The organism is Aquabacterium sp. (assembly GCF_041915145.1).
Taxonomy (GTDB): domain Bacteria; phylum Pseudomonadota; class Gammaproteobacteria; order Burkholderiales; family Burkholderiaceae_C; genus Aquabacterium.
Genome location: NZ_JAYSBZ010000009.1, coordinates 1 through 56,252, shown reverse-complemented (window position 1 = coordinate 56,252; position 56,252 = coordinate 1). Strand labels below are relative to the sequence as shown.

At 67.4% G+C, this 56,252-nt stretch carries 49 protein-coding genes, 2 tRNA genes and 1 pseudogene (1 of these 52 running past the window's edge); 22 read left to right on the top strand and 30 right to left on the bottom strand.

Features of this window, described 5'->3' with window-relative positions:
* The 4 genes from ACE3SS_RS03190 to dinB all read left to right on the top strand — a co-directional run.
* On the top strand, window positions 1–413 hold the 3' portion of the coding sequence (locus tag ACE3SS_RS03190) for a ThiF family adenylyltransferase (protein ID WP_374591272.1). It extends 394 nt beyond the left edge of the window; 413 of the gene's 807 nt are visible here — the last part of the coding sequence; its start codon lies beyond the left edge, outside the window; the stop codon is at window positions 411–413.
* A 69-nt stretch (window positions 414–482) separates the two neighbouring features.
* Window positions 483–558 (top strand) — tRNA-Lys (locus ACE3SS_RS03185).
* 148 nt (window positions 559–706) lie between these two features.
* Window positions 707–782 (top strand) — tRNA-Lys (locus ACE3SS_RS03180).
* 131 nt (window positions 783–913) lie between these two features.
* Window positions 914–2,122 (top strand): DNA polymerase IV, encoded by a 1,209-nt coding sequence (dinB, locus tag ACE3SS_RS03175; RefSeq protein ID WP_374591269.1) that lies wholly within the window; start codon window positions 914–916, stop codon window positions 2,120–2,122.
* Between the two features lie 4 nt (window positions 2,123–2,126).
* Here the strand turns inward: dinB and ACE3SS_RS03170 are convergent, their stop codons facing one another.
* The 7 genes from ACE3SS_RS03170 to ACE3SS_RS03140 all read right to left on the bottom strand — a co-directional run bounded on the left by ACE3SS_RS03170 (window position 2,127) and on the right by ACE3SS_RS03140 (window position 10,699).
* Window positions 2,127–2,777, bottom strand: coding sequence for a general secretion pathway protein GspB (locus ACE3SS_RS03170; protein WP_374591266.1), 651 nt, complete (start codon window positions 2,775–2,777; stop codon window positions 2,127–2,129).
* A gap of 17 nt (window positions 2,778–2,794) precedes the next feature.
* A complete protein-coding gene (locus ACE3SS_RS03165) occupies window positions 2,795–4,513 on the bottom strand; it encodes an AAA family ATPase (RefSeq protein WP_374591263.1) in 1,719 nt (572 codons plus the stop codon).
* A gap of 133 nt (window positions 4,514–4,646) precedes the next feature.
* A complete protein-coding gene (locus ACE3SS_RS03160; RefSeq protein WP_374591295.1) occupies window positions 4,647–5,372 on the bottom strand; it encodes a PEP-CTERM sorting domain-containing protein in 726 nt (241 codons plus the stop codon).
* A 23-nt stretch (window positions 5,373–5,395) separates the two neighbouring features.
* The gene (locus tag ACE3SS_RS03155; protein ID WP_374591260.1) at window positions 5,396–6,667 is read right to left on the bottom strand and encodes an NAD(P)/FAD-dependent oxidoreductase; all 1,272 of its coding nucleotides are present in this window, start codon (window positions 6,665–6,667) and stop codon (window positions 5,396–5,398) included.
* A 68-nt stretch (window positions 6,668–6,735) separates the two neighbouring features.
* The gene (locus ACE3SS_RS03150; RefSeq protein ID WP_374591257.1) at window positions 6,736–7,875 is read right to left on the bottom strand and encodes a hypothetical protein; all 1,140 of its coding nucleotides are present in this window, start codon (window positions 7,873–7,875) and stop codon (window positions 6,736–6,738) included.
* An 8-nt stretch (window positions 7,876–7,883) separates the two neighbouring features.
* Window positions 7,884–8,354 carry a DUF1854 domain-containing protein gene (locus ACE3SS_RS03145; protein WP_374591254.1) on the bottom strand — a complete coding sequence of 157 codons (471 nt, stop codon included), beginning with the start codon at window positions 8,352–8,354 and terminating at the stop codon, window positions 7,884–7,886.
* Between the two features lie 11 nt (window positions 8,355–8,365).
* Entirely contained in the window at window positions 8,366–10,699 is a 2,334-nt protein-coding gene (locus ACE3SS_RS03140; protein ID WP_374591251.1) for an ABC transporter ATP-binding protein, read from the bottom strand.
* Window positions 10,700–10,888: 189 nt separating this feature from the next.
* Between ACE3SS_RS03140 and cphA (ACE3SS_RS03135) the strand changes: the two genes are divergently transcribed.
* The 5 genes from cphA (ACE3SS_RS03135) to ACE3SS_RS03115 all read left to right on the top strand — a co-directional run bounded on the left by cphA (ACE3SS_RS03135) (window position 10,889) and on the right by ACE3SS_RS03115 (window position 19,661).
* Window positions 10,889–13,102 (top strand): cyanophycin synthetase, encoded by a 2,214-nt coding sequence (gene cphA, locus ACE3SS_RS03135; RefSeq protein ID WP_374591248.1) that lies wholly within the window; start codon window positions 10,889–10,891, stop codon window positions 13,100–13,102.
* A 65-nt stretch (window positions 13,103–13,167) separates the two neighbouring features.
* The gene (cphA, locus tag ACE3SS_RS03130; RefSeq protein ID WP_374591245.1) at window positions 13,168–15,741 is read left to right on the top strand and encodes a cyanophycin synthetase; all 2,574 of its coding nucleotides are present in this window, start codon (window positions 13,168–13,170) and stop codon (window positions 15,739–15,741) included.
* A gap of 245 nt (window positions 15,742–15,986) precedes the next feature.
* Window positions 15,987–16,493 carry a thioesterase family protein gene (locus ACE3SS_RS03125; protein WP_374591242.1) on the top strand — a complete coding sequence of 169 codons (507 nt, stop codon included), beginning with the start codon at window positions 15,987–15,989 and terminating at the stop codon, window positions 16,491–16,493.
* 137 nt (window positions 16,494–16,630) lie between these two features.
* Entirely contained in the window at window positions 16,631–18,361 is a 1,731-nt protein-coding gene (locus ACE3SS_RS03120; protein ID WP_374591239.1) for an ABC transporter permease, read from the top strand.
* A gap of 10 nt (window positions 18,362–18,371) precedes the next feature.
* Entirely contained in the window at window positions 18,372–19,661 is a 1,290-nt protein-coding gene (locus ACE3SS_RS03115; RefSeq protein ID WP_374591236.1) for a nitrate/sulfonate/bicarbonate ABC transporter ATP-binding protein, read from the top strand.
* A gap of 25 nt (window positions 19,662–19,686) precedes the next feature.
* Here ACE3SS_RS03115 and ACE3SS_RS03110 read toward each other — a convergent pair whose 3' ends face one another.
* From ACE3SS_RS03110 to ACE3SS_RS03100, 3 genes are read right to left on the bottom strand one after another with little or no spacing between them, the layout of a single operon-like run.
* Window positions 19,687–20,781 carry a hypothetical protein gene (locus tag ACE3SS_RS03110; RefSeq protein WP_374591233.1) on the bottom strand — a complete coding sequence of 365 codons (1,095 nt, stop codon included), beginning with the start codon at window positions 20,779–20,781 and terminating at the stop codon, window positions 19,687–19,689.
* 27 nt (window positions 20,782–20,808) lie between these two features.
* Window positions 20,809–21,012, bottom strand: coding sequence for a hypothetical protein (locus ACE3SS_RS03105; RefSeq protein WP_374591230.1), 204 nt, complete (start codon window positions 21,010–21,012; stop codon window positions 20,809–20,811).
* On the bottom strand, window positions 21,009–21,629 hold the full coding sequence (locus ACE3SS_RS03100; RefSeq protein WP_374591227.1) for a TetR/AcrR family transcriptional regulator: 621 nt from the start codon (window positions 21,627–21,629) through the stop codon (window positions 21,009–21,011). The genes ACE3SS_RS03105 and ACE3SS_RS03100 overlap by 4 nt, the downstream gene beginning before the upstream one ends.
* 113 nt (window positions 21,630–21,742) lie before the next feature.
* On the opposite strand from ACE3SS_RS03100, the gene ACE3SS_RS03095 reads away from it, so the two are divergent.
* Genes ACE3SS_RS03095 through ACE3SS_RS03080 form a run of 4 tightly spaced genes read left to right on the top strand, consistent with a single transcriptional unit; the run spans window position 21,743 to window position 25,396 of the window.
* A complete protein-coding gene (locus tag ACE3SS_RS03095) occupies window positions 21,743–22,819 on the top strand; it encodes a hypothetical protein (protein WP_374591225.1) in 1,077 nt (358 codons plus the stop codon).
* 23 nt (window positions 22,820–22,842) lie between these two features.
* On the top strand, window positions 22,843–23,277 hold the full coding sequence (locus ACE3SS_RS03090; protein WP_374591222.1) for a hypothetical protein: 435 nt from the start codon (window positions 22,843–22,845) through the stop codon (window positions 23,275–23,277).
* Window positions 23,274–24,857 (top strand): GMC family oxidoreductase, encoded by a 1,584-nt coding sequence (locus ACE3SS_RS03085; RefSeq protein ID WP_374591219.1) that lies wholly within the window; start codon window positions 23,274–23,276, stop codon window positions 24,855–24,857. Before ACE3SS_RS03090 ends, ACE3SS_RS03085 begins: the two co-directional genes overlap by 4 nt.
* Before the next feature lie 44 nt (window positions 24,858–24,901).
* Complete coding sequence (locus ACE3SS_RS03080) at window positions 24,902–25,396, top strand: hypothetical protein (RefSeq protein WP_374591216.1); 495 nt, start codon at window positions 24,902–24,904, stop codon at window positions 25,394–25,396.
* Between the two features lie 10 nt (window positions 25,397–25,406).
* On the opposite strand, the gene prmC is transcribed toward ACE3SS_RS03080, so the two are convergent.
* The 5 genes from prmC to asnB are packed head-to-tail and all read right to left on the bottom strand — an operon-like array spanning window position 25,407 to window position 31,188.
* Window positions 25,407–26,369: a peptide chain release factor N(5)-glutamine methyltransferase gene (gene prmC / locus ACE3SS_RS03075; RefSeq protein WP_374591213.1), complete on the bottom strand. Its 963-nt coding sequence runs from the start codon at window positions 26,367–26,369 to the stop codon at window positions 25,407–25,409.
* 10 nt (window positions 26,370–26,379) lie between these two features.
* Window positions 26,380–27,366 (bottom strand): NAD(+) synthase, encoded by a 987-nt coding sequence (gene nadE / locus ACE3SS_RS03070; RefSeq protein WP_374591210.1) that lies wholly within the window; start codon window positions 27,364–27,366, stop codon window positions 26,380–26,382.
* A gap of 2 nt (window positions 27,367–27,368) precedes the next feature.
* Complete coding sequence (locus tag ACE3SS_RS03065; RefSeq protein WP_374591207.1) at window positions 27,369–27,620, bottom strand: acyl carrier protein; 252 nt, start codon at window positions 27,618–27,620, stop codon at window positions 27,369–27,371.
* Window positions 27,621–27,654: 34 nt separating this feature from the next.
* Entirely contained in the window at window positions 27,655–29,196 is a 1,542-nt protein-coding gene (locus ACE3SS_RS03060) for a class I adenylate-forming enzyme family protein (RefSeq protein ID WP_374591204.1), read from the bottom strand.
* Window positions 29,197–29,205: 9 nt separating this feature from the next.
* Entirely contained in the window at window positions 29,206–31,188 is a 1,983-nt protein-coding gene (gene asnB, locus ACE3SS_RS03055; protein WP_374591202.1) for an asparagine synthase (glutamine-hydrolyzing), read from the bottom strand.
* Window positions 31,189–31,513: 325 nt separating this feature from the next.
* Here asnB and ACE3SS_RS03050 point away from each other — a divergent pair, with 325 nt between their 5' ends.
* Window positions 31,514–32,581: an AraC family transcriptional regulator ligand-binding domain-containing protein gene (locus ACE3SS_RS03050; RefSeq protein WP_374591200.1), complete on the top strand. Its 1,068-nt coding sequence runs from the start codon at window positions 31,514–31,516 to the stop codon at window positions 32,579–32,581.
* A gap of 38 nt (window positions 32,582–32,619) precedes the next feature.
* Here the strand turns inward: ACE3SS_RS03050 and ACE3SS_RS03045 are convergent, their stop codons facing one another.
* The 6 genes from ACE3SS_RS03045 to ACE3SS_RS03020 all read right to left on the bottom strand — a co-directional run bounded on the left by ACE3SS_RS03045 (window position 32,620) and on the right by ACE3SS_RS03020 (window position 38,995).
* Window positions 32,620–33,555, bottom strand: a complete 936-nt coding sequence (locus ACE3SS_RS03045) for a lipase secretion chaperone (RefSeq protein ID WP_374591198.1) — start codon at window positions 33,553–33,555, stop codon at window positions 32,620–32,622.
* A gap of 29 nt (window positions 33,556–33,584) precedes the next feature.
* A complete protein-coding gene (locus ACE3SS_RS03040) occupies window positions 33,585–34,526 on the bottom strand; it encodes a lipase family alpha/beta hydrolase (RefSeq protein WP_374591196.1) in 942 nt (313 codons plus the stop codon).
* A gap of 194 nt (window positions 34,527–34,720) precedes the next feature.
* The gene (locus tag ACE3SS_RS03035; RefSeq protein ID WP_374591194.1) at window positions 34,721–35,554 is read right to left on the bottom strand and encodes a PaaX family transcriptional regulator C-terminal domain-containing protein; all 834 of its coding nucleotides are present in this window, start codon (window positions 35,552–35,554) and stop codon (window positions 34,721–34,723) included.
* Window positions 35,555–35,650: 96 nt separating this feature from the next.
* Complete coding sequence (locus ACE3SS_RS03030; protein WP_374591192.1) at window positions 35,651–36,517, bottom strand: GntR family transcriptional regulator; 867 nt, start codon at window positions 36,515–36,517, stop codon at window positions 35,651–35,653.
* A 14-nt stretch (window positions 36,518–36,531) separates the two neighbouring features.
* Window positions 36,532–37,839, bottom strand: a complete 1,308-nt coding sequence (locus tag ACE3SS_RS03025) for a pectin acetylesterase-family hydrolase (protein ID WP_374591190.1) — start codon at window positions 37,837–37,839, stop codon at window positions 36,532–36,534.
* A 142-nt stretch (window positions 37,840–37,981) separates the two neighbouring features.
* Entirely contained in the window at window positions 37,982–38,995 is a 1,014-nt protein-coding gene (locus ACE3SS_RS03020; protein WP_374591188.1) for an AraC family transcriptional regulator ligand-binding domain-containing protein, read from the bottom strand.
* Window positions 38,996–39,274: 279 nt separating this feature from the next.
* Between ACE3SS_RS03020 and ACE3SS_RS03015 the strand changes: the two genes are divergently transcribed.
* The 4 genes and pseudogenes from ACE3SS_RS03015 to ACE3SS_RS03000 form a co-directional block, all read left to right on the top strand.
* Entirely contained in the window at window positions 39,275–41,419 is a 2,145-nt protein-coding gene (locus ACE3SS_RS03015) for a S8 family serine peptidase (protein WP_374591186.1), read from the top strand.
* Window positions 41,420–41,502: 83 nt separating this feature from the next.
* Window positions 41,503–42,057 carry an exosortase/archaeosortase family protein gene (locus ACE3SS_RS03010; RefSeq protein WP_374591183.1) on the top strand — a complete coding sequence of 185 codons (555 nt, stop codon included), beginning with the start codon at window positions 41,503–41,505 and terminating at the stop codon, window positions 42,055–42,057.
* Window position 42,058: 1 nt separating this feature from the next.
* Window positions 42,059–42,670 carry a hypothetical protein gene (locus ACE3SS_RS03005; RefSeq protein WP_374591180.1) on the top strand — a complete coding sequence of 204 codons (612 nt, stop codon included), beginning with the start codon at window positions 42,059–42,061 and terminating at the stop codon, window positions 42,668–42,670.
* 91 nt (window positions 42,671–42,761) lie between these two features.
* Window positions 42,762–43,307: pseudogene (locus tag ACE3SS_RS03000) on the top strand (PolC-type DNA polymerase III); the annotation flags it as partial.
* A 58-nt stretch (window positions 43,308–43,365) separates the two neighbouring features.
* On the opposite strand, the gene ACE3SS_RS02995 reads toward ACE3SS_RS03000, so the two are convergent.
* Together ACE3SS_RS02995 and ACE3SS_RS02990 are read right to left on the bottom strand one after the other, a co-directional pair.
* The gene (locus ACE3SS_RS02995; protein ID WP_374591177.1) at window positions 43,366–44,151 is read right to left on the bottom strand and encodes a hypothetical protein; all 786 of its coding nucleotides are present in this window, start codon (window positions 44,149–44,151) and stop codon (window positions 43,366–43,368) included.
* Between the two features lie 169 nt (window positions 44,152–44,320).
* Entirely contained in the window at window positions 44,321–44,896 is a 576-nt protein-coding gene (locus ACE3SS_RS02990) for a DUF2799 domain-containing protein (RefSeq protein WP_374591174.1), read from the bottom strand.
* A 291-nt stretch (window positions 44,897–45,187) separates the two neighbouring features.
* On the opposite strand from ACE3SS_RS02990, the gene ACE3SS_RS02985 reads away from it, so the two are divergent.
* The gene (locus ACE3SS_RS02985) at window positions 45,188–45,673 is read left to right on the top strand and encodes a hemerythrin domain-containing protein (RefSeq protein WP_374591171.1); all 486 of its coding nucleotides are present in this window, start codon (window positions 45,188–45,190) and stop codon (window positions 45,671–45,673) included.
* Window positions 45,674–45,745: 72 nt separating this feature from the next.
* On the opposite strand, the gene ACE3SS_RS02980 is transcribed toward ACE3SS_RS02985, so the two are convergent.
* From ACE3SS_RS02980 to ACE3SS_RS02955, 6 genes are read right to left on the bottom strand one after another with little or no spacing between them, the layout of a single operon-like run.
* Window positions 45,746–46,348, bottom strand: a complete 603-nt coding sequence (locus tag ACE3SS_RS02980; protein ID WP_374591168.1) for a shikimate kinase — start codon at window positions 46,346–46,348, stop codon at window positions 45,746–45,748.
* A 35-nt stretch (window positions 46,349–46,383) separates the two neighbouring features.
* Window positions 46,384–48,531: a type IV pilus secretin PilQ gene (gene pilQ / locus ACE3SS_RS02975; RefSeq protein WP_374591165.1), complete on the bottom strand. Its 2,148-nt coding sequence runs from the start codon at window positions 48,529–48,531 to the stop codon at window positions 46,384–46,386.
* Between the two features lie 23 nt (window positions 48,532–48,554).
* On the bottom strand, window positions 48,555–49,091 hold the full coding sequence (locus ACE3SS_RS02970) for a pilus assembly protein PilP (RefSeq protein WP_374591162.1): 537 nt from the start codon (window positions 49,089–49,091) through the stop codon (window positions 48,555–48,557).
* Window positions 49,088–49,786, bottom strand: coding sequence for a type 4a pilus biogenesis protein PilO (locus tag ACE3SS_RS02965; RefSeq protein WP_374591159.1), 699 nt, complete (start codon window positions 49,784–49,786; stop codon window positions 49,088–49,090). The genes ACE3SS_RS02970 and ACE3SS_RS02965 overlap by 4 nt, the downstream gene beginning before the upstream one ends.
* Before the next feature lie 29 nt (window positions 49,787–49,815).
* On the bottom strand, window positions 49,816–50,445 hold the full coding sequence (locus ACE3SS_RS02960; protein ID WP_374591156.1) for a PilN domain-containing protein: 630 nt from the start codon (window positions 50,443–50,445) through the stop codon (window positions 49,816–49,818).
* Entirely contained in the window at window positions 50,442–51,479 is a 1,038-nt protein-coding gene (locus ACE3SS_RS02955; RefSeq protein WP_374591153.1) for a pilus assembly protein PilM, read from the bottom strand. Before ACE3SS_RS02955 ends, ACE3SS_RS02960 begins: the two co-directional genes overlap by 4 nt.
* A 297-nt stretch (window positions 51,480–51,776) precedes the next feature.
* Here ACE3SS_RS02955 and ACE3SS_RS02950 point away from each other — a divergent pair, with 297 nt between their 5' ends.
* On the top strand, window positions 51,777–54,137 hold the full coding sequence (locus ACE3SS_RS02950) for a penicillin-binding protein 1A (protein WP_374591150.1): 2,361 nt from the start codon (window positions 51,777–51,779) through the stop codon (window positions 54,135–54,137).
* Window positions 54,138–54,161: 24 nt separating this feature from the next.
* Here the strand turns inward: ACE3SS_RS02950 and cyaY are convergent, their stop codons facing one another.
* A complete protein-coding gene (gene cyaY / locus ACE3SS_RS02945) occupies window positions 54,162–54,527 on the bottom strand; it encodes an iron donor protein CyaY (RefSeq protein WP_374591147.1) in 366 nt (121 codons plus the stop codon).
* A 111-nt stretch (window positions 54,528–54,638) separates the two neighbouring features.
* On the opposite strand from cyaY, the gene ACE3SS_RS02940 reads away from it, so the two are divergent.
* Both ACE3SS_RS02940 and lysA read left to right on the top strand, forming a co-directional pair.
* On the top strand, window positions 54,639–54,797 hold the full coding sequence (locus tag ACE3SS_RS02940) for a lipoprotein (RefSeq protein ID WP_374591144.1): 159 nt from the start codon (window positions 54,639–54,641) through the stop codon (window positions 54,795–54,797).
* A gap of 26 nt (window positions 54,798–54,823) precedes the next feature.
* Window positions 54,824–56,098, top strand: a complete 1,275-nt coding sequence (gene lysA, locus ACE3SS_RS02935; RefSeq protein ID WP_374591141.1) for a diaminopimelate decarboxylase — start codon at window positions 54,824–54,826, stop codon at window positions 56,096–56,098.
* Window positions 56,099–56,252: the final 154 nt, after the last annotated feature.

Here is a 56,252-nt window from a genome sequence, read left to right as displayed (position 1 = left end):
GCGACGACCCGCGCGCCAAGCAGGCGATGGCGGCCTGGTCGCTGCGCGAGCGGCGCCCGCTGGTGATGGTGGGCGCGGCAGGCGGCAAGCGGCAGGCCCACCTGGTCGACGTGGCCGATCTGATCCACGTCACCCACGACCCGCTGCTCGCGCAACTGCGCCAGCGCTTGCGGCGCGACCAGCTCATCCCGCGAGCCGAGGGCAAGCCGCGCGACTGCGGGCTGCGCTGCGTGTTCTCGCGCGAAGCCATCAGCCGCCCCGAGCTCGGCGCGGCCTGCGCCACCGATACGAGCGGCGCCACGCCGGCCTTCGACGCCAACCTCAACTGCCACGGCTACGGCTCGGTCGTCACCGTCACCGCGAGCTTTGGCCTGGTGGCGGCCAACGAAGCCATCCGCCTGCTGCTGGCTTGACGCCCCGCGCGACCAACCCGGCCAAAGTTGCGGCCTGATGAAATTTCGGGTTAAAATCTCCGGCTTCGCGGGTCGTTAGCTCAGTCGGTAGAGCAGCGGACTTTTAATCCGTTGGTCGCAGGTTCGAATCCTGCACGACCCACCAGAACAAGTGCCGCCGCAGATCTGCGCACGAACCTGTTTGGGTCTGTGCAAAATGGTTCACAAAGGCTGATGCAAATCAGCGTTTTTGCACCTTGAGGCGCAAACAAGCCATCAAGTCAGGCTAAACTGGCGGGCTTGAAAAGTTCAAAGGGCTCTTAGCTCAGTTGGTAGAGCAGCGGACTCTTAATCCGTTGGTCGTAGGTTCGAATCCTACAGGGCCCACCAATCAAAACAACGGCCTGGCAGCGATGCCAGGCCGTTTGTTTTTGGTCGGCGTAATTTGCCCGCAGGATGCGGTTGTCAAATTCATGCTTCCTCCGATCAGAATCATGAATCGGTCAAGCCCCGAAACTTGAATGGACACCCCACTATCGGCGCCCTTCCCTCAACGATGGGTCGCGCACCTCGACATGGACGCGTTCTTTGCCTCCGTCGAGTTGCTGCGCTACCCCGAGTTGCGCGGGCAGCCGGTGGTGATCGGCGGGCGCTCGCAGCACGCTCCGCGCTCGATGCCCGATGGCACCCGGCAGTTCTCGACCCTGCGCAGCTACGCCGGTCGCGGCGTGATCACCACCGCCACCTACGAGGCGCGCGCCCTGGGCGTGCACTCGGGCATGGGGCTGATGAAGGCCGCCGCGCTGGCACCCGACGCCGTGCTGCTGCCGATGGACTTCGAGGCTTACCGCCTGCAGTCGCGCCGCTTCAAGGCTGCCGTCGCCGCTATCGCCCCTGTCGTCGAAGACCGCGGCATCGACGAGATCTTCATCGAGCTGACCCCCTTGCTGCTCGGCGTGGCCGATGATGCGGTCGGCCGCTCGGCAGCCCACGCGTTGGCCACCCGCCTGCAAGATGCGGTGCAGGCCGCCACCGGCCTGAGCTGCTCGATCGGCGTCACGCCCAACAAGCTGCTGGCCAAGCTGGCCTCCGATCTCGACAAGCCGCACGGCATCACGGTGCTCACCCATGCCGACCTCGCCGAGCGCGTGTGGCCGCTGCCGGCGCGGCTCATCAACGGGATCGGGCCCAAGGCCAACGCACGCCTCGCGGCACGGGGCATCGTGACCATCGGGGACCTCGCCCGCACGCCGCCGGCCGAGCTGATCGACACGTTCGGCTCCCACTACGGCGCCTGGCTGCACGCCGCGGCGCACGGGCGCGACGACCGCCCCGTGGTAACCTACCGCGAGCCCAAGTCGATCAGTCGCGAAACCACCTTCGAGCGCGACCTGCACGCCCGCGATGACCGCGCGCAACTCGGCGAACACTTCACCAGGCTGTGCGAGCAACTGGCCGCCGACCTGCAGCGCAAGGGTTACGTGGCGCGCACCATCGGCATCAAGCTGCGCTTCGACGACTTCAAGACCGTGACGCGCGACCTCACGCTGACCGCCGCCACCGATCAGGCCGACGTCATACGGTTGGCCGCCGGGCGGTGCTTGAAGAAGGTGGCGCTGGAGCGCCGCCTGCGCCTGCTCGGCGTGCGGGCCAGCACGCTGGTCAAGGCCACGGACGCCACCGAGCCCGCCGCGTCGGCGTCGGGCGAATCGCTGCCCTTGTTCGATTAGGGCTTCAGAACCTCAGGGCGTAGCGGTAGCCCCGAAAGCGCAGCACCGCCTCCTTGAGTTGGATCTGCTCCAGCGTGAGCTCGGAGGTGAGGCGGTCGCCCTCGTGAAACACCTGTCCGTTGACGATCAGGATGCGGCTCGACGGCGCCTCGGAATATTTCGAGCCGTTCACCATCAGATTGGGCAACTGCCGGCGCACGTCGTCGGGCAGCTCCTCGACCGACAGCACCCGCGACGGCGGACGCGCCCCAGCCGGGGCAACCGCAGGCACGGCCGACAACGCACGGGCCCGCTCGGGCGGCGGATCGATGCGAACGGGGGGCGGCGGCGCGACGATGGACGCCGGAGCTGCGGAAGGCCGAGGCGCGACAGGCTGCATCTGCAGCGACAGCGCCGGCGCCGGGGGAACCGGCGGCGCGGCCGGGGCTGGCGGCGGGGTGTCGCGCCCCATCAGCATCCAGCCCAGCAGACCGGTCACCAGCACCGACAGGCCGATCACCGCCCACATCAGCGTCGGCGGGCCGCCACGCTCGTCGTCGTCGGGCGCCGGGTTGCCGCGCGATGACGCGGGCTGGGCGTGCAGATCGGGCACCGCGCCACGTTCGCGCTCCCGCTCGGAGTCGGCCTTGCGCAAGGCATCGAGGATGTAGGACATGACAGGAGCTCCTCGTGTCAATGATGGGCCGGCAAGACCTGCAGACGCGGCTCGTCCACGCCCAGCGCGCGGTTGAGCTGCATGAACGTCGTCGGCCCGGCCTGGCCGTCGGGCTTGAGCCCCTGGGCCAGTTGGAAAGCGGACACCCGCGAACGCAGCGCCGCATCGTAGGTCTGGCGCGTGGTGGGCCCGGCCTCGCCTTGCAGCGTGGCCAATTGCGTGGCAAGCCAGTCCACCACGGGCCCGCTGTTGCCCTCGACCGCCTTGGCCGCATAACCCGGCGGCGCGCGCCAGTAGGTGGCGTAGTCGCCGCGCCAGACCTGAGCCAGATCGGCGAGCGACACGGCGCGCAGCACGCCGCCCAGACTGAGCAGCGCGTGCTGGGTGTTCAGACCGGTCAGCAAAACGTATACCGGCCGATCGTGCTCGATGTAGAGCGTCAGGATGCCCGGCCGATCGAGCTGCCGGATCGTGGCCAGCGTGTTGCCACCGCGATAGCAGCGCAGCTGTTGCTGCTGCACCGACGCGCACGGGTCGCCATCGCCCAGTTGCAGGCCCCAGGCTTGCGCGAGTTCACGCCACGCGGCCTTCTCGCTGAACAGCGCGGCGCCCGGATCGGTGGCCAGCCGATGCAGCTCGGTCGTCAGATCGGTCAGCGGCACCGCGACAGGCGCCGATGCGGCAGAGACCGGTTCGACCACTGACGGCGCATTGGGCACGCTCATGCGGGCCGCGGCCGGGTCTGGCGCGCGGGCCGCACCACTGGCATGGGCGGCCGCCTCGGCCGACACGGCCCGCCGCTGCCAGGCCAGCGCGCCCCAACCCAGCCCCGCCACCACCACGGCGCCAGCCGCCATCCCGGCCATCCAGCGCACGGCATGTTGAGGCCGATCGCCGCGTGACGAGGCGGGCGCCGGCGTGCCGAACACCTCGCTCGCGGCCTTTTCGACGATGGCGCGATCCACCTTGCTCTTGCCCTCCACGTAGGCCCCCAGCAAGGCGCGGTCGCACAACAGATTGATGCGGCGCGGCACCCCGCGCGCCAATTGATGGATGCGCCGCACCGCCAGGCTGCTGAACAACCGGCCGCGACGCCACCCCGCGACCTGCAGGCGATGCGCAATGTAGTGCGCCGTCTCGGCCTCGCTCAAGGCGTCGAGGTGGAAGCGCGCGATCACGCGCTGCGCCAGTTGCTCAAGCTCGGGCTGGGCCAGCATCGTGCGCAACTCGGGTTGGCCGATCAGGATGATCTGCAGCAGCTTGCGCTCGCTGGTCTCCAGGTTCGTCAGCAGCCGCAATTGCTCCAGCACGTCGGGCGAGAGGTTTTGCGCCTCGTCGATGATCAGCACGTTGTTCTGCCCCACGGCATGCGTCTTGAGCAAGAACTCGTTGAGCGGGTCGAGATAGTCCTTGATGGTCGCAACCCCCGGCCCCTGGTGCTCGTAGGGAATGCGGAACTCCTCGCACACCGACTTCAACAGCTCCGTGACCGTGAGCTTGGGGTTGAAGATGTAGGCGACATTGCAGCGACGCGGGATCTGCTCGAGGAAGCAGCGGCAGACCGTGGTCTTGCCCGCGCCGATTTCGCCAGTGAGCAGCACGAAACCGCCGCCACCCCCCACGCCGTACAGCAGATGCGCCAGCGCCTCGCGATGCCGCTCGCTCATGTACAGATAGCGCGGATCAGGCGCGATCGAGAACGGCTCGTGCTTCAGGCCAAAGAATTGCGCATACATGGGCGCGAAGAATACCGGAGCACCACGGCCACGAAGGCAAAGAAAAAGGCGCTGCAACCTTGCGGCTGCAGCGCCTTCACCGCGCGTGCCCAGAACGGGCGCGGCGTGCGATCAGCGAATGTTCAACGCGCGATCAGGCTTGAGCGCGACGCTTGCGAGCCACGAAGCCCAGCGCGCCCAGGCCGGCCAAGGCCAGCACGCCGACGCCCGGCTCGGGCACGGCGCCCATGGTCTCGTAATAGAAGATCAGCCCGTTGTTGTTGTTCGTGTCGAAGAACGGCGCCGACACCATCACCTTGGCGAAATTGCCGGCGTTGGTCTTGACCGCGAAGACGTCACCGAAGGTCAGCTGATTGCCGACATTGCTGCCGTTGATCTGGCCCAGGCCGTAGGACAGGCTTTGCAGATTGGCCAACGACAGGCTGGCGAAATTCACGGCGCCGAGGTTGACGATCTGGGCACCGTTCTCGGGCACCACCGCACGAGTCGTGGCTGTGAACTGCTCCCAGAAGATGTCCATCCCGGGGTCGGTGATGAAGTTTCCTTGGGTGCCGGTATCGAAATCGAAGCTCCAGGTGCCGGTGACATCGGCGACGCCCGACGACACAATGGCCGCCGACGCCGCAACCGGCATTGCAGCAGCCACGACGACTGCGCCCAGAACCTTGGTCAGGGTCTTGTTCATATGCTCATCCCGCTTTGATTGATTTGTTGGGGCCGACGCACGGGTGAATACCGTGCATGCAGACCAAGCCGAGACTAAACCCGACGATGGCGCTCCACACCCCTCAAACAAGGGGTCAACCCCCATCAGGCCCATCGAAATCGTATGCAGATGCAACCAGCCCGGTTTGCGCACCTTCAAGGTGCCTCCGAGAGGCTTCAGGAGACCGGGCGGCAGTCGCGCAGCCAGGCCAGCGCCCCCTGCCCGGCGGCCCGTCCGGTGGCGAAGCTGGCCGTGAGCAGATAGCCGCCGGTCGGAGCCTCCCAGTCGAGCATTTCGCCGGCGCAGAACACACCGGGCACGTCGCGCAGCATCAAGTTGGCATCGACGGCGTCAAAGCGCACCCCGCCAGCGGTGCTGATGGCTTCGTCGATTGGACGTGGTGCCGCCAGGCTCAAGGGCAGCGCCTTGAGCGAGCGGGCCAGCGTCGCCGTGTCGGCCAGCTGCTCGGGCGTTAACAACTCGTGCAGCAGCGCCATCTTCAAGCCTTGCACACCCAACCGGCTCTTGAGGTGGGTGGACAAGCTGCGCGAGCCGCGCGGGCGGCGCACTTCGGCCAGCACCTGCTCGGCGCTGTGCGCGGGCAGCAGGTCGAGCGTGATGGCCGCCGTGCCGCGCGCCTCGATGGCGTCGCGCAGGCGGGCCGAGAAGGCGTAGACCAGGCTGCCTTCGATGCCGGTTTCGGTGAGCACGAACTCGCCTTGCTGGCTGTGGCAGTGCCCGGCTTCGTCGACCCAGCTCAGCACCACGGGCTTGATCGGCTGCCCGGCGAAGCGGGTGCGCAGGTGCTCGCTCCAGCCCGCACGCCCTGGCGCGGTGGGCGCCACATCGAACCCGCAGTTGGCCGGCCGCAGCGGCGCCAGCGTCACGCCACGCCCGCGCAGCAGCGGCACCCAGGCGCCGTCCGACCCCAAACGTGCCCAGCTGGCGCCCCCCAAGGCCAGCACGGTGGCGGCAAAGCGCTCGCGCCGTTCGCCGCCTGGCGCGTCAAAGCGCAAGCTGCCATCGTCCGCCCAGCCCAGCCAGCGGTGACGCATGTGAAACCGCACGCCGGGGCCGCCGCCGGCCGCAGCCGGCTCGCGCAGGCGGTGCAGCCAGGCCCGTAGCAGCGGCGCGGCCTTCATGTCGACCGGGAAGACGCGCCCCGAGCTGCCGACGAAGGTGGCCACGCCCAAGCCGGCCGCCCAGTCTCGCAAGTGCTCGGGCGAGAAGGCGCGGATCAGCGGCTCCAGCGACGCCCGCCCGGCGCCGAAGCGGTCGAGGAACGGCTCGATGGATTCGGAATGCGTGAGGTTGAGCCCCCCCCGCCCGGCCAGCAGGAACTTGCGGCCCGCCGAGGGCATGGCGTCGAAGACCTCGACCTGCGCGCCCCCGGCCTGCAAGGCTTCAGCCGCCATCAGACCGGCCGGGCCGGCGCCGATGACAGCCACGCGGGGGGCGCCCTGCGGCGCCGGCGAAGTGGAGGTGGCAGACGAGACGATGGCGTGAACTCCCGCGATCAGGGCTGACGGGTGTAGGCCGGATCCGGCACGAAGCTGCTGTCGCTCACGGCCTTGATGCCGAGGCTCTTGACTTCGTAGCTGTAGGTCAGCAGGGCGCCGGTGGCGCTGCTGCGCGCCATGTCCTGCGCCTTGTCGGCCATCAGGCCGCCCAGCAGGCCGCTGACCGAGGTGGGCGTGCCGCGCTTGGCGGAGGAGCCGCCCGCGTCGTCGGCGCACGCATTGCCCTCGGCATTCCAGGACAGCGTGAGGACGATGGGGTAGCCATGCACCTTCTTCATCTCGGTGGCCCAGGCCGCCAGCCCCTTGGTGCCGCCGGGCGCGCGCATCAACCCGCCCAGCGAGGCCATCACGTCGCGCGGCACGTAGTGGGCAAAGGGGTGATCGGTGGCGCCCAGCGCCGCCAGCCAGCGGCGTTGAAAGGCGTCCTGCACACCGCGCACGTCGCGCACCGGGCCCGCTTCGGGCGTGGTCCACATGTCGAGCACGACGCTGTTGACGGTGCCGCGCTTTTGCTTGTCAACCATCTCGACCGTCCAGGTGACCAGAAAGCGTTCGGTGCCGAATGCGTTGATGGTCTTGCGCTCGCCGGTGGCCTGCACCTTGAACTCGTTTCGCTTGAGCGTGAGCGGGCAGCTGGACTCGGCCGGCTCCTCGGCACGCTCGCGGCGCGCGGGCTTGTCGGTGCTGGTGGAACGCGGCGGCGTGCAGCCGGCGAGCGGGCATTCGCGGTAGGTCTGCTTGGCCGGATGCAGCGTCCAGACCAACTTCTTGTCGAGCCGCACGATCTCGCCGCTGCGCGTGTCGCCGACCATGGCGTTCAGCAGGCGGTTGTCCAGCCCCATGACCGAATCGGTGCGACGCATGTCGGCGCGGGTTTCGATCAGTTGCTGACCGCGCATCACCGGCATCACCCGGCCGTCGATCGAGTAGCTGGTGAGCTGCACGGCCGTGGCCGCATTCGGCGGCGCGAGGCTGGGCTCGGGGAGCGTGGCGCCGCTGGTGGGCGCGGCAGCCGGTGCCGCGGTTGGCGCGCCCGACTGGGCCGGCGCATCGGACGAGCCCGGCAGCTTGGGCACGGCGCAGCCCGCCAGCAAGGCGGCCGACAGGACGATGAGCGAATGAGAACGGTGGTTCATGGGCACCTCTACAGAAAGCGTTCGAGCAAACGTTGCGAAGCGCGATCGAGCGCGAAGCGATCACGCACGAAGAACTGCACGCCGTGGCTGCTGGCAATCAGCAACCGACCCTGGCCGAGGCGGCGGATGTCGTCTTCGCTCTTGAGCACGAAGTGTGTGTCGCCCCGGTCGGTTTCGACATCCCAAGTGCTGGGGGTGGAGAAGGTGGACACATGTTTCAGGCGCAGCACCTCGGGCGCGAATTCGCGGCTGGCCAGCTCGTCTTCGAGCAGGCGGCGCGGGGCGTCCGGCAGCGCGGACAGGCGCTCGATCCAGAGCAACTCGTGCCCCTCGGTGCTGACCAGGGACACGCCCTCGTCGGGCGCGCCGATCGGGAAGGCCCGCACCGGCGTCACCCCCGCATGCCGCTCGCCGGCGGCGCTGGTGTAGAGCAGCTTGCCGAAGGCGTCGCGCTCGATCTGGAATGTCGCAAGGCTCATGGCGCCCCCTCTCAAGACTGACCCGCCGGGTGGGCAGCGTGCAAGCCTCCCCCCAGCAGCACGCGACCTTCGTCGTCGCCCTCGCCCTCGACGCGGCGCGCCTGGGCTTCATACAGGCGCCAGTAGGCGCCCTGCCTGGCCATCAGCTCGTCGTGCGGCCCCACTTCGACGACCTCGCCACGGTCCATCACCACCAGGCGGTCGGCCTTGCGCAGCGTGGACAGGCGGTGCGCGATGGCGATGGTGGTGCGCCCCTGCACAAGGTTGTCGAGCGCCTTCTGGATCTCCTGTTCGGTCTCGGTATCGACCGCCGAGGTGGCTTCGTCGAGGATCAGGATGCGCGGGTCGATCAGCAGCGCGCGGGCGATGCTGATGCGCTGGCGCTCGCCGCCCGACAGGCCCTGGCCGCGCTCGCCCACCAGCGAGTCGTAGCCGTGCGGCAGCCGCAGGATGAACTCGTGGGCATGCGCGGCGCGGGCGGCAGCCACGATCTCGTCGCGCGTGGCATCGGGCTTGCCGTAGGCGATGTTCTCGGCGATGGTGCCGAAGAACAGGAAGGGCTCTTGCAGCACCAGGCCGATGTGGCGGCGATAGTCGGCCACCTTGAAGCGGCGCACGTCGGTGCCATCGACCAGGATGGCGCCGTCCGTCACGTCGTAGAAGCGGCAGATCAGGTTGACCAGCGTGCTCTTGCCCGAGCCGCTGTGGCCCACCAGGCCGATCATTTCGCCGGGGCGAATGCTCAGATCGAGCCCGTTGATCACGCCGCGGTTGCCGTAGCGGAAGCCGATGCCGCGCATCTCGATCTGGCCCTTCAGCGGGCCGGTGGGCGCGGGCTGGGTGGGGTCGGGCACGTTCGAGACGTGGTCGAGGATGTCGAAGATGCGCTTGGCCCCGGCCGCCGCCTTTTGCGTCACCGAGACGATGCGGCTCATCGAATCGAGCCGCCCGTAGAAGCGCCCAATGTAGGCGATGAAGGCCGTCAGCACACCGACGGTGATGTGCTTTTGCGAGACCTGCCAGATGCCGAAGGCCCACACCACGAGCAGGCCGATCTCGGTCATCAGCGACACGGTCGGCGAGAACAGCGACCAGGTCTTGTTGAGCCGGTCGTTCACGTCGAGGTTGTGGCGGTTGGCCTCGCGGAAACGCGTGGCTTCACGCCCCTCTTGCGCAAACGCCTTGACCACCCGGATGCCCGGGATGGTGTCGGCCAGCACGTTGGTGACGTCGCCCCACACGCGGTCGATCTTCTCGAAGCCGGTGCGCAGCCGGTCGCGCACCACGTGGATGAGCCAGCCGATGAAGGGCAGCGGCAGCAGCGTGACGATGGCCAGCCAGGGGTTGATCGAGAACAGGATCACCGCCGTCATGACGATCATCAGCACGTCGGTGATGAAGTCGAGCGCGTGCAGCGACAGGAAGACGCTGATGCGGTCGGTCTCGGAGCCGATGCGCGACATCAGATCGCCGGTGCGCTTGCCGCCGAAGTAGTCGAGTGACAACTGCAGCAGGTGCTCGAAGGTGGCGGTGCGCAGGTCAGCCGCGATGCGCTCGGACGCCAGCGCCAGGATGTAGGTCTTGGCCCAGCCCAGCCCCCACGACAGCAGCGCGGCCAGCAACAAGCCGCCGAGGTAGAGCCCAACTACCCAGGGGTCGATGTGCTGCCCGTTCTGGAACGGGATCAGCACGTTGTCCATCAGCGGCATGGTCAGGTAGGGCGACACCAGCGTGGCGGCGGTCGAGCCCAGCATCAGGGCGAAACCGGCGAACAGCTCCTTGCGGTAGGGCTTGGCAAAACGCCACAGGCGCAGCAACACCCAGGTGGACGGCGGCGTGTGCAGCTCGCGCGTGCAAACCGGGCACTCGTCGCTGTCGGGCGGCAGCTGGGCCTTGCAGGTCGGGCACAGCGAGGTGTCCGGCCAGGCCTCGGCCGCCCCGGTCTGCGCGCTGGCCTGCTGGCGCTCGAACTGCTCGACGAAGCGCATGGCCTGCACATTCACTTCGAGGGTGAAACGCCAGGCGGCCAGGCGCTGGCGGGCATCGACCAGCTCGATGGTGCCCACCCCGGCGTGGTCGAAATGGCGCAAGGCCAGATCCGGGCTGAGCGGCCACTCACTCCACTGGTCAGCCCCGGGTTCTCGGGCCAGCAGGCGCCGGTTGGTGAGCACGAGCAGGCCGCGTCCGAAACGAAGTTGACCGCTCAGGTCAACCTCCAGGCTGCTTGAAACGTTTTCACCCGAAGCAAGCGTGGCTTGCACGGAAGCGAGCAAAGCGTCGCGCTCCGGGTGGTGGGCGCCATGAGCGGCCCGGCCCTGAGCGTCAACAGGATGGTGATGGTGCATTGTGTTGAGGTGAGGCCAGCAGGCCGCGAGCGAGATGCCCGTTTCGTCAGACGGGCGATTTTCGCCGATGCCGCGGCCGCGGCACAGGCACAATTTCGGATTGCCTCGCGCCGGGCCGGTCGCCACGCCCCCCACCCCGCCGCGCCCCGTCCCGCCGTGCCCCACCCAGGTTTCTCAGCCTCGTTGAACATGACCAAGAAAAACGACCTCCAGCTGTTGCGCATCAATTACCTGCGAGGCCCGAACATCTGGACGTACCGCCCGGCGCTCGAAGTCTGGCTCGACCTGGGCGAGCTCGAAGACTGCCCGTCCAACCTGCTGCCCGGCTTCACCGAGCGCCTCGTGGCCTTGCTGCCCGCCGTGGCCGAGCACCACTGCGGCGTGGGCGAGAAGGGCGGCTTCATGCAGCGCCTGGTCGAAGGCACCTGGGCGGGGCACATCCTCGAACACGTCGTCATCGAGCTGCTCAACCTGGCGGGCATGCCCACCGGCTTCGGCCAGACGCGCAGCACCTCGCAGCGCGGCGTCTACCGCATGGTGTTCCGCGCCCGCGACGAGCAGGTGGCGCGCACCGCGCTGGCCGAGGGCCACCGCCTGCTGATGGCCGCCATCAACGACGAGCCCTTCGACGTGGCCGCTGCGGTGGCCGCCGTGCGCGACAAGGTCGACGACTGCTACCTCGGCCCCAGCACCGCCTCGATCGTGGCCGCCGCCACCGACCGCAGCATCCCGCACATCCGCCTCAACGAGGGCAACCTGGTGCAGCTCGGCCACGGCGCGCAGCAGCGCCGCATCTGGACGGCCGAGTCCGACCTGACCAGCGCCATCGCCGAAGGCATCGCCCGCGACAAAGACCTCACCAAGACGCTGCTCAAGTCCTGCGGCGTGCCGGTGCCCGAGGGCCAGGTGGTGTCCAGCGCCGACGAAGCCTGGGAGGCCGCGCAGGACATCGGCCTGCCGGTGGTCGTCAAGCCCAGCGACGGCAACCACGGGCGCGGCGTCGCGCTCGATCTGCGCACCCGTGAAGACGTGGCCGCCGCGTTCGCCATTGCCGAGAAGCACGGCAGCGACGTGCTGGTCGAGCGTTGCGTGCCCGGCCACGAGCACCGCCTGCTGGTGGTGGGCGGCCGGGTGATCGCCGCCGCGCGGGGCGAAGCCGCCTGGGTGACCGGCGACGGCCACTCGACAGTGCGCCAGCTGATCGACGAGCAGATCAACACCGACCCGCGTCGCGGCCTGACCGAAGACTTCCCGCTCAACAAGATCCTGGTCGACGACGACGCCAACGTGCTGTCCGACCTGCAGCGCCAGGGGCTCACCCCCGATGCCGTGCCGGCCACCGGCCGCCCGGTGCTGATCCAGCGCAACGGCAACGTCTCGATCGACTGCACCGACGACGTGCACCCCGAGGTGGCGCACACCGTGACGCTGGCCGCCCGCGTGGTGGGCCTCGACATCGCCGGCATCGACCTGGTGGCCGAAGACATCTCGAAGCCGCTGCAGGCCCAGGGCGGCGCGGTGGTCGAGGTGAACGCCGGCCCCGGCCTGCTGATGCACCTCAAGCCCGCCGAGGGCATGCCGCGCCCGGTGGGCCGCGCCATCGTCGATCACCTGTTCCCCGACCAGGACAACGGCCACAGCCAGGGCCGCATCCCCATCGTCGGTGTGGCGGGCTCGCAAGACACCCACCTGATCGCCCGCATGGTGGCGTGGCTGATCCAACTCAGCGGCCGGCACGTCGGGCTGGCCTGCCGCGAAGGGCTGTTCCTGAGCGGCCGGCAAGTGGAACGTTCCAACGGCGCCAACTGGGCCGCCGGGCACCGCCTGCTGATCAACCGCGAAGTCGAGGCCGCCGTGATGGAAAACGGCGCCGAAACCATCTTGCGCGACGGCCTGGCCTACGACCGCTGCCACGTCGGCGTGGTCACCGATCTGGGCGGCGCCGAACGCCTGGGCGCGTTCGACATTCAAGAGTCCGACCAATTGTTCAAGGTGCTGCGCACCCAGGTGGACGTGGTGCTGCCCGAAGGCGCCGCCGTGCTCAACGCGGCCGATGCGCGGCTGGTCGAGATGGCCCAGCTGTGCGACGGCGACGTGATCCTCTACGCCGCCGACGGCGCCCACGCCCACCTCGCCGAGCACCGCGAGCAGGGCGGGCGCTGCGTCTTCATGAAGCACGACCACCTGATGCTGGCCACCGGCAGCGACGAGACCCCCTGCGCCGACCTGGCCAAGATCCGCCGCCGCCGCACCTCGGGCACCGCCGAATCCAACGAGACCCTGCTGGCCGCCGTGGCCGCGGCCTGGGCGCTGGGCATCGGGCCCGAGCTGATTGCCGCCGGCATCGAGACCTTCGAGCCCGACATGCCCGCCCGCCCGGCCACCTTCGCCAGCGCGCCCTGAGCCGCCGGCCCCTGGCTCCCAGATAGACACCGTCGCCACCGATCACGCCTTTCGCCTCGACATATATGGACGTATCCCGCATCCGAGCCCTGCGCGGCCCCAACCTCTGGAGCCGCCACACCGCCATCGAAGCCATCGTGGCCTGCGAGCCGCAAGAGCGCTCGGTGGCCGAATGGAGCGGCTTTGAAGCCCGCCTGCGCGAGCTCTTTCCGGCCATCGGCGCGCTGCGCCCCGACGGCCGCCCCGGCCAGATCTCGCTGGCTCACGTGCTCGAAACCGCCACGCTGGCGCTGCAGGCACAGGCCGGCTGCCCGGTCACGTTCAGCCGCACGGCCTCGACCGTCGAGCCGGGTGTCTACCAGGTCATCGTCGAATACAGCGAAGAACCGGTGGGGCGGCAAGCGCTCGATCTGGCGCGCAAGCTGATCGACGCCGTCGTCAACCAGACCGACTTCGACGTGGACGCCGCCATCGCCCAACTGCGCGACGCCGACGAAGACGTGCGCCTGGGCCCCAGCACCGGCTCCATCGTGGACGCCGCCGTGGCACGCGGCATTCCGTATCGCCGCCTCACGCAAGGCAGCCTCGTGCAGTTCGGCTGGGGCTCGCGCCAGCGCCGCATCTGGGCCGCCGAGGTGGACAACACCAGCGCCGTGTCCGAATCGATCGCGCAAGACAAGGACTTGAGCAAGCGCCTGCTGCAGGCCGCCGGCGTGCCGGTGCCCATCGGCCGCCCGGTGACCGACCCCGACGACGCATGGGTGGTGGCGCAAGAGATCGGCCTGCCCGTGGTGTTGAAGCCGCAGGACGGCAACCAAGGCAAGGGCGTGACGGTGAACGTGGCCACGCGCGAGCACCTCGACATCGCCTACAAGGCCGCCGCCGAGATCGGCGAGGTGATGGTCGAAAAATACCTGCCGGGCAACGACTTCCGCATGCTGGTGGTGGGCGACAAGCTCATCGCCGCCGCCCGCCGCGACCCGCCGCACGTGATCGGCGACGGCGTGCACACCGTGCGCCAGCTGGTCGACAAGGTCAACGCCGACCCGCGTCGCGGCGAGGGCCACGCCACCTCGCTGACCAAGATCCGCTTCGACGACATCGCCATCGCGCGGCTCGATGCGCAAGGCCTCCAGCCCGAATCCGTGCCTGAAAAGGGCCGCCGCGTGATCCTGCGCAACAACGCCAACCTCAGCACCGGCGGCACCGCCACCGACGTGACCGACGACGTGCACCCCGAAGTGGCCAAGCGCGCCGTGGCGGCCGCGCAGATGGTCGGCCTGCACGTGTGCGGCGTCGACGTGGTCTGCGAGACCGTGCTGCGCCCGCTCGAAGAGCAAAGCGGCGGCATCGTCGAGGTGAATGCCGCGCCGGGGCTGCGCATGCACCTGTCGCCCTCGTTCGGCAAGGGCCGCAACGTGGGCGAGGCCATCATCAACCACCTCTACGGCCACGGCGACGATGGCCGCATCCCGGTGGTGGCCGTCACCGGCACCAACGGCAAGACCACCACCACGCGGCTGATCGCGCACCTGTTCGCCACCAGCGGTCTGCGCGTGGGCATGACCAACACCGACGGCGTGTACGTCGAAGGCCGCCAGATCGACAGCGGCGACTGCTCCGGCCCCAAGAGCGCCCGCAACGTGCTGATGCACCCCGACGTGGACGCCGCCGTGTTCGAAACCGCGCGCGGCGGCATCCTGCGCGAAGGCCTGGGCTTCGACCGGGCGCAGGTGGCGGTGGTCACCAACATCGGCGCGGGCGACCACCTCGGTCTCAACTACATCACCACGGTGGACGACCTCGCCGTGCTCAAGCGCGTGATCGTGCAGAACGTGGCCGCCAACGGCTATGCCGTGCTCAACGCCGCCGACCCGATCGTGGTGGCGATGGCGCCCAAGTGCCCCGGCCAGGTCATCTACTTCGCGCCCGACCGCAACCACCCCGTGATGGCCACGCACCGCGCGCAGGGCAAGCGCACCGTCTACGTGGACGGCGACCACATCGTGGCCTCCGAGGGCGCCTGGCGCGAGAGCGTGGCGCTGCGCGACATCCCGATCACGCGCAACGGCACGATCGGCTTCCAGGTCGAGAACGTCATGGCCGCCGTGGGCGCGGCCTGGGGTTGCGGCCTCGATTGGGACGAGATCCGCGGCGGGCTGGCCAGCTTCGTCAACGACGCCGACAACGCGCCGGGTCGCTTCAACGTGATGGACTACCGCGGCGCGACCGTGATCGCCGACTACGGCCACAACCCCGACGCGATGCGCGCGCTGGTGGCGGCCGTCGAAGCGATGCCCGCCCACCGCCGCTCGGTGGTGATCAGCGGCGCGGGCGACCGCCGCGACGACGACATCCGCGAGCAGACCGCCATCCTCGGCGGCGCGTTCGACGACGTGATCCTGTTCCAGGACGCCTGCCAGCGCGGTCGCGCCGACGGCGAGGTGATCGCGCTGCTGCGCGAAGGCCTGAAGGACGCCGCGCGCACCCGCCACGTCGAAGAGATCTACGGCGAGTTCATCGCCATCGACCGGGCGCTCGACCGCCTGCAGCCGGGCGACCTGTGCCTGGTGCTGGTCGATCAGGTCGACGAGGCCCTGGCCCACCTGGCCGCGCGCGTCGAGCAGGCCGCAAACTAGCGCACGCCCGAGCCCCGCCGAGTCACGTTGCCTACACATTCAGCGTATACACTGCGGGCTCGGCCGAGGGTGGAGGGTGGCCGCAACCAGCTTGTCGCAGCGCCTCGCTGAACCGGCACCGGTCAGAGTGTTCGCCCCGACCAGATTGAGGTTCCGCGGCACGCCCGCCGCCTGATTCGTTTTCCGCACACCAGCCTGGCCGCGTGGGCCAGCACGAAAGCCTGACGATGCGACTGCGCCTGCGCATGTTGATCACATTGATCCACGCCCTTTTCTTCCGCTCCCGAATCGGCGTCTTCGATACGTCCGTCGTGAATCTGGTCGTGTGGCCGAACGACGTGGACGTCACCCAGGTCACCAACGACCGCTACCACGCCTACATGGACATCGGCCGCTTCGATTTCATCGCGCGCGCCGGCCTGATCCCGACCATGGCGCGCAGGGGCTGGGGGCCGCGCTCGCGTCAGGCCATCATCCGCAACCGCCACCCGCTCAAGCTGATGCAGCGCTTCCAGCTCCACACCAGCCTGCAGTGCTGGGACGAGAACTGGTTCTGGTTCAAGCAGGAGTTCGTCTACAACGGGCGCACCACCTCGATCTCGTACAGCAAGGTCGGCGTATCGACCAAAGGCAAGATGGTGACGACCGCGATGGTGCTGGCCGCCGCGAATCAGCCGGCGCAAAGCCCCGACTGGCCTTTGCTGAAGCAGCTCGACGCGGTCGAGGAAAGCCTGCGCCTGCATCAGCGCTGAGCCGCCCCGGTCTCGATCGACAGACTGCCGTCAGTCTGCCGGGGTAGCCTTGCGGCCCGCAGCGCCAGCCTGGTCGAATGCCGACAGGCCGCCGGCGTAACGCACCGGCACTCGTCAGACGCAAGCCCTGGACCGCGATGAACCGCAACCGACATTTCTTTCCGCGCCAAGTCATGGAAGCGGGCGGCAACCGCTGGGACTGGGCGCTGCTGCCCCTGGTGCTGGCACTGCTCGTCTTGCTGGCCTACGGCGCCGCGCAGATGACGCACCCGTATCAGGTCGGTGCCCCGCTGCTCGTTTCGCTCGACCCCACCGCGCTGCCCTACTACCTGCTGCGCACCACCTTGCGCATGTTCATCGCGCTGGCCTGGTCGCTGCTGTTCGCCTGCGCCTTCGCCGCCCTGGCCACCAGGTTCCGCGCCGCCGAGAAGGTGCTGGTGCCGATGCTCGACATCCTGCAGTCCATCCCGATCCTGGGCTTCTTGTCGATCACCGTGACGGGCTTCATCGCGCTGTTCCCCGGCAACCTGTTCGGCGTCGAATGCGCGGCGATCTTCGCGATCTTCACCTCGCAGGCCTGGAACATGGCCTTCAGCCTGTATCAGTCGATGCGAACCGTGCCGGGCGAGCTGCACGAAGCCGCGCGGGTGTTCCAGCTCTCGGGCTGGCAGAAGTTCTGGCGGCTGGAGATGCCCTTCGCCATGCCCGCGCTGCTGTGGAACATGATGATGTCGATGTCGGGCGGCTGGTTCTTCGTGGTGGCCTCCGAAGCCATCTCGGTGTCGAACCAGAACATCAAGCTGCCGGGCATCGGCAGCTACATCGCCACCGCCATCGAGGCGCGCGACATGGGCGCCATCGCGTGGGCCATCCTGACCATGCTGGTCGGCGTGCTGCTGTACGACCAGTTGTTCTTCCGCCCGCTGCTGGCCTGGGCCGACAAGTTCCGCTTCGAGGAAACCGGCGGCGAGACGACGCAGCAGTCGTGGCTGCTGGTGTGGCTGCGCCGCACCGAGCGCCTGCAGCAGTGGGGCACCGCGCTGGGGCGCCTGCTCGATCGCAGCTTCGTGTGGTTCAAGCGCGATTTCGATGGCACTTCGATCCGCGCCCGCCAGCAGTCGTTGCACGTGGGCTTCGAGCGCGCCTGGGACGCCCTGGTCGCGGCGCTGGTGCTGTTCGCCACTTGGCGGCTCATCACCTTCATTCACACCGAGGTCGGCTGGGCCGAGGTGGGCCATGTGTTCGTGCTCGGCTGCTACACCCTGCTGCGCGTGCTGGTGCTGATCACCCTGGCGGCGCTGGTGTGGGTGCCGGTGGGCGTGTGGCTGGGCATGAACCCGAAGGTGGCGGCGCGCACGCAGGCGGTCGCGCAGTTTCTGGCGGCCTTTCCGGCGAACCTGATGTTCCCGGTGGCGGTGGTGGTGATCGTCAAGCTGCACCTCAACCCGCACATCTGGCTGTCGCCGCTGATGATCTTCGGCACGCAGTGGTATCTGCTGTTCAACGTGATCGCCGGCGCCTCGGGCGTGCCCACCGAGCTACGCTACGCCGCGCAGAACTTCGGCCTGACCGGCTGGCTCAAGTGGAAGCGCTACCTGCTGCCCGCCGTGTTCCCGAGCTTCGTCACGGGCGCCATCACGGCCAGCGGCGGCTCGTGGAACGCCAGCATCGTGTCCGAGTACGTGACCTGGGGCGACACCACCTTGCAGGCCGACGGCATCGGCAGCTACATCGCCCACATGACGGCGATCGGCGACTTCCCGCGCATCGCGCTGGGTATCGGCGTGATGTGCATCTTCGTGATGGGACTCAACCACTTCGTCTGGCGCCGGCTGTATCAGCTGGCCGAAGACCGCATGCATTTCTAAGGGGCCACGCATGAACACCCCCATCCTCGAACTCAAGGCGGTCGGCAAATCGTTCCGCCGCGCCGACGGCAACCCGCGCGCCGTGCTGCAAGACGTCGACTTCACGCTGCGCGAGGGCGAGATCGTTGCGCTGCTGGGCCAGTCGGGCTCGGGCAAGTCGACCCTGCTGCGCATCATGGCCGGCCTGATCGGCGCCGACGCCGGCAGCGTCACCTACCGCGGGCAGCCGCTCTACGGCCCGGCGCGGGGCGTGAGCATGGTGTTTCAATCGTTCGCGCTGTTCCCGTGGCTCACGGTGCAGCAGAACGTCGAGCTGGGCCTGGAGGCGCGCGGTGTGAGCGCCGACGAGCGTGCCGAGCGCGCCACCAAGGCGATCGAACTGATCGGGCTGTCGGGCTTCGAAGGCGCCTTGCCGCGCGAGCTGTCGGGCGGCATGCGCCAGCGCGTGGGCATCGCCCGGGCACTGGTCGTGCAACCCGAGGTGCTGTTGATGGACGAGGCCTTCTCGGCGCTCGACGTGCTCACCGGCGAGCGGCTGCGCGAAGACATCCTGGAGCTGTGGGACGGCGGGCAGATGCCGACCAAGGGCATCCTCGTGGTGTCGCACAACATCGAAGAGGCCGTGATGATGGCCGACCGCGTGCTGATCTTCGCCAGCGACCCCGGCCGCGTGCGCTTTCAGATGAAGATCGGCCTGCCGCGCCCGCGCAACGCCGACAGCCGCGAGGTGCGCGCCCTGATCGACGAGGTCTACGCCCTGATGACCGCCGGCTCGGGCCGCGCCGGCCGCAGCGGCGGCGAGGCCCCGCGCCTCAACCTGGCCGACCGCCTGCCGCTGGCCGACATCAGCCGCATGGAGGCCATTCTCGAACTGCTGCACGGCGACCCCTTCAACGGCCGCGCCGACCTGCCCAAGCTGGCCGAGGACACCGAGCTCACCGACGACGAACTGCTGCCCGTGGCCAGCGCGCTGGCGCTACTCGACTTCGCGCAGGTCGAGCGTGGCGACCTGAGCATGACGGCGCTCGGCCAGCGCTACGTCGAGAGCGACAACGCCCAGCGCAAGCTGCTGTTCGGCCGCCAACTGCTGGCCCGCGTGCCGCTGGCGGCGCACATCCGCCACAGCCTCGAACAAGAAGAATCGGGCGAGCTGCCCGAGAAGCCCTTCCTGAAGCTGCTGCGCGAGGGCATGGATGCGCCCGAGGCCGAAGAGGTGCTGAAGGTGGCCATCGAGTGGGGCCGCCACGGCGAGGTGTTCGAATACAACTACAACACGCGCCTGATCCACTTGCCCGAGTGAGCCCGGACAAGTCGGCGCCGTCGAATCACTGGTCTTCGTCGGCGCCGGTGAAGTAGTAGTCGAAGGCGCCGAGCCGCTCGGCATGCGGGGCGGCCATGTCCACGAACACCGGGCTGGACTCGCGTGGCGCAAAGCCGGCTTCGGCCAGCGCCGCGCGCACGTCCGGGTGGCCGAAGAACGACAGCGACACCGTGGCACAGCCGGCGCGATCGGCTTGCCGCTGCACCCGCAGCAGCAGTTGCACCAGCAACGGCCGGGCCTCTCGCGGCGAGCGAGCATCGACCAGAAAATCGCGCACCGCGACCGTGGATGCAGCCGCGCCGAAATCGAAGTCGCACACGGCGTAGCCCAGCAGGCGCTCGGTGCCGCGCTCGACCAGGGCCAGGAAGCGCGCCGCCCCGGCCGGCCGCGCGACAAAGCGCCAGTTCAGGAAACGGCTGTCGCGCGCGCCCATCAGCACGCCGGGCCAGGCCGTGCGCTGCCACAGGTCGTCGAAGCGCGCGTCGGCCTGATCCAGCCAGACGGCATCGACCCCGCGCAGCCGCAGCAGGCGCGCCCAGGTGCGGGCTCGTTGCAGACCGTTCACCGCCGGGGCCGCCAGCGCGGCCAGCCAGGACGGCATCACGCGGGCCAGGTAGGTTCGCCAGCGCAGGACGCGGGCATAGCGCACGAAATCATGGCGCTGGGTGAAGCCGATGCGCTCCACCACCTTGACGGCCTTGGTGTTGGGCAAGCCGTAGAGCACGTCGAACTGATCCATGCCCGACTGCCGCACCGCCCGCTGCAACTGCAACGCCGGGAACAGCGTGCGATGCGCCGCGTCCACCGCCAGATCGACGCGGATGCCGGCCCGCACGGCTTGTTCACCCAGCCGCATGCGGCGCCCGCCGTTGGCGGCCACGCCGACCGGCTGCGCCTCGGGGCCATGGCACAGCAGCAGGACCGTCGGCGCCCCCTCGGGGTGCTCGGCGTAATACCACTGGAACTTCGCCGCCAGCGCATCGGGCGCCCCGATGTTGTCGCGCCAGAGCTCGATGATGGTGTCGCGCTCGGCACCCGCGTTCGCCGGGCGAACCGTGTATCGAGGCGCCGTGGCAGGCGCGGGCGACACATCCGTCATGGCCGGCCTCCCTGCCCGCCTGACGCGTCAGCCGCGCTCGCCGCAGGCCGGCTTGCAGATCATCTCGACGCGGCCCAGGATGCGCTTGGTTTGCAGCGCGTCCATCGGGCGATGCTGGCCGCACTTGAAGCAGGACCGCGTGTTGGCCGCCTTGCCAAACGGCGAACCGCCCGCCTTGGAGCGATAACGCAGACCATCGTCGTTGATTTGAGTCGTTACGGGTTTGTTCATGGCTCCATTTTCGCCGATTTGGCGACGAGCCCCGCGCACATCAGATCCAGCATGGTTCGATAGCGCGACAAGAGCAGCTCGCGCGGCCAGCTCATGCGGGTCTGCGCGATGAAACCCAGGTACAGCGAAAACAGCGCATCGGCCACCGCCGCCCGATCCACGGGCAGGAACACCCCCGTCTCGACGCCTTCGGCGAGCACGCCTTCCATCATCGCCACCGAGTCGCGGTGGATGGACGCGAAGGGCTCCTTGACGACGAGATCGGCGTAGAAATCGGTGTCGGCATGGATGAGCGCCAGCAGCTCGTCGTGCCCCAGCAGGTACTCGAAGGCCGACAGCGCCATCGCCCGCAGGCGCTGTTCGGGGCCGCTGACCTCGATCGCGGCGTCGCGCACATGCTGCTGCCACTCGCCCAGCGCCCAGGCGGCGGTCTTCTCGAAGAGATCCTGCTTGTTCTTGACGTAGAGGTACAGCGCGCCCTTGGTCAGCCCCAAAGCGCCCGCAATGTCTTCAACTGTCGTCTTTTTGTAGCCATATCTTGCAAACAGCTGCAAGGCCGTCTGCAAGATCTGCTCGCGTCTATTACCACCTGCCAACGGGATACCCCTGTGATCCACCCGCTGGACAAACGCGGGGGCCTGTTTCTAGAATTTGAACAATTAAACGATTTGTTCAATGTATCAGCCCGCCCCGGTTTTCGCAAACGAACCCGGCGCGGCAGTCGATCATCATGCAGCAACCCTTGCGCCCCCCTGCGTCATCGCCTCCCGACGGCGCTGCCGCCCCCGACCCGAACGGGTTGCCGAATGGCACCCGGGTGCGCTGGCAGGCCGGGCAGCGCGGCCACGTCGAGAGCTACTTTCTCAAGCTCAACAGCCCGGCGCAGCGCTTTGCGGCGTGGTTCAAGTTCACCTTTCTGGCGCCGCTGCACGGCGAGCCGCTGGCCGAGGTGTGGGCCGTGTGGTTCGACATGGACGACCCGAGCCGCACCCGCGCCTGGAAGGCCAGCGTGCCGCTCACCGGTGGCGTGATCGTCAACGACGATATCCACCTGCGCATCGCCGGCTGCGAGCTCACGCCGGACGGCACGCGAGGCTCGCTCAGCGTGCAGCGCGATGGCGCCGCCCACACCGACCACATCGACTGGGACTTGCGCTTCACCCCCGGTGCCGCACCGCTGGTGCACCTGCCCTGGGCCTGGATGTATGAGCGCAAGTTGCCCAAGTCGAAGATCCTCGCGCCCCACCCCGCCTCGCGCTTCGACGGCAGCATCCACCTCAACGGCGAACGCTTCACCGTGCACGACGCCCCCGGCACGCTGGGCCACAACTGGGGCGCCGAGCATGCGTGGTCCTATGCCTGGGCGCATTGCTCGGCCTTCGACGGCTTTGGCGAGGACACCTTTTTTGAAGGCTTTTCGACGCGGATCAAGCTCGGCTGCTGGGTGACGCCCGTGCTGTCGGTGGCGCACCTGAGCCTGGACGGCCACCGCCACGCCTTCAACCGCCGGCGCTCGATGGTCAGCCGCCCGGTGAGCATCGGCCTGCAGCGCTGGCAGTTCCGACTCGATGGCGACGATCACGCCTTGGTTGGCGAATTCGACGCGCCGCGCGACGACTTCATCTGCCTGCACTACGGCAACCCCGACGGCTCCACCGCCTACTGCCTCAACAGCAAGTTGGCCAGCGGCGAGCTGCGCCTGCTCGACCACCGCGACCGCGTCGTCGCCCGCCTCACCACCGCGCGCCAAGCCGCGCTGGAGGTGCTGACCCGCAGCGCCGATCACGGCGTGCGCTTCGGCGCTTGATCGCGCCGCCCGCCGAGTCCACCATGCCCACGCCACCCCGCTTCAGCGACCACGAAAGCACCGTGTTGCGCGCCCTGGCCGCCGTGCTCTTGCCGGTCGGCGGCCCGATCGCGCTGAGCCATGCCGATGTGGACGTGCTCGCCTTTGCGCAGCGCTTCGTGGCCGATGCCCCGCCCCACGCCCGCTGGCTGATGAAAGGCACGCTGCACCTGTTGGAGCGCCTGGGCTGGCTGTGGTGCCAGCCGGTGCCCCGGCGCTTCACGCGCCTGAGCGCCGCGCAACAGGCCCGCGTGATCGATGGCTGGCGCACCAGCCGTCTGCCGACGCTGCGCAGCGCATTGCAAGTGGTGTCGCTGCTGGTGCTGGTGCCGTTCTACCAAGACCCCCGCGTGCTGCGCGCCTTGGGCGTGGGCCCCGGCCAAGCCCCCGGCGTGCTGCCGGCGCTGGAGCAACCATGAATGCACGCACCCCACTCACGCCCGAACCGGGCTGCGCCACCCCGCCGCCCGCCGGCCTGATCGACACCCGCACGCTGGGCCCGACGCTGCACGTGCAAGCCGATGTGGTGATCGTGGGCTCGGGCGCCGGCGGTGCGCCCATGGCCCGCGAACTGGCCCGTGCCGGCTGGCGCGTGGTGGTGATCGAAGAAGGCCGACACTACACGCAGCACGACTTCCAAGGCGACCCGATCACGGCCACGCGCGAGCTGTATCGCGACCTCTCGCTCACCGCCACGCTCGGCACGCCGCCCATTCCGCTGCCCCTGGGCGTGGCGGTGGGCGGCACCACGCTCATCAACTCCGGCACCTGCTTTCGCACCCCCGAAACCTTGTTCGACGAGTGGCAGCGCACCGTCGGCCTGGGTGACCTGCGCTACGCCGACCTGCTGCCGCACTTCGACGAGGTGGAGCGCACGCTGCACGTGGCCGACACGCCCATCGAGCTGATGGGGCGCAACAACCAGTTGTTCGCCCTGGGCGCGCAACGCCTGGGCTACTCAGGGCGCCCCCTGCGCGGCAACCGCCGCGACTGCCGAGGCGCCGGCGTGTGCGTGTGGGGCTGCCCGAACGGTGCCAAGCAAAGCACCAACCTCAACTACGTGCCGCAAGCTCTGGCAGCCGGTGCGCAGGTGTTCACGTCGGCCCGCATGAGTCGCGTGCGCCTGAGCCCCGACGGCCGCCGCGCCACCGGCATCGACGGCGTGCTGCTCGACGACGCCCGCACCCCGCGCGGCACCTTGCGCGTCGACGCACCCGTGGTGGTGCTGGCTTGCGGCGCCATCGGCACGCCCGACCTGCTGCTGCGGCAAGGCTTGGCCAACCGCTCGGGCGACGTCGGCAAGCACCTGCGCCTGCACCCCTGCGCCAAGGTGGTCGGCCTGTTCGACGAGCCCGTCGAGAGCTGGCACGGTGTGCCGCAAAGCTACTTGGTCGACGAGTTCGCCGACGACGGCATCTTGATGGAAGGCTTCTGGGTGCCGCCGGGCTTCTTGTCGATTGCCCTGCCGGCCTTTGGCGAGCGGCTCAAGAACCTGATGCACCGCTACCGCCACATGGCCGGGTTTGGCGTGATGGTGAGCGACACCAGCGCTGGCCGCGTGCGCCCCGGGCCGGCCGGTCGCCCGCTCATCACCTACAGCCTCAACCGCCCCGACACCGCCGCCTTCGCCAAGGGCGTGGCGCGCGCTTGCGAGATCTACCTCGCGGCCGGCGCCCGCGAGGTGCTGCCGCCGATCCACGGCCTGCCGTCGGTCACCACCGTGGAACAAGCCCGCGCCATCGAGCAGCGCCGCCTGCGCGCCAGCGAGCTGGAGCTGGTGGCCTTTCACCCCATGGGCACCTGCCGCATGGGCGACGACCCGCGCCGCAGCGTTGTCAACGCCCAGCTCGAAAGCCATGACGCGCAAGGCCTCTACGTGGCCGACGCCAGCATCTTCCCGACCAGCCTGGGCGTGAACCCGCAGATCAGCATCATGGCGTTTTCGAGCCTCGCCGCGCAGGGCCTGATTGCGCGCCAGGGCCGCAGCAGCCGCCATTGACGCGCCCGCCACATCACGCATCGAACCGACCGCTTCCGCACACCATGAACACCACCACCGCCCCCGCACTCGCCACCGCGCTGCGTCGCCTGCAACTCACCGGCCTGGTCTACACCGTGATGTTTCTCGGCGCGGTGCAGGTGTTCGTGTTCGCGCCGTCGCAACTCATCGGCGTGTTCAATGCCGTATCCGCACAGCTGCTGCCGAGCTGGCCGCTGGCGCGCGATGCCGGGCCGTTCTGGCTGAGCCTGGCCGCGTCGATGATGTACTGCATCAGCACCCTGAGCTGGATGCTGTGGCGCAACCCGGCACGCTGGGCCGACATGGCCGTGCCGCTGGTGGTGGCCAAGTTCGCCTCGTCAGCCTGTGGATTCGGCTTTTTTGTGGCGGGCTGTTTGCGCCCAGAAACCGGCTGGGCCACGCTGCCCAACCTCACGATCATGCTGACCGACTTGCCGCTCGGCCTGTGGCTGGCGTGGGCCTACGCGCAGGTGCTGCGGCACCGCCCCGCCGACGTCGCCCTCCAGGACACTCGCTGAGCGGGCGGACTCAACTGGCCACGCGCGCCATCACGACACGCGTCTGGCCGTGTTCGTCTTCAACGGTTTCGCTGCAGTCGTAGCCACCGGTCTTGGCCAGCCACTGCTGGATCGCCGGCCCTTGCCCGAGGCCGACCTCGAAGGCCAGCCAGCCGCCGAAGCGCAGGTAGCGCGGCGCCTCGCGCATCAGGCGCTGCAAGATGCGAACGCCGAACGGCCCGCCATCGAAAGCCAGGCGCGGCTCGTAGGCGATGATCTCGCTGGGCAGCGTTTCGAGCTTGCCCGACGAGATGTACGGCGGGTTGCACACCAGCAGATCGACCCGCCCATAAAAGGCCTGCTCGTTGAACGGCGCCAGCAGGTCGCCGCACCGAAACTGCACGCGGTCTTGCAGGCCGAGAAAGTGCACGTTGCGCTGCGCCAGCCCGATCGCGTCTTCCGACAGGTCGGCGCCGTAGACCATGGCGCGCGGCTCGTAGTGGGCCATCGCCAAAGCCAGGTTGCCGCAGCCGGTGCACACGTCGATGGCGGCCACGTCGGCATGCTCGTCGGCCAGGCTCTTGAGCTTGTCCACCACGGCGCGGCCGAGCAGCTCGGTTTCGCGACGCGGGATCAAGGCCTGCGGGCCGGCCAGCAGGTCCAGCCCCATGAAGCGCTGACGGTTCGTGATGTAGGCGAGCGGCTCGCCGCTGACGCGCCGCGCGATGAGGTCTTCGAGGTCGATGCGCTGCACGGTGTCGAGCTCGGGCAGCACTTCGTCGCACGCGGCCTCGACGGACAGCGCGCGGCCCGACGCCAGATGCCACAGCGCCCGCAGCGCGGCCGCCGGCGTCTCTTCGGGCTTGTCGGGCAGGATGTGCAGCGCGCCTTCAAGGTGTGCGAGCAGCTTGGCGAAGCGGGCGCGGCCGGCATCGCCGATGCTGCGCGAATCGGCAGCGGTGAGCGCCAGGCTCAGGGTGGTGTTGATGTCCACGTTGTGATGTTCAGTCGGTGATCGACGTGACCGGCTCGACCAGCGCCGGACGGGCATGCAGATAGGCCGTGGCGCGGCGCTTGGCGTCGATGTCGGCGTACACATGCCGGGCCTGCGCCTCGCTCAGGCCCAGCGCCTGCGCCAGCTCGGCCGCCGGGCGCCCGTGGTTGTGTGCCCACAGGGCGAGGTCCATCTGCTGATAGGGCAGCGCGAAGTAGAACTCGTCCTGCCCTTGCTGCAGGCTGTAGGTGTCGGTGGTGGGCACCGCGGTGCACACGGCCTCGGGCAGGCCAAGGTGGCGCGCGAGTGCGTAGACCTGGGTCTTGTACAGATGCGCAATGGGTTTGATGTCCGCCGCGCCGTCGCCGTTCTTGACGAAGAAGCCCTGGTCGTACTCCAACCGGTTGGGCGTGCCGATCACCGCGTAGTTGAGGCGGTCGGCATGGAAGTACTCGACCGTCTTGCGGATGCGCTGCTTGTAGTTGGTCGCCGCCACGATCTGCAGGTACTCGCGCAGGTTGAGCCGCGCCTCATGCATCTGCCCGTCGGGCGACTGCACGATGAGCTTGAAGAAGTTGATGCGCCCATCAACGCCGCCGGCAATCGCGATCTTGCTCTTCCAGGCCTCGGTGTAGTCGGGGAAGACCACGCGCATCGCCTCGTCGCGCCATCGGTAGCAGCCGATGGCCTCCACCGTGGGGCCGATGTTTTCGAGCTGCCAACTGATGCCCAGCTGTTCTGCCACCACCTGGCCCAGGTCGGCGCTGCTGCTCTTGGAGTCGCGCTCGGGCATCAAGAGGCCGAACACCTTTTTCGGCCCCAGAGCCTTGACGGCCAGCGCGGCGCACACCGAGCTGTCCACCCCGCCCGACAAGCCCAGCACCACGCCGCGCTTGTGAAAACGGCGCAGGCTCTCGATGAAGTGGCGGCCAATGCGGGCCACTTCGGCGTCGCACTGCTCGGCGGTCAACGCCAGCACGTCGGCAGTGAGGGTCATGATCAGGATGCCTTCTTGCGGCCGACGTAGGCCTCGATGGCGTTCAGGCTGTCGAGGTTCTCGGGCACCATTTCTTCTTCGGCCACCTGGATGCCGAAGGTCTCTTCGAGAAACAGGATCAGTTCGAGAAAGCCGGTGGAGTCGACGATGTGCATCTCGAGCAGCGAATCGGCGTCGGTGAACTGCACGCCGTCGGAGCCCATGATGAAGTTGTCGGTGATGTAGGCGCGAACCTGCTCTTTGATGCTGGACATGACGATCAAACTCTCTGAAAAATGAAACTGGAAATCACGACAGGCCGGTCTTCTTGATCTTGCCCGTGTCGGTCTTGGGCAGGGTCTCGACGAACTCGACGTATTTGGGAGCCATGAAGCTCTCAAGGTGCCCCAGGCAATGCTTGATCACCTCGCGCTCGGTGTAGTGGACGCCGTCTTTCAGCACCACGAAGGCCTTGACGGCCTGGCCGAGCAGCTCGTCGGGCACGCCGACCACGGCCACCTCGTAGACGCCATCGAGCGCGTGCAACGCGTTCTCGACCTCGCGCGGGCTGACCTTCTCGCCGCGGCTCTTGATGATGTCGTCCTTGCGTGACACGAAGTAGAGATAGCCCTCGGCATCGGTGCGAAACAGGTCGCCCGACAGCAGCACCATCTCGCCGGCCGGCCCGCCGACGCTGGAGCCTTCACGCAAGCGCTTGGCCGTTTCATACGGCTTCTCCCAATAGCCGCGCATCACGTTCGAGCCGCGGATCACCAGCTCGCCCGTGCTGCCGTTGGGCAGACGCTGACCGGCCTCGTCGACGAGCCAGACTTCTTCGTTGGGCATGCCCCGGCCGACGCTGGTCGGGCGCACGTCGAGCTGATCGGGAGGCAGGTAGGTGACGCGCTTGCACTCGGTGAGACCGTACATCGAGAACAGCGTGGCCTGCGGGAACAGTGCGCGTAGCTGGCGGATGTGCTCTTCAGACAAGGCCGCCGCCGTGTTGGTGATCATGCGCAGCGTGGTCAGATCGTGCTCGGCCAGCGTCTTGATGGCCATGAGCATCGAGAACATCGTCGGCACGCCGGGGAACACGGTGACCCGCTCGCGCGTCATCGTCTCCAGCACCTTGACGGGGAAGGTGAACGAACGCTCCAGCACCACCGTGGCACCCACGCGGGCGGCCATCAGCACCTGGTAGAGGCCGTAGTCGAACGCCAGCGGCAGCGCGCACAAGACGACGTCGCTCTCGCGCAAGCCGAGGTAGGTGCTCACCGAGCGGTTGGCCGACACCATGTTGAGGTGCGTCAGCATCACGCCCTTGGGGTCACCGGTGGAGCCCGAGGTGTAGATGATCGCGGCCAGATCCTGGTCGATCAGACCGGGGTCGCGCGGCGCCGCCTTGCCCGCATCAGCCGACGTATCACCATATGGCAGCACGCGCTCGGTGGCCGCGTCCTTGAGCCCGACGACCAGCGCGGTGTGCACCGTCGTGTTGGCGCTCAAGGCGTGCTGCCAGACCGGGCCCAGCGTGGCTTGCGAGATCAGCGCGCTGGCTCGCGAGTCGTTCAGCAGGTAGGCGAGCTTGTCGTGCTTGGTCAGCGGGTTGATCGGCATGAAGACCGCGCCGGCCTTCAGCGCCGCCCACACGCTCACCACCATCTCGACCGAGTTGTCGAGGAACAGCGCCACGCGGTCGCCGCGACGCACACCGTGCTGCTGCAACGTGGCCGCCAACTGATTGGCGCGCTGATCGAGCTGCGCCCAGGTGTGGCGCTGGCCGTCGGCCACCAGCGCCACGCGGTCGGGCAGGCGCCGGGCGGTGTCTTCAAAAAAGTGATGCAACAACATGATGGCCGATCAAACCGTGGCGGCAAGCGGCGCGGCAACCGAAGCCGGCGCCTCGGCAGCGGGCGCGGCGGGTGCATTCGACGCGATGAACTGGTCGTGCAGCAGCATGGTCGACACCACGCCCACGAAGGCCATGTTGTCGCCAAAGCCGATGGCCCGACCGGCGCGGCACTTGGCCATCAGCTTGCTCACGGCGACGGGGTCGAAGTAGCCGGCATCTTTGAGGCGCGCCTCGCTGAGCAGATCGGCCACGTAGTCCACCGGCTCGCCGCCCTCGAAGAAGCTGGCGCTGTCGGGCGCGCGGTAGGGCTGCTTGGTGCGGGTGCGGATGCCCTCGGGCAGCAGGCCGCGCATGGCGTGCTTGAGCAGGTATTTTTCAGTCAGGCCCATGAGCTTGTAGCGCGGCGGCAGGCGGTTGGCGAACTCGATCAGGCGGTGGTCGAGGAAGGGGAAGCGCCCTTCGATGGATTCGGCCATCGCCACGCGGTCGCCCTGCGAGCTGAGCAGGTAGCCCGACATCAGCGTGTGCGCTTCGATGTACTGGTCTTGATTGAGCGCCGCCCATTGGCCGATCTCGGCCGGCAGGTGCTCGGCGATGGCGGCCAGATGATCGGTGCCGCCCAGCTGCGCGCGCAGCTCGGGCGTGAAGAACTGCCAGACGCGGCGCGTGGTGGCCCAGCGCGGGCCGTGCGCAAAGTGCGGCTGCCCCAGGTGCTCGCTGCCTTCGGCGAAGAAGCGCTGCGCCATCACGCGGCTGGCGGCGGGCGAGTGCTTGAGATAGGGGTAGAGCCGGTCGATCAGGTGGCCGCGCATCTTGGACTGCGGCGCGCGCGCCATGAAGCGGCGGATGCGCGCTTCCTTGAACAGGTCGTAGCCGCCAAAGACTTCGTCGGCGCCCTCGCCCGTCAGCACCACCTTGTAGCCGGCCGATCGCACGTGGCCGGCCAGCAGCATCAGCGGCGCCGGGGCAGTCCGCACGATGGGGCTTTCGGCATGCCAGATGGCGCGCGGAAAGGCCGCCGCGATGTCGCCGCGCTTGCAGCGCAAGGCCGTGTGCTCGGTGCCGAGGTAGGCGACCAGCTCGTTCTGGTAGGCGCTCTCGTCGAACTCCTCGTCTTCGAAGGTGAGCGAGAAGGTGCGCAGCGGCACGTCGGTGTAATGCTTGATCAGCGTCGTGACGATGGACGAGTCGAGCCCGCCGCTCAGGTAGGCGCCCACCGGCACGTCGGCACGCAGTTGCAGGCGCACCGAGTCGATGAGCAGCGCGCGCAACTCGTCGGCGTAGTCGGCGGCCGAGCGGGTGGCGGGCTGGGCCGTGGTCGGGAAGCTCCAGTCCCAATAGCGCTCGATGCGTGGCATGCCCCCCTCCACCACCATCCGGTGCCCCGGCGGCAGCGCCTGGATGCCCTCGAACACCGTGTGCGACGGCAGCGGCGCCCAGTAGGTGAAGACCTCGCCAAGCGCATGCGCGTCGAGCCGGCGCGGCACCTCGGGCAGCGCGAACAGCGCCTTCACTTCTGACGCGAACGCCAGGCCGGCGGCCCCCTGGTGGTAGAACAAGGGCCGGATGCCCACGCGGTCGCGCGCCAGCACGAGGCGCTGGCGGCGGGCGTCCCACAGCGCGATGGCGAACTGGCCGTTGAGGTGCTGCACGAAGTCGTCGCCGTGCTCTTCGTAGAGGTGCACGATGACTTCGGTGTCGGACTGCGTGGCGAAGCGATGCCCCCGCGCCAGCAGCTCGGCGCGCAACTCGATGTGATTGAAGATTTCGCCGTTGAAGACGACCCAGACGCTGCGGTCTTCGTTGGCGATGGGCTGATCGCCCCCCGCCAGATCAATGATGCTCAGGCGGGCATGGGCCAGGCCGATCGGGCCGTCTAGATGAAAGCCGCGGCCGTCGGGCCCGCGGTGGTGCAGTCGGCCGATCATGGCGGCGAGCAACTCACGCGCCACGGGCCGTGACCGACTCAAGATACCTGCAATGCCGCACATAAGACTGAGAGCCTCCCCAATTGGGCTTGCACACCCGCAGACGCCCGAGGTCAGCGCGGCAACCGACACCGCAAGATCGACCAAACAAGCCTCATCGTAGCGAGCACCGCCCCGTTCAAACAGCCCTGGATCAAGTGTTCGGGCGGCCCGATCTCAAGGGTTACCACCCAGAACGGGGTGTCGCATCGGGATACGTGCGAGCTCCCGCGCGCCCCTCATTCAAGGGTCGCGTACTGGTTTCTCCCACATGTCGTCATCGGGGCGTGAACGTGGTTTATTTGAAAATAAAAATAGTCAATTCAGTACAGCTGGTGCAGTGCGCAACATGAAATCCGATGTCGAAGCCCGCGAAGGTGCCGCCGCTACCGATCTGATTCCGTTTCTGGCGCCCGCCACCTGGATCAAGGCTGCGGTGCGCTGCGGCTTCAGCATCGAACCCCTGTTTCGTGCCGCCGGCATCGAGGCCGACCTCCGCCAGCACGCGATCCCGATGATCCGCCCCAGCACGCTGTTGTGGCTGATGCGCGAGTGCGTGGCGCACACCCATGCGCCGCACCACTTTCCGTTCGTGCTGGGCGAGGCGTTCGCCTTCGAGAACCTGCCCGCGATCGACACTTTCATCACCACCAGCCCCACGTTGCGCGACTCGCTGCGCATTCTCGACTGGCTGCAGACGCTGATCCCGCTGTGCACCATGACGGTCGAGGAGCACGACGACGTGGCGGCGCTGCGCGTGACCCTGTCGCAATGGCTGGCCGACATGCCCGGCGCCGACTACCTGGTCGAGATGGAATTCGCCTCGATCAACAAGTTCGCGCGCATCCTGGTGGGCGACGAAGCCCGGGCCGAGCGCATCTGCTTCAAGCACGGCTCGCCCGCCCGGCTGGCGCAATACGAGCAATTGTTCAAGAGCCCGATCCGCCTGAACCAGCCCTACAACTGCGTGGTGTTCAGGCGCGCCCTGCTCGACGCACCGCTCAAGGGCGCCTCGCCGTCGCTGCACAAGCAGGCCGAGTCGGTGGTAAACGAATACCTCTCGAAGAACCATGGCAAGGTCAGCCTGGTGGACGCGCTCTACAAGGTGTTTGCCGAGAACCCGCAACTGCTCGGCCAGGGCATCGAGCGCACGGCCGCGCGCTTCCAGCTGCACCCGCGCACCTTGCAACGCCGCTTGCAAGATGAGGGACACCGCTTCGCCGACGTGCAGGCGCGCGCGCGCTTCAACCTCGCCTCGGACTGGCTGGCGCACGAGCAGACCGACGTCGAGACGGTGAGCGAGCGCCTGGGCTTTGCCGACCGCCACAGCTTCACCCGCGCGTTCAAGCGCTGGGCCGGGCTCACGCCCAGCGAGTTCCGCCGCCAGGGGCGCACGCCCAACGGGCGCGCCGACTGAGCCTCGGCCCGGGCGCCGACACGCCCGGCCACCACGCGTCAGCGCAGATCGAGCAAGGCACGCACCCGCAGGCGTTCATCGAGCTTGAAGTGCGCCTGGACGTACTGCTCCATCGCCTGCTGGCGCTGGGGCGCGGACAACTCGGCCGCGTTGCTCAAGCGTCGCCACTCGGCCTGCGCCGCATCCCGGCGACGCTCCCAGTCGGCCCACTCCGCGTCGGCCCGCTCGAGGCGCTGCGCGGCGGCCTCGCCATACAGCGCCACCCGCTCGGCCCGCACCGAGGCGGCGTCCTTGCCCGGCGCCATTTGCGGCACGGGCTGACCACCCGCCACCGAGCGGTCGACGCCACCGGGGTGATCGACCTGTGCCACCGTCTGCTCAAAGTAAGCCTCTTCGTCCGCAAAGAAAGCCTGCGCCCACTCGGGCCCCAGAAACTGGCGCCGCACCGCCTTCTGCTCGGCCAGGGCAGCGCCCCAGGTGCTGCGGTCGAGCGGGTTCAAGGGGTAGCGCGGCTGCTGCATGCGCAAGGCCCAGTACTGGTCGAAGATCGCCATGATGGCGGCAGCCAGCTTGGGGCCGTGCGCGGCGCGCGCCTCTTCTTCGATCAGGGCGCGGAGCTCTTGCGGGCTGGCGTCGCCCAAGCCCAGCAGGTAGTACTCGAAGCGCTGACGCAGCGCCACGCTGGGGTGCAGCCGGCCATCCGCCCCCACCGCCCAGTCGCCCGCGACCTGCGTGCCCTGCAGCACGCCGCTCTCGAGCACCTTGGCGCGCACCGCCGCGAGCGGTCGAGGTGGTGCCGATGCGCCCCCCGGCGCGGCGCCCATCAGGCTCCAGCTCGGGCGAGCCGCCAGCACGGCCGCGTCGCCCCCACCGGCGTAGAGCTTGATGCTCCACCAGGCCGCGGCGAGCAACACCAGCGCGGCGGGCACCCCCCGGCGGAGCCACCGCGCATCGAGCGTCCGGTCTGCAACCATGATGGCTGGACGACCGCCTGCCACGCCCATCACAAGCCCGACATCTTCAGACGGTTGGCCATGGCCGAGTAGAAGGCCAGGGGGTCGGGTGCGCCCCAGCCCACCAGGCCGAACACATGATTGATCTCGTCGATGTGGTTCCAGGGGTAGTTGTCGCGCAGCACCTGCCCCCAGTGCGACGAGCACACGCTGACGAGACCGTCGTTGGGCGTGGAGCCGAAGGGCTGAGCCGCCACGCCCATGATGGGGTCGAGGATGTCCAGGAAGTTCGTGAACACCTTGTTGCCGCTGACCGAGTAATACGCGATGCCGTTGACCTTGGCCGGACCGCTGCCGCACGGCGTGGTCGGCGCGCCTTGCGGGAACTTGGCATTGAAGAGCGCCTGCCCGGCCGAGTTGAGCGAGCTCAGCGCGGCGAGTGCGTCAGTCTGGCTGGCGTCGGTGCCGCCGTAGATCACGTTGAGCACGCGCAGCAAGCCGGTGGCCAGGCTGTTGGCCCAGCTGTCGGACGGGAAGGCGGACACCCAGGCGTCCGCCGTCGTGCTGCCGAGGTGGTCGCCGGCCACGGTGGTGACGCTGGCAATCATGTCGGGCACCACGGCGGCCGGGTAGCGCACCGTGGGGCCGCCCTGGCTGTGTCCGATCAGGTTGAATTTGGTGACGCCATCGCGCGCCGCCCATTGCTTGAGCTGCTGAATGAGCTGCTCGCCGCGGTACTCGGTGGTCTGCCCCGGGTTGACCTGCGCCACGTACACGGTGGCGCCATCGGCACGCAGGCGCTCGGCCACGCCGTAGAAGTAGCTGATGCCGAGGGCACTCTTGAACCCCAGGAAGCCATGCACCAGCACGATGGGGTATTGGGTCTTGGCATAGGTGGAGGCAGCCTGCGCGGCGGGAGCGCTCGCGAGCATGGTCAACACCAGACACGAGGCCGCCAACATGCGGCGCAAGACGGAACCAGAAGACGGCATGCAAACCTCCTGTGTGCGTTGAGAGCAATCCGGGGACATCCGTCGTTCAGCTGCGCGCTGATCACGACCGATCGGACTGTTCCACGCGGAGGTTCATGCGGTCAGCGGACTTTCCCCTCATGGGGACTACCGAGAAAGGCCATGGACGCAGAGCGGATTCGCGTCAAGCGGTGCGCCTGTTGAGCGAGGCGCGCTCAGTGCGCGAGCGGCACGCGGGCGGCGGCGGCCCCGGTCGGCCCGCCCAGGCTGGCCTCGAAGAAGCGCTGCCAGATCAGGTGACCGGCGTGGTCGAAGCGCACCACGGCGTCGAAGAAGGCGCGGCGCAAATCGACATCGACCAGCGGGTGCGGCAAGAAGGGGTCGAACACCACTTGCCGGATGGCCTTGCGCCCGAGCAGGAAGCACTCGCGCGCCGCCACGTCGGGCTCCAGCTCGTCGGCGCGCCCGAGCCAGGCATTGAGCTGGTCACGCGTGCGGCGGTAGCTGGCGTTGAGGGCGTTGGTGTCCCACAGGGCATGCACGCGGGCCTGCGTGGGCACGTCGAACTCGCTGGCCACGAAGACGGCGCAGTTCGTGCCCAGGCCGAGCATGCGCAGGCGATCCATGAGCGGCTCCACGCCGCCGTCGAGGTTGTCGGGGCGCACGTGCAGGCCGCGCTCGAGCTCGCCGAAGCCCAGCAGGTGAAAGGCGCGGTTCGCGCGCTGCACCGCCGTTCGCTCGACGCGCGCCGGCAGGCCGCCATGCACGACGACATACGAGCCGGTCCAGTCGTGGCGCAGCCGATCCAGCGCCGAACGCCACGCCTGCACCTCATGCGCCAGATCGATGCCGCCGGCGCCCAACTGGTAGGCGCCGCGCCCCGACGCCTCGACCAGGCTCGCGGCCGACAGCCGCACCAGGGCCACGCGGATGTTGTTCTCGCTGATATCGAACAGCTTGCCGGCCACCACCGCCTCGCGTGCCGATATGGGTGTGTCCTTGCTGGCCATCAGCAGTTCGAGGATGAGGTTCTTGGCTGTCGGTTGCATACAGCCGGCATGCTACGTTCTGAAAATATTTCGTGTCAACGAAGTAACGGCGCTCCATCCGTCGCCCCACCCGCCAGGGGGAATCGGCATCGCGCGTCAAGCGTCGGGCAGGCGGGGAGCAAGAGTCGGTCGAACGATGAGCCCGCCGCCCAACAGCAGGTCGGTGCGCCGGGTGTCCACGGCATGGCTCAGGGCGCGACGCCCGCTGCGGGCGTGTTCCGTCAGCACCGCCTCGGCGCGCCGGGTGTCGCGGCTCGCCAGCGCTTCGACGAATTGCCGGTGCTGCTCTTGCGCGGTCAGAAAGGCCAGGTGCGCGGCCGGCATCCTGGCTCGGGCATGGACGAAGGCGCTGGGGTCGCCGAACGGCGAGGACGTCAGTTGGCGCAGCTGGCGCCGGATCACCTCGCTGCCCGACATCTCGCCGAGCAGCATGTGGAAGGCCCGGTTGCGCTCGGCGTAGGCCTGCACGGCGCAGGCGTCCAGTTGAGGGCGACTCAGGATGGCGTCGAGGCACATCAGCAGCTCGCGCGCCTGCACGAGTTGCTCGGCCGACACGCCGCGCAGCAAGGCCCGATGCGCGGCCAGGCCCTCGAGCGTCGCGCGGGTTTCGACGAGGTCTTCCACATCGGCCACAGAGAACGCACGCACGACGAAACCGCCATCGTCGCGCTGCATGAGCAGCCCCTCGAACTCCAGCTGCCGGAGTGCGGCGCGAATGGGAGTGCGAGACAGGCCCAGCAGATCGCAAAGCTTGAGCTCGCTGACCTTCTCGCCCGGCGCGAAGGTGCCGTTCAAGATGTGGGCCCGCGTCATGCCCAGGGCCCGGCTGCTCTGGCTCGGGCCGGACAGCGCGGCGATGTTGCCCGCCGGCTGCGGCACGCCGTTGCGCGCAGGCACGACGGCCTGATCGGTGCAGTCGAAGGGCGCCGCCGCCCGGGCAGCGCCCGGCCCGGGCAACAGCATGCGAGCGTCGCTCGTCACAGCCCGCCGATGTTCGACCAGAACCAGTACGACAGCTGATCGAACAGGCTGTTGTTGGGCGTGTTCTGCGCGTTCTTGGCGGTTTCCCAGGCGCGGATCGGGGTGCCGGTGCCGCTGATGAGGTTGTCCGCCACGGCGCCGACGTCCTTGATGTTGGCCTCGTTGATCGCGGTGCCGCCGAAGGTGATCAGCGTCAGCGTGTGCGACTTGATGACCTCGCGTTGGTAAGGGATGTAGTAACCCACGTTCGAGTACGGCTTGAGCGCGTTGACCCAATTGCGGACTTCCGGCACCCACTTGGCGTTGATCAGCGCGTCACGCGTCGGGCCCGACGTCGCGGCGGCGATCTCGGGGAAGAACTTCGTGTACGAGAAGGCCGAGAAGATGCCGTCCATCTGGAAGGTCGCGAAGCTCATGCGGTCTTGCGGATAGGCCTGCGCCAGAGCCGTGGTCAGCGAACCGAGGTTGTTGATGTCGCCCTTGCCCGGGTACTTGGCGATCAGCTCGGTGGCGATGCCGTTGGGCACGTCATAGCCCCACTTCACGCGGATCGTGTTGTGCAGCAACACCGACGGGTAGTCGTTGGGCGAACCGTCACGCGGAGCCTGCATCAGCGGGCCCGAGTCGGCCAGCAGCGCCGACTTCTTCGGCTTCATCGCGGTGCGGATGGCATCGTAGGCCGCGGTCGAGCCCACGCCGCCGGCCGAAAAACCGGTGACCAGCACTTGCGATTGATTCGGCAGGTTCTTGCCCAGCCACGCGGCCAGCGCCTTGCTGTTGGGGTAGCCGCGGTGATAGAAGGTTGTCGGGTTAGCCGCATCGGCGTCGGCATACACGTTGACCTGGTTGCCGGTGTGCACGTCGCCCGTGCAGTAGGGCACGTAGACGATGTTCCAGCTCTGCGTCTGCACCGACTGGAACGGATCGAGCCGCATCGAGAACGGCGTGATCAGGCCGCCCATCGCGGCACCCTGGTTGGCCACCGAGCCGATGATGTTGGTCATGTAATCGGCGGCGATGCCGTTGGGGTTGGTCGCCCCCAGGATGCCGACCTTGAAGATGCCCTTGCAGGCGTTCTGTTCCCAGCAAGCGCCGCCACCTTCAAACACCACCACGGTCTTGGTGGTGAACAAGGCGCGGTTGACGAAGAAGCGATAGGGCGTGCCGTTGCTGCACGCGGCGCCGGTGGCGGTGTCGGCCGTGACGGTCTCCCAGCTGTAGTAGCCGGCCGAGGCGAGCATGGGCGTGAGGCTGAGGGCCGCAACCGCCGACCAGGCCTTGAGGCGTCGAGCAAGCGTGGACATGAAGGTCTCCTAGGATCGTGATGAAGCCTGAATCCTAGAAATCGACTCGCCGCGCACCAATAGCCGAGATGACCAATCTATTGACCGCGATGGATCAGACTTTCCCGGCCGCCCGATCAAGGGGACGCGGGATACAACGCCATCAATCGGGCACGTTCGTTCGCTGATCGCGCCACTCGGACGGCGTCCGTCCCGACCAACGGCGGAAAGCGCGATGGAAGCTGCTGACCGACGCGAACCCGAGCGTGTCGGCGACCTGCTTGAGCGACACCTGCCCATCGGCCAGCAGGCGCTCGGCCATCATGCGCTGGCACTCTTGCGCCAGGTCGGCGTGGGTCACGTCGAGCATGGCCAGATGCCGCCGCAGGCTGCGCTCGCTCAGCTTGAGATGCTCGGCCGTCTCGGCCGTGGTGGGCTGCCGAGGGAACGCCGACAGCAGCCACTGGCGCACCCGCTCGGCCATGTCGGAGCGCGCCCGCATGGCTGCCAGCGCCGACTCGGCACGCGTGCGCGCGGCCACGTAGGCCACGGGGTCGTGCGTCAGCATCGGGGAGTCGAGCAAGGCCGGATTGAAGTGGATGGCGCACTCGCGGGCACCGAAGCTCACGCGCGGCCCGAACGTGGCCACGTAGCGCGGCAGGTGTTCGGGCGCGCAGTCATACGGAAACTCGACGCGATGCACGTCGGCGTTCGAGCCGCCCGCCAGGCGCAGCATCTGCGTCGCGCTGGTGGCCACCATTTCCATGCGGAAGTGCCGGCTCGCCCCGCCATGCACCACGGGCTGCACCATGAGCCGGGCCGCGGAGAGGCTCTCGACCAGCTCCACCTCGGCCCGCTCCAGCAGCAGCGGCGCGAACTGGCGCACATCGGCCAGCGATTGCCGCAGGCAGGGCGACGGCAGCACCAGCGGCACCATCGGGCCATAGCGCATCAGGGCGATGCTCTTGCCCGCCACCAGGCCGAAGGCCGGGTCGGCGGTCAGCTCGAGCGCGGCGGCCATCATGCGATCGAACAGCTCCACGTCGATCCACTCGCCATCTTCTTTCAAGGTGTCGAGCGACTCGATGCCGCAGCTGCGCAGCGCAGCCCCGGAGTCGAAGCCTTCCACATCGAGCGTGGTGGCCAACGTCATCAGATGAACGGGAGAAATATGCATGAAACGCTGCGAAGAACTGATGCGCCATCGGACGCGAAAAAAACGTTGGAGTGTCGTGCCCATTCAAACGAAAGCGGCCCCGCAGCCCCGAGGGCTTTCCCCCGAATGTGCATCAAATGTTAACGATTGGCCGCTCGCGCCAACCTGCCGCGCCGAACCCCGCGTCTCCCGCCGCCTCATCAGCGTCACGGCCGGGACACACGCACGCCGTAACTTGCCTGGATTTGGCGCGAGCAGCAGGAGGCAGGCAAGGTGACGATTCAGCAGCGATGCCGGCAGATGACCGTGGCATGGACGATGGCGCTGTGCGCGGGCGCGTCCACCGCCGCGACGCTGGTTGACGCGGAGCTCGCCACCGCGCTGCGCGCCACCGCCGAGGCCGGCTCGGCCCCGAGCGTGCGCGTCATCGTGCAATACCGCGACAGCGACGCGCCCCGCGCTGAGTCGGCCCAGGCCGCGCGCGCGCGCCGCAGCAGCCACAAGCAGACCGTCGAGCGCCGGCTGAGCCAGCTCGTCGGCGCCCAGGCCTGGCGCCGCACGCACGACTTCAGCGAACTGCCCATGAACGCGTTCGAGTTGCGTGATGCCGCCGCGCTCGACGCCCTGCTGGCTCACGCCGACGTGGAAGCGGTGTTTGCCGACCGCCCCGTCCACCTCTACACCGATGCGTCGCTGACCCTGGTGCGCCAGCCGCCGGTCGCCAACACCATGCATCGCACCGGGTCGGGCCAGACCATTGCCGTCATCGACACCGGCGTGGACTACACCCAGGCCGGGCTCGGCTCGTGCACGGCGCCGGGCACCGGCAGCGGCTGCAAGGTCGTGGCGTCTTACTACACGGCCACCGGCACATCGAGCCCGCCGTCGGGCAGCGGGCTCGACGACATCGGCCACGGCACCGAGGTGTCGCAAGTGGCGCTGGCGGTGGCGCCCGACGCGCGCATCGCGGCCATCGGCGTGTTCAACGGCGGCACCGCCACGTCGTCGGACATCATCGCCGGCATCAACTGGGCCATCAGCAACCGCAGCACCTACAACATCGTCGCCATCAACATGAGCCTGGGCGACAGCGTGCAGCACACCAGCGCCTGCACCACCTCCAACAACGCCTTCGCGTCGCCCATCAAGACCGCACGCAGCAAGGGCATCGTGGTGGTGGCGGCCTCGGGCAACGACGGCTACAGCGGTGGCATCGGCGCCCCGGCCTGCGTGACCGAGGCGATCGCGGTGGGCGCCGTATACAGCGCCAACTGGGGCGCCATCAGCTGGGCGCCCTGCACCGACAGCAGCACCGCCGCCGACCAGGTCACCTGCTTCTCGGACAGCAGCGCGCTGCTCGACATCTGGGCGCCCGGCGCCTTCTACAACCTGAACGGCAGCAACATCGCCGGCACCTCGTTCGCGTCGCCCATGGTGGCGGGGGCCGTGGCGGTGCTGAAGGCGCAGTTCTCGTCAGACACGGTGAGCACCACCGAGTCGCGCCTGCTCACGAGCAGCACCACCGTGACGGACTCTCGCAACGGCGTGAGCCGCCCGCGGCTCGACCTGGTGTCCGAGCAAGGCGCACCGGCCAATGACGCGTTCGCCAGCGCCACCGCCCTCAGCGGCCTGAGCGTGGGCGGCAGCATTGCCGCAAGCGGCTGGAACTACAACGCCACCAGCGAGAGCGGCGAGCCGCTGCACGCCGGGGTGGCGGGCGGGCATTCGGTGTGGTGGAGCTGGACGGCGCCCGCCGACGGCGTGTTGACCGTGAGCACCGGCGGCAGCGATTTCGACACGCTGCTGGGCGTGTACAGTGGCACGTCGGTGTCCGCCTTGACCACGCTGGCCAGCAACGACGATGCGGGCGCGGGCACCACCAGCAGCGTCACGCTGGCCGTCACGTCCGGGCAGACCTATCGCATCGCGGTGGATGGCAAGAACGGCGCGCTGGGCGGCGTGGCGCTCGGCTTGAGCCTCGCCGCGCCACGCGCCGATCTGAGCGTGGGTGTGTCGTCGAGCAACGCCACGCCGAGCGCGGGCAGCAGCGTGACGGTGAGCGCGCTCGTGCACAACGCCGGGCCATCCAGCGCGGCCAGCACCACGCTAACGCTGACCTTGCCAGCCGGACTGAGCTACGTCAGCGGGCCGGCCGGTTGCAGCGCGAGCACCAGCAACGGCATCACCACCGTCAGCTGCGCCATCGGCAGCCTGGCAGCCAACGCCAGCCAGACGCTGAACTTCACGCTGACCGCGCTGCTCGACGGCACGCAAACCGCCTCGGCCAGCGTGAGCGCCAGCACCGCCGATGCCGCCAGTGGCAACAACGTGGCCAGCGTCAACCTCGACGTCATTGGTGACGGCGGAGCCGACACGCCGCTTCCGGTCTGGGCGCTGGCCTTGCTGGGCGGCGGACTGCTCGGAGCCATCCGTCGCAAGGCCTGATCTGGTTCGCCCACCATGCCGCCCCCTTGGCGGAACGGGCTTCGTCACGCAGACGCCACGGGGCCGCACTAGAGTGCCGGCCCATGAATCAAGAGGTGACGGCTTCCAACCCGGTCGCGCGCGTGCCGTGGCTGCGCATGCTGTTGGTGTTCGCGCTGGTGGCGGGCGGCTTGCAGGCGCTCTGGAGCGCCGCGCGCGGCACGGCGGTCGAACAAGCCGTGATCGACGGCGCCACGGTGCACACCAGCGTGGCGCTGATCGACTGGCTGACGCCCGCGGTGGGCGTGCGCGGCGAGGGCGCGCGCATCCGCGCCCCGGGCGGCGGCATCAACATCCTCAACGGCTGCGAGGGCACCGAGGTGCTGTTTCTGATCGTCGCGGCCATGCTGGCGTATCCGGCCAGTTGGAGCCGCCGCGCCGCCGGCCTGCTGGCGGCCGTGGCGGTGGTGTTCGTGCTCAATCAGGTGCGGCTGCTGACCCTGTTCTACGGCTTGCGCGCGCACCGCGACCTGTTCAGCTCGCTGCACGGCTTGGTGACGCCGCTGGTGCTGGTGCTGTGCTCGGTGCTGTTCTTCATCGGGTGGATGGCCTGGGCCCAGCGCGCCGCTCGCCCGCCTGCCACGCCCGAGTCGGCCTGACATGCCCGCCATGCTGCTGACCGCGCTGGCGCGCTTCGCGGCCGCCACCGTCGTGCTGGGCGCCGTCGCGCTGATCTGGGGCGACGCGCTCGCCCAGGCCTGGCTACCGCTGTGCCGCGCCGAGATCGAGGCGTTCGACGACATCTACGGCATCGACCAGCTGGCGCTGAGCCAGCAAGGCGCCGATCGGGTGATCCGCATGGACGTGCACCAGGCGCGCTACTTCGTGCTGGGCGGTCGCACCGTGGTGCCGCACCCGCTGGGTCGCGCGTCCAGCACGACGCTGGTCGCCAACCTGCTGCTGCCGGCCACCCTGCTGATCGCCAGCGGCCTGACCTGGCCGGCGCGGCGCGCGTGGGGCTACCTGACGCGCCTGCCGCTGTTGGCCGCCGCGACGCTGCTGCTGGCCGCCCTGGACGTGCCGCTGGTGCTGTGGGCCGGCATCTGGGGCCTGCACGTCGAGGCCTTCACGCCCGGCAGCACCTCGCCCGTGCTGGTGTGGGTGGACATGCTGCAAAGCGGTGCCCGCATCGCCCTGCCCCTGGTGGTTGGCGTGCTGCTGGGGTGGGCTTGCGAGCGATGCTGGCCCGCACCGCGCCTGCGCCGCCCCTGAAATCCGGCCGCAGGGGCCACGGCGCGGCGTGGCGGACAATCGCGACATGACGAGCACGCCATCTTCCCCCCCGCTTGCGGCGGCCGATCCGCTGCTGCTGCAGGCGGTGCTGCCGCCGGGCGTCGAGCGCCTGGCCTTCGTCGATCTCGAAACCACCGGCGGCTCGCCCGCCCTGCACCGCGCCACCGAGGTCGGCGTGATCGAGGTCAGCGCGGCGGGTGTGCGCGAGTGGAGCTCGCTGGTCAACCCGCAGACGCCCATCCCGCCCTTCATTCAGAAGCTCACCGGCATCACCGACGCCATGGTGCAAGACGCGCCCCCCTTCAGCATGCTCGCCGCCGAGCTGCATGCGCGGCTGGACGGCGCGCTGTTCGTGGCGCACAACGCGCCCTTCGATCACGGCTTCTTGCAGCAGGAGTTCGAGCGCGTGGGCCAGCTCTTCGAGCCGCGCGTGGTCTGCACGGTGAAGCTGTCGCGCAAGCTGTTCCCCGAGCACGCGCGGCACAACCTCGACGCGCTGGTGCAGCGTCATGGACTGCACTTGCCCGAGGCCGAGCGTCACCGCGCGCTGGGCGATGCGCGGGCAGTCTGGCACTTCTGGCAGCACGTGTGCCGCAACCTGCCGCAGCACACCCTGCACGCCGCCCTGCTGCCGCAGCTCAACGCGAAACGCAAGGCCCCGCGCCGCCCGGCGGTCACGACTTCGTCAGCGTGATCACCTCGTCGGCCACCACCCATTGCTGGTGGGCGTGCTCGAAATCGGCGGCACTGACCTCGCTCACCGACAGCTTGCTGGTGAGATTGAAGTCGGACAGATGACTCGGCAAGCCCGACGACTCGCCGCTGTGCGCGGCCCCGTCCGCCTCGTCCAGATCGGGCCCGCCACGATCGACGGCGGACACCACCAGGCAGGCGCGCAACTCGGCCAGCCCCACCGGCCCGGGGTGCGCGCTTTGCACCAGCGAGTCGAGCTGCCTGAGCGCCTTGTGCAGCACCTCGACGGGTAGATCGCGAAAGCAGTCCGCGCCCTGGCGACGCAGCGCCTTGTCGAGGTAGTTGAGATGCGGAAACACCGACCGCGTGGCCGGATGCAGGTCGAGCACCGCGCTGAGCTGATGCCGCATGCGCTTGAGCTGGTTGCTGCTGATGCCCAGCAAGGTGGCATGCGAAGGCTTGGCCTCGCCGCTGGACGGCAGCGGCATCGGCGCCGAATGGGCCGGCGCGGCACTCGGCCGACTCGGCTCGGGCTCGCGCAGCACCATGTGCACCTGGCCGTCCTTGCGCTGCAGGCTGACCTGACGCACGAACAGATTGCGCATGAACTGCAGCACCGCCTGCGGCCACTCGCTGGCAGGCGCCACCTCGGCCGTCTGCGCTGCGGCACGCGAGCGCTCGCGCTTGCGGTCGGACTCGGTGGAGCGCCGGTCGGCGGAAGCCCGCTGACTGGACGATGCTCGCTTGCTGGTGGGTATGGTGCTCATGGCCGCAACGCTTGAACGCCCTCGCGAGTCGTGAAGCAGTCGCCCTCACGCGACCGCGATGCACCCATGCTAGCCAGACCGCTACAGCCCGCACAGCCGCCCCGCCCCATCCGCAAGCCCGCAGCGTGACGTATTGCCGCGTCGCGACCCACCTTTACATCGGCGCGAGCTAGGGTTGCCCGCCGGCGCGTAAGGCCTCGGCTTGGCGCCAACCCAATTCGTCGCGCGCGTGGCGCAAGTCGCGATCCAGATCGCGCAGCTGATTGCGCAACTTGGCGCGCTCGTCGTCCTTGTCGGCCTTGCGCAAGCGGTCTTCCAGGCTGCGCTGTTGCGAGTCGAGCGACGAGATGCGCTGCTCGGCGTCGTACACCGCGAGTCCCAACTGGTATTGATACAGAAAGGCCGGCTCCAGATCGGGCGGGCAGACGTCACCGTAGCCCTGCCCGGCCCGCCCCACATTCATGCCGTTGGGCGGATAGCAGTATTGGCGGATGCCGCGTTCGCGGGCCTCGAAATAGGTCTTGCGGTCCACCCCCACGCCGGCCTCGGCGCAGGCCTTCGCGTGGTCTTCGACGCGCGATCGCGCCAAGCCCTTCACCCCGTCGTGGTAGCCCACCTCGCGCCAGTCAGCGCTGCGGCATTCTTCTTTCGACATCGAGGCGCAGCCGCTCAGCCACACCATCGCAACCACCGCACCGCTCGAAACAGCACCCCGAACGAGCCGTCGCACGACCGCGGACTTCATGAAAACAGATGCCATGAGCGATGAAGGCAAGGCCAAGCCAATGATGGCGTCGATGATAGGTGAGCGCCCACCACGCCGGCAACTCGCATCGACGTGACGAACCGCACGCGAGGGTCGTCGTCGGCCAGCCTCTGCTCCGAGGCGCCGTCGGCTGTTGAGCCAAGACAATCGCCACCCCTACCCGGTCGCTTAAGCTCGACGCTTTTCGCGGCGTCGCCCGACGCGCCCGGGGCTCAAGTCGAGTCGTCCCGCCGTCTGCCGCCCCGCGCCCCCCCTCTGCCGGTTGTCCTCATGCCCCTGACCTGGAAACCCGAATTCGTCCTCAACCAACCGCAAGTCGACGCCACGCACCGCGAGTTCGTCGATCTGGTCGCCTGCCTGGACGAATCGCAGGGAGAGATGCCGCCAGCCGCGCTCGTCGATCGCTTCAAGCGGCTGATCGCGCACACCATCGACCACTTCGGCCAGGAAGACCGCTGGATGACCATCACCGGCTTCTCGCCCGACAACTGCCACGCCCGCCAGCACAAGATGGTGCTCGACGTGATGCACGAGGTGGTGCGTCTGGCCGAGGTCGAAGGTCATCTGGATCCGCTGCGCCGCATCGTCCTCGAGCTGGAAGAGTGGTTCCCGCAGCATGCCGACATGATGGACGCGGCCCTGGTGTTCCACATGAGCGAAGTCGGCTTCGACCCGGCGCGCCCCGACGCCTTCAAGCCCAAGAACGCCGAGGACGCAGACGCCATCAAGAGCTGCGACGGCTCCAGCTGCGGCTGAATCAGCTCCGCGCGCACGGCTGATCAGACTCACCGGGCGCATGCCACCCGTCACCCGCTGCTCGCCGCGTGGTCAACGCGAGTCGTGATCGTCCGGATCTGACTGCGATGAGGCGGGCGCCTCGCTCCTCTCGGCATCGAGCCCGTGCTGCAATGCGAACGGCAATACGCCCGCCAGTTCAAGCTGCATCACGATCATGTTGACCAGGCTGGTCACCGACGGCCGCCCCGTTTCCACGACGAAATGCGCCGTCTGCCGATACAGCGGGTCCCGCACGCGATAGAGTTCTTTGAGCTTGGCCAGCGGATCGGCCACCTGCAGCAGCGGCCGCTGCGTGTCATGGCGCAGCCGCCTGAACAACTCATCAGGCGTGGAGCGCAGATACACCACCGTGGTGCGCTCATGGAGCGCCCGCCGATTGGCCTCCCGCAGCACGGCACCGCCTCCGGTCGCCAACACGATTCGAGGTTGTGTCACCAACTCGGCGATCACGGCCTCTTCGATGTCGCGAAAGCGATCCTCACCTTCGCGCTCAAAAAAAGAGCGGATCGAACAACCGATCCGCTTTTCGATGACAGCATCGGAGTCGACCAGATCGAATCCGATGCGCCTGGCAAGCTGCCTGCCGGCAGTGGATTTACCACCGCCGGGCAGGCCCACGAGAGCAATGGTCACCGTCTATTCAACTCCAATAACGGGGCCATCACGAATCAGCGCAGCGCGGTGCGATCCGTCACGACCTTCGGCGTGAGGAACACCATCAGCTCCGACTTGCTGGTCTGACGCGTCTTCGTGCGGAACAGATTGCCGAGCACGGGCACGTCGCCCAGATAAGGCACCTTGACCACGCTGTCGCGCTCATCTTCCAGGAAGATCCCGCCGATCACCACCGTGCCGCCGTTCTCGACCAGCACCTGAGTCTTCACGTGCTTGGTGTCGATGGCATAGCCTGCACGGGTTTCCTGCCCGACGCTGTCCTTGTTGACGTCGACATCGAGAATGATGCTGCCCTCGGGCGTGATCTGCGGCGTCACTTCCAGCTTCAGGTTCGCCTTGCGGAAGATGATGGCCGTCGCGCCGCTGGACGTGGCGGTCTGATACGGCAACTCGGTACCCTGTTCGATCACCGCCTTGATCTGGTCTGCCGTGATCACGCGTGGGCTCGACACGATCTTGCCTCGACCTTCCGACTCCAACGCCGAGATTTCGAGGTTGAGCAACCGGTTCGCCGCGCCATTGAGCAGGGTAAACGCAACCGAGCTTGGCGTCACACCCGTACCCAACCCACTGGCAGGCATGTTCACGAAGTTCGAATACGGGATGAAGTCCGGAACATCTTTCACCTGCCCAGTCTGATAACCGGTATTCAAGTAGCTTCCGTTGACCGCCAGACCGTTACCGCCACCAACCTTGAACGGGTTGTAGCTACCGGTCGTCGCACCCAGACGAGCGCCCAGCGAACGCCCCCACGACTCGTCAGCTTCGACGATGCGTGCCTCAATCAAAACCTGTCGCACCGGCACGTCGATCTTGGCAATCAATGCCTGGATTTCTTCCAGCTTTGACGGAATGTCGGACACAAACAACTGGTTGGTGCGTTGCTCAGAAATGGCCGAGCCGCGAGGCGTCAGGATCCGCGACGAAGCGCCACCGCCTCCGCCGCTCGATTGACCCGTCAAGCCCTTCAGAATGTCTTCGGCCTTGGCGTAATTCAACTGGAACGACTGGGTCCGCACCGGCTCCAGCGCGGCGATCTGCTGCTTGGCTTCCAGGTCGATCTTTTCCTTGGTGTTGATCTCATCCTTCGGCGCAATCCACAGCACATTGCCGGATTTGCGCACACCCAAGCCCTTGGCTTGCAGGATGATGTCCAGGGCCTGATCCCAAGGGACGTCCTTCAGACGGAGGGTGACGTTGCCGGTCACCGTGTCGCTGGTCACCACGTTGAAGTTGGTGAAGTCGGCAATCACCTGAAGCAGCGCACGAACTTCAATGTTCTGGAAATTCAATGACAGCTTCTCACCCGAATAACCGGGGCCCTGCGTCAGCTTGTTGGGGTCCACCTTTTGCGGGCGAACTTCCAGCACAAACTGGTTATCGGTCTGATATGCCGAGTGTTCCCACGCACCGCGCGGCTCCACGGTCAGACGCACACGGTCACCCACCTGCACGGCCTGCATGCTCTGCACCGGCGTGCCAAAGTCGGTCACGTCAAAGCGTTTGCGCAGGTTCTGCGGCAGCGTGGCGCGCTGGAACTCGACCACCAGGCTCTGCCCCTGCTGACGAATGTCAACACCCACCTGGTTGTTAGGCAACTCCACGACGACGCGGCCGGCGCCGTCCTGCCCTCTACGGAAGTCGACATCGCGGATGGCGCTAGGCGAGTTGTTCAGGCTTTCTGCAAACTTGGTGGTACCCGCAGTTTCACCAGCCTTCGGTGACGCCGAAGCCGCCGCAGCCGGAGCTGCCGCAGCATTGGCCGCCGGCTCGATGATCACGAGCAGCGACTTGCCTTCGAGTTGCGCCTTGTATGTGGACGGTGTGCGTAGATTCAGCACGACACGCGTGCGGTCACCGGCCTGCGCCATGTTCACCGAACGCAGGTTGCCCTGGTTCACATCAATCAGGCTCCGCCCCGTCGCGTTGGCAATCGACGGGAAATCCAGCGCGATACGAGGTGGTGTCTGCACCACAAAACCTTGCGGCACCGCGGCAAGCGGCTCGGCGAGTTCGATGCGCAGCACCTGCGCACCAGCTTGCTGCGTGCTGTTGATCGACTGAATGGCATTTTCGGCCCACGCTTGCGGGGCCGCCACGCACAAGGCCAGCGAAGCCAGCACCCAACGCAATCGTTTCATGATTCTGTTCTCCTGCACATTCGTCACTTTGCGTTCTCCTGCAGTTGCAGGTTGGTCTGGCGTTCGATCCATTCACCCGACGCGTCCTGCACGATCTCACGCAATTCGATATCCGTTTCAGTGATCTTCATGACCTTGCCGAAGTTTTGCCCCAGGTAATCGCCCTGCTTTACCTGATACAGCAAACCATCGGCCTTGATCAAGGCGTACGAAGACCCCTTGCGATTCACGCTGCCCACCATCGTCATGCTGTCCAGAGGAAAGGCTTCCAGTGGCTCGCGACGGCGATTCATTTCAGCCGCCATCAAGGAATTCGGCTGATGCGCCTCTTGCTTGAGGGCCACCGTGAGCTTTTGCATGGCAAACGGGTCAACCGCATCCGCAACCGAATACGGATCAGGGTCGAATTTCTTAGGCGGCTTGAGCGGCGGCACGTTCGGTCGCACCTCTCGCTTCTGTTGATCCATCCAGGCCTGCAATTCCTCGCTATCCGAGCTGCAAGCCCCCAGGGTCATCAAGACCAGAGCCGCACACAACCATGCGCCGGAACGTCTCATCATTTCTTGCCTCCGGCATCCTTCTTGGCTTTGGCTTGCGCCGCGCGCTGCTCTTCCACCTCTGCCGGATCAAGATAGCGGTAAGTACGCGCCACTGCATCCATGGCCAGACCCGTCGTGGCATCTTTGCCGTTCTGATAGCCGATCGTCACGTTGTGAAGCGTGACAATCCGCGACAAGTTTGCGATGTCCGCAGCGAAAGCGCCCACGTCGTGATAGCGCCCCGTCACGCGGATGTTGATCGGCAACTCGGCGTAGTAGTCCTTGACTGCCACCTGCCCTGGCTTGAACAGCTCGAACTGCAACCCACGCCCCAGTCCAGCCTGGTTGATATCGGACAGCAGCGCATCCATCTCGGCCTTGCCAGGCAGTTGCTTTTCAAGCTGCGTCACGTATTCCTGAACCTGCGCCTTCTGCTTGCGCAGTTCGTCCAGATTCACCGCCTGCGTCAGCTTGGAGCGATATTCCTCTTTGAGCTTGGGCTCCTTCTCGCGCTGAGCTTGAAGGTCATCACTGGTCGACGACAGCAGCGCGACCCACCCCAAGCCAATGGCCACCGCGACCACGGCCAAGAAGGTCGCCGCCTTCGGCAGCAACGGCCATTGCCCAGGCTCGTTTGGATTGAGTCCCTTGAATTGGGACTGCGCCTCCATGAAGACGCTATTGAGGTCGAAATTTACTTTTGGACTTGTTGCCATGACAACGCCTTATTCGGATCCTGCACGCGTCAGGGCTGCTTGCCGCTCGCGGCGGCGGCCGGGGCGGACGCTGCCGCTCCATGCTTGCCCGCCTCGGGCTGAACATCTTGGGTACGCTTCAAGGTCAGGCGCACAGAGAAGCCAAACAGCATCTTCTTGCCGTCCTGCGACTTCACGGCCTTGATCTCTTGCAGCTCAGGCCGCTCCAGCCACGGCGAGTTGTAGGCGGTGTTGCGCAAGAACTCGGACACCCGCTCGTTCGACAGCGTCATGCCCGACACCATCACGCTTTGCCCATCTTGCTTGATGGACATCAGGTACATCCCATCGGGCGTCTGCCGCACAAGCTCGTTCAGCAAATGCACCGGTGTGTTGCGATCAGTCTGCAGGTCTTCAACAGCCTTTTGACGGGCCTTCAGAGACTCGATATCAGCCTTGAGCGAAGCGATGTCCTTGATCTGATCTTCGAGCTTGCGAATTTCAGCCGACAGCGCATCGTTCTTGCCGGCCTGCGCCGAGATCATTTCTTGCAAGACCGCGTACCAGAGTCCGACGATCACGGCACCCACGGCAGCCGCTGCGCCCAAACCGATGAAAAAGGTCTGTTTGCGACGCTTGCGTTTTTCTTCGCGGTGCGGAAGGAGGTTGATCAAAATCATTGGAGGAATCTCCGCATCGCCAGACCACAGGCTGTGAGATACGAAGGTGCCTCACGACGCAATTTGCTTTCACGAACCGCTGAACCGAGCTTCATGCCATCGAAGGGATTCACGATCATTGCCGCAAATCCCGTCAATTCGGTTACGCGCTCCTTGAGCCCCGGCAGGGTGGCGGTACCGCCTGCCAGCATGATGTAGTGCACCTTGTGGTGCGGCGTGCTGGTGAAGAAATACTGCAGCGCGCGACCGATTTCTTGAGCCAGGCTATCGACAAACGGATTCAGGATCGAGGTTTGATAGTCTTCCGGCAACTCGCCCGAAAGCTTTTTCTGTTCGGCTTCTTCAAACGAAAAACCATATTGACGAGAGATCAGCTGGGTGAGTTGTCCGCCGCCGAAAGCCTGGTCGCGGTCATACAGCAATTCGTCGTCGCGCAGCACTTTCAAACTGGTGTTTTCGGCACCGATCTCGAACAAGGCGACCAACGCGTCCTGCCCCTCATTGGGCAGCGCATCGACCAGACGCTCCATCGCCAGCCGCGACGCATGCGACTCGATGTCCAGCACCATCGGCTTGAGCCCGGCTGCCTCGGCCAAACCCTGGCGATCCTGCACGCGGTCTTTGCGCGAGGCGGCAATCAGTACCTCGACATCGCCGACCGACGTGGCGCTGGGCCCGATCACGCAGAAGTCAAGGCTGACTTCGTCAAGCGAGAACGGAATATATTGATTGGCTTCGGTTTCGACCTGAACTTCCAGGTCTTCTTCCCGCAGGCCGGCCGGCAGCATGATTTTCTTGGTAATCACGGCCGATTGCGGCATGGCCATGGCCACATACTTGGTCTTGGTGCCGCTCTTGGCAACGACTTTGCGCACCGCCTCGGCCACCTCGTCGAATTTCTCAATTTGACCATCGGCGATCCAGCCCTTTTCAAAAGGCTCGGAAGCAAATCGCTCCAACACGTATTCGCCGGTATTTGACTGGCTCAACTCGACCAATTTGACACTGGATGAGCTGATGTCCAAGCCAATCATGGGTGGGTGTTTGCGACCCAAGAGAACGTCTAGAAAACTCACACCGTCCCCCACGCGCAGCAATGTGCGCTGGAATGTTAATAACCTACTTCAATGCTAGCAGTAAAGCTTTTGACCTTGAAAGGTTTCTAGCCTCGTGAAAACACTGTCTCGTTGCATACGCCACACGCCTTACAACAGGTCACAACATACCCGTCCGGGGAAATGTCGATCGATAGAAAAGATGGGTTTTTGGACTAAACCGCAGGTGTCAGCCGGCATTTCTATAATCGCCGCCATCACCTCTTTCGCAGGCTCATGACCGATTCCAACCGCGCGGCGGCGCCGGATCACCGCGCAGCATCGTCCACCCGCTCCATCTGGGTTCAATGGCTTCTGAAGCCGCTGGCTTGGCTCATCGGCCTCGCCGCCGCTGGCGCGTTGGGCGGCCTGACGCTGGCCGCCCTGGCCTTGGCCGTCGCCTACCCCAACCTGCCCGAACTCAGCGGCCTGGTCGACTACCGCCCCAAGCTGCCCATGCGGATCTACTCGGCCGACCAGGTTTTGATTGGCGAGTACGGCGAGGAGCGCCGCCACTTCACGCCGATCAAAGAGATCCCGAAGGTGATGCAAAACGCCGTGCTGGCCATCGAGGACGCGCGCTTCTACCAACACCGGGGCGTGGACTACCAAGGCGTGATCCGTGCCGGGCTGGCGAACTTCGCCGAGGCGCGCAGCCAGGGGGCGTCGACGATCACGATGCAGGTGGCGCGAAATTTCTATCTCCCGACTGAAAAAACGTTCACCCGCAAGATCTACGAGATCCTGCTGGCGTTGAAGATCGAGAGTCTGCTGAGCAAGGATCAGATCCTCGAGATCTACATGAACCAGATCTACCTGGGCCAGCGCGCCTACGGCTTCGCGTCGGCGTGCGAGATCTATTTCGGCAAATCTTTGAAAGACATTACGGTGGCCGAGGCAGCGATGTTGGCCGGCCTGCCTAAAGCCCCATCGGCCTACAACCCGATCAACAACCCGAAGCGGGCCACCACGCGGCAGCAATACATCATCGACCGCATGCTGGAAAACGGCTTCATCACCCAGCAACAGCACGACCAGGCCAAGGCCGAGGTGCTGCACTACCACGTGCGCGAGCCGCTGCCGCTGCACGCCGAGTTCGTGGCCGAGGCGGCGCGCCAGCTCATCTTCAACCAATACGGCGACGATGCCTACACGCGCGGCATCAACGTCTACACCACCATCCGTTCGCAAGACCAGAACGTGGCCTACCGCGCGCTGCGCAAGGGCATCCTCGACTACGAACGGCGCCAGGCCTATCGCGGCCCCGAGGCCTACGTCGACCTGCCGGCCGACCCCAAGAACCTCGACACCCGGATCGCCGAAGCGCTCGACGAGCACCCGGACAACGACGAGATCAAGGCCGCCGTTGTGCTGCAGGCCGGCCCCAAGCAGGTGACGGCCGAGTTGCAAAGCGGCGAGTCGATCACCGTGACGGGCGACGGCCTGCGCCCGGTCGCCTTTGCGCTGTCGGACAAGGCCAGCCCGAAGATCCAGATCCGCCGCGGCGCCGTGGTGCGCGTGGTCAAGAACAGCAAGGGTGACTGGACGATCACCCAGCAACCCGAGGTCGAGGGCGCCTTCGTGTCCATGGACCCGGTGTCGGGCCAGATTCGCGCGATGGTGGGCGGCTTCGACTACGCCAAGAACAAGTTCAACCACGTGACGCAGGCGTGGCGCCAGCCCGGCTCCAGCTTCAAGCCCTTCATCTACTCGGCCTCGCTCGAAAAGGGCTTCACGCCGGCCACGATGATCAACGATGCCCCGCTGTTCTTCGACGCCGGCACCACCGGCAGCCAGCCCTGGGAGCCCAAGAACTACGACGGCACCTTCGACGGCCCCATGACCATGCGTCGCGGCTTGGCCAAGTCGAAGAACATGATCTCGATCCGCATCCTGCGCTCGATCGGCACCGGCTACGCCCAGCAGTGGGCGACCCGCTTCGGCTTCGAGGCCGACAAGCATCCCGCCTACCTGACCATGGCCCTGGGCGCCGGCTCGGTCACACCCATGCAGATGGCCGATGCGTACGCGGTGTTTGCCAACGGCGGCTACCGCGTCAACCCGGCGCTGGTGACCCGCGTCACCGACTCCAAGGGCAAGGTGCTGGTGGATGTGGCGCCGCACGTACCCGACGAGAGCTTCCGCGCCATCGACGCCCGCAATGCCTTCGTGATGACCAGCCTGCTGCAGGAAGTCACCCGCTCCGGCACGGCGGCGCGCGCCCAGGCAACGCTCAAGCGCCCCGACATCTACGGCAAGACCGGCACCACCAACGATTCGATGGACGCCTGGTTTGCCGGCTACACCCGGCACCTGGTGGCGGTGGTCTGGATCGGCTACGACCAGCCCCGCAAGCTCGGCGACAAGGAAACCGGCGGCGGCCTGTCGCTGCCCATCTGGATCGACTACATGAGCACCGCGCTCAAGGGCGTGCCGGTGGACGAGCCGCCCGCGCCCGAAGGCCTGGTGAACGTCAACGGAGAGTGGTTCTACGAGGAATACACCCGCTCAACCGGCGTGACCGGACTGGAAGACAAGGCCGCGCCGAACACGCCCGAGGAAGAGAAGAAAAGCATCCTCGACCTGTTCAAGAACTGAGCCCGGTGCGGCGCGCCTCGCCGATCAGCCGCCCGACGGGGCAAAACTCAGCGCCACACGACCCTGCTCGGACGCGCACGCCGACAAGGTCGCAAAGAAGTCGCCCCCATCGCGGGTGTCGCGCCATTGGCCATCGACGTACTTGAAGTGATACCCGCCGCGCCGCGCTGCCAGCCACAGCTCGTGCAGCGGCGGCTGGGTGTTGACGATGATCTTGCTGCGATCCGGAAAGCTCAGCTCCAGCAAGCCTCCGGTGCGAGCGGCGTCGATGTCGATCACATCCCCTTCCAGCCAGCGATCCACCTGCGCCTCGATGCAGGCCAGCACGGCGGCCGCCTCACTCTGGTATTGCGCGTCCGTCAACGGGGTGGGAACCAGCTCGGTTGTCATGATCTTTAGAATCGCCAGATGTTTAAACACTCGACGTCCATTCTAGGCAGCATGCGTCAGGCCGTTGGCCATTGGCGCCCGAGCCCCACTGGCTTCGTTGGAATGCTGATCGTGTGCCTGCCCCTCGGGTTGGGCCTGGGCGGATGCGGCCAGAAGGGCCCGTTGTACCTGCCCGACCCCAACGCGCCCGCCAAGCAGACCAAATCGCGCCCAGCAGCGCCCGCCCCCGCGGCCGCCAGCTCCCCGGCCGACGCTGCCGCGCAGCCCTAAAGCCCCTCACCGCCCACGTGCCCACCATGACCCTTCCCGGCTCCCCTCACATCGCCTATCGCGGCAACGATCTCTTCATTGACGGCTGCTCGGCGCGCGACCTCACCGCGCGCTTCGGCACGCCGCTCTACGTGTACTCGCGCCAAGCCATGCTGACCGCGCTGGCGCCGTATCGGCAAGCCCTGGCAAGCCGCCCGCATCTGGTGTGCTACGCGATGAAGGCCAACTCGAACCTCGCCGTGCTGCAGACCTTTGCCCAGGCCGGCTGCGGCTTCGACATCGTCTCGGGCGGTGAGCTGGAGCGCGTGCTCGCCGCCGGCGGCGACCCGGCCAAGGTGGTGTTCTCAGGTGTGGGCAAAACGCGCGCCGAGATGCGCCGCGCGCTCGAAGCCGGCGTGCGCTGCTTCAACATCGAGAGCCTGCCCGAGCTCGACGTGCTGTCCGACGTGGCCACGCAACTCGGCAAGCGCGCGCCGGTCAGCCTGCGCGTCAACCCCGACGTCGACGCCAAGACCCACCCCTACATCTCGACCGGCCTCAAGGGCAACAAGTTCGGCATCGCCCACGAAGAAGCGGTGGCCGCCTACCAGCACGCCGCCAGCCTGCCCGGCCTGGACGTGGTCGGCATCGATTGCCACATCGGCTCGCAGATCACCGAAACCTCGCCCTACCTGGACGCGCTCGACCGGGTGCTCGATCTCGTCGAAGCGATTGAAGCCCGAGGCATCAAGCTGCACCACCTCGACCTTGGTGGCGGCCTGGGCATCACCTACACCGACGAAACCCCGCCGTCGGCCGACACTTTGATCGGCCAGATGCTGGCCAAGATCGACGCCCGCGGCCATGGCCAGCGCGAAATCCTGCTCGAACCCGGCCGCTCGCTGGTCGGCAACGCTGGCGTGCTGCTGACCGAGGTGCTGTACCTCAAGCCGTCACCGCAAAAGAACTTCTGCGTGGTGGACGCCGCCATGAACGACCTGATGCGCCCCGCCCTGTACGAAGCCGTGATGCGTATCGTGCCCTGCCAAAGCAGCGGCGGCACCGCGCAAACCTGGGACATCGTCGGCCCGGTGTGCGAATCGGGTGACTGGTTGGGCCGCGACCGCGAACTGGCCGTGGCACCAGGCGACACCCTGGCCGTGCTCTCGGCCGGCGCCTACGGCATGAGCATGGCCAGCAACTACAACACGCGCGGCCGCCCGGCCGAGGTGATGGTGGACGGCGACCGCGCCACGCTGATCCGTGCGCGAGAAACCACCGCCGAACTACTGGCTGCCGAACTCAAGCTGCTGCAGACTTGAGCGCGGCGGGCATCGGCGCCGATGCCAACCACGATTCGGGCACAAAAAAGCCGCCCCGAGGGGCGGCTTTTGATCGAGTGGCGATCAGCTGCGAGCCGGATCAGAACTCGTGCTTCATGCCAACAGCGTAGCCCGTCTTGCTCTTGCCGTCGGT

What these genes read in the sequence shown, in the direction of transcription:
- dinB (WP_374591269.1), top strand. Translation starts at nt 914, where the DNA reads ATGGACACCCCACTATCGGCGCCCTTCCCTCAACGATGGGTCGCGCAC.
- ACE3SS_RS03170 (WP_374591266.1), bottom strand. Translation starts at nt 2,777, where the DNA reads ATGTCCTACATCCTCGATGCCTTGCGCAAGGCCGACTCCGAGCGGGAG.
- ACE3SS_RS03165 (WP_374591263.1), bottom strand. Translation starts at nt 4,513, where the DNA reads ATGTATGCGCAATTCTTTGGCCTGAAGCACGAGCCGTTCTCGATCGCG.
- ACE3SS_RS03150 (WP_374591257.1), bottom strand. Translation starts at nt 7,875, where the DNA reads ATGAACCACCGTTCTCATTCGCTCATCGTCCTGTCGGCCGCCTTGCTG.
- ACE3SS_RS03145 (WP_374591254.1), bottom strand. Translation starts at nt 8,354, where the DNA reads ATGAGCCTTGCGACATTCCAGATCGAGCGCGACGCCTTCGGCAAGCTG.
- ACE3SS_RS03140 (WP_374591251.1), bottom strand. Translation starts at nt 10,699, where the DNA reads ATGCACCATCACCATCCTGTTGACGCTCAGGGCCGGGCCGCTCATGGC.
- cphA (WP_374591248.1), top strand. Translation starts at nt 10,889, where the DNA reads ATGACCAAGAAAAACGACCTCCAGCTGTTGCGCATCAATTACCTGCGA.
- cphA (WP_374591245.1), top strand. Translation starts at nt 13,168, where the DNA reads ATGGACGTATCCCGCATCCGAGCCCTGCGCGGCCCCAACCTCTGGAGC.
- ACE3SS_RS03125 (WP_374591242.1), top strand. Translation starts at nt 15,987, where the DNA reads ATGTTGATCACATTGATCCACGCCCTTTTCTTCCGCTCCCGAATCGGC.
- ACE3SS_RS03120 (WP_374591239.1), top strand. Translation starts at nt 16,631, where the DNA reads ATGAACCGCAACCGACATTTCTTTCCGCGCCAAGTCATGGAAGCGGGC.
- ACE3SS_RS03115 (WP_374591236.1), top strand. Translation starts at nt 18,372, where the DNA reads ATGAACACCCCCATCCTCGAACTCAAGGCGGTCGGCAAATCGTTCCGC.
- ACE3SS_RS03110 (WP_374591233.1), bottom strand. Translation starts at nt 20,781, where the DNA reads ATGACGGATGTGTCGCCCGCGCCTGCCACGGCGCCTCGATACACGGTT.
- ACE3SS_RS03105 (WP_374591230.1), bottom strand. Translation starts at nt 21,012, where the DNA reads ATGAACAAACCCGTAACGACTCAAATCAACGACGATGGTCTGCGTTAT.
- ACE3SS_RS03095 (WP_374591225.1), top strand. Translation starts at nt 21,743, where the DNA reads ATGCAGCAACCCTTGCGCCCCCCTGCGTCATCGCCTCCCGACGGCGCT.
- ACE3SS_RS03090 (WP_374591222.1), top strand. Translation starts at nt 22,843, where the DNA reads ATGCCCACGCCACCCCGCTTCAGCGACCACGAAAGCACCGTGTTGCGC.
- ACE3SS_RS03085 (WP_374591219.1), top strand. Translation starts at nt 23,274, where the DNA reads ATGAATGCACGCACCCCACTCACGCCCGAACCGGGCTGCGCCACCCCG.
- ACE3SS_RS03080 (WP_374591216.1), top strand. Translation starts at nt 24,902, where the DNA reads ATGAACACCACCACCGCCCCCGCACTCGCCACCGCGCTGCGTCGCCTG.
- nadE (WP_374591210.1), bottom strand. Translation starts at nt 27,366, where the DNA reads ATGACCCTCACTGCCGACGTGCTGGCGTTGACCGCCGAGCAGTGCGAC.
- ACE3SS_RS03065 (WP_374591207.1), bottom strand. Translation starts at nt 27,620, where the DNA reads ATGTCCAGCATCAAAGAGCAGGTTCGCGCCTACATCACCGACAACTTC.
- ACE3SS_RS03060 (WP_374591204.1), bottom strand. Translation starts at nt 29,196, where the DNA reads ATGTTGTTGCATCACTTTTTTGAAGACACCGCCCGGCGCCTGCCCGAC.
- asnB (WP_374591202.1), bottom strand. Translation starts at nt 31,188, where the DNA reads ATGTGCGGCATTGCAGGTATCTTGAGTCGGTCACGGCCCGTGGCGCGT.
- ACE3SS_RS03050 (WP_374591200.1), top strand. Translation starts at nt 31,514, where the DNA reads ATGAAATCCGATGTCGAAGCCCGCGAAGGTGCCGCCGCTACCGATCTG.
- ACE3SS_RS03045 (WP_374591198.1), bottom strand. Translation starts at nt 33,555, where the DNA reads ATGGTTGCAGACCGGACGCTCGATGCGCGGTGGCTCCGCCGGGGGGTG.
- ACE3SS_RS03040 (WP_374591196.1), bottom strand. Translation starts at nt 34,526, where the DNA reads ATGCCGTCTTCTGGTTCCGTCTTGCGCCGCATGTTGGCGGCCTCGTGT.
- ACE3SS_RS03035 (WP_374591194.1), bottom strand. Translation starts at nt 35,554, where the DNA reads ATGCAACCGACAGCCAAGAACCTCATCCTCGAACTGCTGATGGCCAGC.
- ACE3SS_RS03030 (WP_374591192.1), bottom strand. Translation starts at nt 36,517, where the DNA reads ATGCTGTTGCCCGGGCCGGGCGCTGCCCGGGCGGCGGCGCCCTTCGAC.
- ACE3SS_RS03025 (WP_374591190.1), bottom strand. Translation starts at nt 37,839, where the DNA reads ATGTCCACGCTTGCTCGACGCCTCAAGGCCTGGTCGGCGGTTGCGGCC.
- ACE3SS_RS03020 (WP_374591188.1), bottom strand. Translation starts at nt 38,995, where the DNA reads ATGCATATTTCTCCCGTTCATCTGATGACGTTGGCCACCACGCTCGAT.
- ACE3SS_RS03015 (WP_374591186.1), top strand. Translation starts at nt 39,275, where the DNA reads ATGACCGTGGCATGGACGATGGCGCTGTGCGCGGGCGCGTCCACCGCC.
- ACE3SS_RS03010 (WP_374591183.1), top strand. Translation starts at nt 41,503, where the DNA reads ATGAATCAAGAGGTGACGGCTTCCAACCCGGTCGCGCGCGTGCCGTGG.
- ACE3SS_RS03005 (WP_374591180.1), top strand. Translation starts at nt 42,059, where the DNA reads ATGCCCGCCATGCTGCTGACCGCGCTGGCGCGCTTCGCGGCCGCCACC.
- ACE3SS_RS02995 (WP_374591177.1), bottom strand. Translation starts at nt 44,151, where the DNA reads ATGAGCACCATACCCACCAGCAAGCGAGCATCGTCCAGTCAGCGGGCT.
- ACE3SS_RS02990 (WP_374591174.1), bottom strand. Translation starts at nt 44,896, where the DNA reads ATGAAGTCCGCGGTCGTGCGACGGCTCGTTCGGGGTGCTGTTTCGAGC.
- ACE3SS_RS02985 (WP_374591171.1), top strand. Translation starts at nt 45,188, where the DNA reads ATGCCCCTGACCTGGAAACCCGAATTCGTCCTCAACCAACCGCAAGTC.
- pilQ (WP_374591165.1), bottom strand. Translation starts at nt 48,531, where the DNA reads ATGAAACGATTGCGTTGGGTGCTGGCTTCGCTGGCCTTGTGCGTGGCG.
- ACE3SS_RS02970 (WP_374591162.1), bottom strand. Translation starts at nt 49,091, where the DNA reads ATGATGAGACGTTCCGGCGCATGGTTGTGTGCGGCTCTGGTCTTGATG.
- ACE3SS_RS02965 (WP_374591159.1), bottom strand. Translation starts at nt 49,786, where the DNA reads ATGGCAACAAGTCCAAAAGTAAATTTCGACCTCAATAGCGTCTTCATG.
- ACE3SS_RS02960 (WP_374591156.1), bottom strand. Translation starts at nt 50,445, where the DNA reads ATGATTTTGATCAACCTCCTTCCGCACCGCGAAGAAAAACGCAAGCGT.
- ACE3SS_RS02955 (WP_374591153.1), bottom strand. Translation starts at nt 51,479, where the DNA reads ATGATTGGCTTGGACATCAGCTCATCCAGTGTCAAATTGGTCGAGTTG.
- ACE3SS_RS02950 (WP_374591150.1), top strand. Translation starts at nt 51,777, where the DNA reads ATGACCGATTCCAACCGCGCGGCGGCGCCGGATCACCGCGCAGCATCG.
- cyaY (WP_374591147.1), bottom strand. Translation starts at nt 54,527, where the DNA reads ATGACAACCGAGCTGGTTCCCACCCCGTTGACGGACGCGCAATACCAG.
- lysA (WP_374591141.1), top strand. Translation starts at nt 54,824, where the DNA reads ATGACCCTTCCCGGCTCCCCTCACATCGCCTATCGCGGCAACGATCTC.